Source organism: Bacteroides sp. 1_1_30, assembly GCF_020982715.1.
GTDB lineage: Bacteria > Bacteroidota > Bacteroidia > Bacteroidales > Bacteroidaceae > Bacteroides > Bacteroides xylanisolvens.
Window position 1 is genome coordinate 57672 of sequence record NZ_JAJKHN010000004.1, and the last position, 57671, is coordinate 115342.

A 57671-nucleotide genomic window follows, 5' to 3' on the forward strand; every position below is an offset into this window, starting at 1 on the left:
CGGATATTGAAACCGAGAAAATCGAAACCGTCACGGATATTGGTTATCACCGTCTTTTCTTCTGATAAGGTCAGACCTCTTTCAGACATAAAGTAGGCTACCAATGGCTTGATTTCCTTTTCAAGTGTTTCACGGTTCTCGCAGGTAATTATAAAGTCATCAGCGTAGCGGACAAGATTCACCATTGGCGAATATAACTTGCCTTTGATTCTAACTCGTTTATATTTCTCTGCAAGGACTTTCTGCAATCCGTCCAATGTCATATTGGCAAGCGTGGGAGAGATAATACCACCTTGTGGTGTTCCCTCCTCTGTCGGGAACATCTGTTTGTTGAAGATATAGCCGCATTTCAACCATTTTCGGAGCATTGCCTTATCCATAGGGATGTTGGCAAGCAGCCATTCATGGCTGATATGGTCGAAGCACCCCTTTATGTCACCCTCCAGAATCCATTCGGGAGAATAGCCTTTTCGGAGAATGTTATGGCATTGCATTACCGCATCCATACAGCGACGTTCCTTGCGGAAACCGTATGAACGTGTGTCGGCTGTTGTTTCCGACACTGGTTCCAATGCCATGAGGTAGAGTGCTTGCATGGCTCTGTCTTTCATTGTCGGTATTCCCAACGGTCGCAGTTTGCCATTACTCTTTTTGATGTGGACTCTTCTCAATGGCTTCGGCTGGTAGCCTCTGCGTTTGAGTTCGCTTATCGCTTGTGTTTTTGCTTCGGGTTTCTCCCATGTTTCCATGTCCACCCCGGGGGTGTTGCCACCTCCATTAGAAGTAACTCTCTTTACGGCTAAGGCTTTTGCGTAAAAAGAGTGGGTCAGCGTCCACTGCAAGGCTTTCACCTTGCCCGGTCTGCCTTCCTTCTGAGCCTTTACAATACGCGCTTGTAGCTTTCTGACAGCCAACTCCGCCTTATTCCAGTCTATTCTGTCCCAAAGTGTTTGCTGATTGTCAGCAGGCGCACACGATGTCTTGTTTTCGTTCATTTGCTTTCCTCCTTTTGAAAGTTCTAAAAGTTGATTGTAAAGAATCACCATTTGACAACATTCGGTTTTGATTGCCTCCCTAATGTCGTCACAGAAGTCTGCCCACTTTCGTGTCGGATGATGTCGCCCACATCAGCTCGTGATGTCGGTTCAATCCGTATCCGCTCCATTACAGAACGGCATTCGCTTTTTCTGTTATCTTATACCTGCACACCATTCGGCTTTCATTGCTGTCAGCTTACCTGCCATTTTTTACATGACAGGAGATATACAGGCTTACCATGTTCCACATAGATAACTAACGGATAGGTTAGGTTCTGTCTCATCCTCCGGCGGTGCTTATATCCGTGTAATCCTACCATGGAGAGGATTAACCGACCGCTTCCCTTTTGGGTAGAGTGTGCCAGTATCTTACACTCTTTCGTGACATTACGAAGTTTACTAACAGTTCGCTTGCGCTAACCATACTATCCAGCCTCGCCACTCTACGGTATGATACTAACCGTACTTCACTTCCCCTCACGGTTCTGTCTTGTCTTGCGAAAGTGTACTTTGTCCCGACCGCTTAATACAACATTAGGGTGCACCGGTCGGTAGGCTACCGCTGACGGAACAGCGGGTTAAAACTGATACCCGTAAGTATCATTCCAACAATTATCTATGCGACTTCATGTCGCACCCACGGCGTATCGAGATGATGAATTGCCACACACCTTTTCTGTGCGTTCACACCCGTTCCGAGCATGGAGGTGGAGCCGAACAGAACACGCACCGTTCCGGCATTCATGGCGTCTATCACCGCCTTCCGAGCCTTGTCGGTCTTGCACTCCTGAATGAAGCGCACCTCGCTTGGCGGTATGCCGTAATCCTCCGTCAGCTTGCGCTTGATTTCCGAATAGACGTTCCACCCGTCGCCCGGCTGATATGTCCCCAAGTCCGAGAAAACGAACTGCGTGCCTTTCTGCGCGTCGTATTTTTGGTAATACTCCGCGATCATCTTGGCACAGTGGCTCGCCTTGTTATCGGGGTGGTCTTCATAATGCGGGTCTATCATGCGCATGTCGAGTGCCATCTTGCGGGCGTAGTCGGTGGCGATAAGCATCTTCGCCTTTTCCTCCGTTTCCGAAAGCGGCAGCCTGCCCAGAAGTGTGGCATCGCCAGTCTTGGCGAACTGCATCAGCTTCTGTATGAAGTCCTCCTGCTCCGGCGTGGGCGGTATGTGGTGCAGTATCTCATTCTTGTTGGGACGATCTACGCCCACGTCCTCTGCCGTGCGGTAGTCCGTGATTTCATTATAGAAGGCGGCAAGTTCCGGCACCTTGATGAAGTAGCGGAAACGCTCCTTTTGAACCACGTTGTTCGTCACGTTAAATTCAAAATCCGTCGTCTTCTTGGCGAATATCGCCGCCCAAGCGTCGAAACATCGGATGTCCTGCCGTTCCAGCTCCTTCGGACGCAAATACTTGAACAGCAGATACAACTCCGTCAGCGAGTTGCTGATGGTAGTACCCGAAAGGAAGGTCGCTCCCAAGTCTCTGCCCGTGCGCTCCTGTATGGTGCGTATGGCAAAGAGCATGTTCAGTGCCTTCTGGCTTCCCTCGCTGTTGCCCAGTCCCGCCACACGGTCATGGCGCGTGTTGAACGTCAGATTTTTGAACTGGTGGCTCTCATCTATGAAGATGTGGTCGATGCCCATCTGCTTGAAATCCACCACGTCGTCCGTGCGTGACTTTATGGCATGTTCCACCTTCTCCAGCTTCGCTTCAAGGTTGTGTTTGCGCTTCTCCAGACCTTTCAGCATAGCCCGCGACACGTTCTTTCCCTGCTGCCGCAGCACTTCGAGGTTTTCCTCCACCGTGTCAAGCTCCGCTTGCAGGATGCGCTGCTGCAACTCCGGCGACTGCGGTATCTTGCCGAACTGGTCGTGCGACATGATGACACAATCGTAGTCGTTGTTCTTTATATTATTGAAGAAGCGCACACGGTTGGCGGTCGAAAAGTCCTTCTCCGAAGCGTACAGAATACGTGCGTTGGGATATGCCGCCTGATAGGTGGCGGCAATCTCCGCAACGTTGGCTTTCAGCCCGATAATCATCGGCTTATGTGCCAATTTCAGACGCTTCATCTCATGCGCGGCGATGCACATTATCAGCGTCTTGCCGGTTCCCACCTCGTGGTCGCAAATTCCGCCGCCGTTCTGTTTCAGCATCCAGACGCAATCCATCTGCGAGGGATAGACGCTCTTGATACCCCGGCTTGCCAAGCCTTTCAGATTGAGGTCGGGGAAGGTCTGGTGCGAGCCGTCATACTTCGGGCGCACGAAACAGTTGAACTTGCGGTTATACATTGTCGTCAGCCGTTCCTTGAACTGCGGCGACTGTTCTTCGAGCCATTCGGAGAAACCGTTGCGGATTTCATCAATCTTGGCGTTGGCGAGCTGTATGCCCTCGCTGTCGCGCACCTTGATGTCGTTGCCATGCTCGTCCTTGCCGATGGACTTCATCATGTCGGGGCAGGTGTTGTGCAGGGCGTGTTTCAAGAGGTGCATACCGTCATAGTTCCGGTAATACCCCTTTACCAGAAACTCGTCCGTGATTTTCATGGTGCGGTAGCCGCACGCAACCGAAAACTCGTCCATGCTTGCGGAATAGGCGATTTTCACCTCCGTGTCGAACAGCCGGCTCATGTAGGCGGCATAGACACCCGTCGGAATCCAGCGTTCCCCGAAATTGAAGTCCAGATCCTCGAAGGCGATACGCGGCGGTTCGGCATCTTTCAGAGCCTCCAACGCCTGTTTCACTTCCGGCATACGCTCACTTTCGGGGTTTTCGCCCATCCAAGCCTCTATGCGTTCCGCCTTCTCTATCACGTTCCCGGCTATGAAGCGGTCTTTGATTTCGTAACCGGTCACGAGCGGATTGTAATAGATGCGTCCTTGCAGGGCTGTGAGCAACTCCTCCGCCGTGCTGTCGGTTATCTCCCGCATATAGTCGAGATTGACCGTGCCATATTTGTTGAGCGACGCGGACAGGGCTTCTTCGGGAGAGCCTACGTTGGCATGGCTCTCCACGGAGAAGGAAACGGGATGCTCGAAGATGTCCGCCTTGACGAACTTTCCGTTCTCCACCCGTTCCAGCGAAAGGATGTCACGCCCGCCCGCGTCCATCATCACTAACTTCACGTTCTGCTTGGCGTTGAGGTTGCCGTAGCGCATGACAAACTCATCGTAACAGGTATTCAGATGCTCTCGCCACGGAACATTTGCCTCGCGCCGGAGCGATTCATAACGGTACAGACGCTCGTAGGCGTCACGCAGCGACACATACAACAACGCCTTTTCCTTCTGGTATCCTTTCAGGTCGAGCGGCTGGAATGTAGCCCCGTATGGCGTGATGTCCTTCAGATAGCCGATGTTATGACGCCCCCGGTCAGCCACCAGCGAGCCTTCGCGCAGGTGCATCTCCGGCGTGCGATGGTAGGCACGCGGCGTAAGGTCCGCGACTTCCTCCTTCGGCTTTTCCGGTTCGATGTCGGGAAAAAGGGAAGTAGCCACCGTTTCCGGTGGAGCATCGGTAACAGCAGGTGCGGCGACTGCTTCCGGCTGTGTTTCCTCCTGCCGGGGTTGTTCACGTGGTACTTCCGGCGTGATCGTCGCAACCGTTCTGTTTTCATGTTTTTCATTATGCTGCCTTGCCAGCTCCCGAAGTTCCTTCCTGCGCTCCGGCGTGAGTTCCATCATCATCTCGTAGAAGCCGTTGATGGGAGGATTGGTTTCCCAGTCCAGCTTTGCATAGATGTCGTCCGGGTCGGCAGGCTTGGCGGTGTTCTCCGCTTTCACCTCCTTATTCTCCATAGCGGGTTTTGCAGTTGGAGCTGTCGGTGTAACCGTGACTTTCGGTTTGGGCGGAGTGGACTTTGCCGTAACTGCCTTTTTCACCGTCTTTTTCTTTTTGGAGGTTTTCGGTTGGCTGACCTCTTCCGTCATCCCCCAGAGGTTGAGCAAGGAGAGCTGCACCCCGTCAGAATATTTCGGACGTGGCTCTATCTCCGGTTTTTCCTCAACGGGTTGCGGTTTTTCCGTCGGAGTTTCCACCGTCTGCGCCGAAGATACCGTTTCCAATTTTATAGCAGGACGCTCCGCCTCCTTTTGAACGGTAACCTTTTCTTCCGTTCCCGACTGCCAGATTGTTCCCGAATACAGACGCATGGCGAGCCTGTAATGGAAATCCTCGTTGAGCATCCGGCGCAAGTCCCCGGCGATACCTGCGGTCTTGCCCTCGTGCAGATAAACCATAGCGGGCTTCCCGTAGGGGTCAGTGTCAAGTTTCGACGTCGTATGCACGATGCGTTCCGGGTGGTGGATGAAATAGGCGTTGTCGGTCAGGTCGGTTTTCGTGTCCGTCTGTATCACGGTCATCAGCCGCTCGTCCTGCGACATTTCCTTCTTGCTGAGGTTCTTTTGCAGGACAATCAGGTCGCTGCCCACCTCCGTCCCCGCGTTGTCCGTGAACAGGTTGTTGGGCAGGCGTATCGCGGATACCAGATTGGCCTGACTGAACAGCTCGTTACGCACGGAGGTCTTGGTGCTATTCAATACCCCTTGCGAGGTGATGAACGCCACGATACCGCCGTCACGCACGGCATCCAGTCCTTTGAGAAAGAAATAGTTGTGGATGGTTTTCTGGGCGGAGCGTCTGCCGAAAGAGTCGCTCCGCTGAAACTCCGCGTCGAACACGGCAATGTCACCGAACGGAATGTTGGACACCGCCAAGTCGAAATAATTGTTGAACGGTCTTTCGATTTTCTCAAAACCGCAGGTGCGCATTTTCTGGTCGGGATAGAGATGCCTCAAGATTGTACCCGTGAGCAGATCCTTCTCGAAAGCCATCACATCCGCATTGGGGCTGTGCCGTAGCATGGAATCCACGAACACGCCGACACCTGCCGACGGTTCGAGCATACGGGCGGGGCGGACGCTGTAATCTGCCAGCACGTCCGCGATGGTGTCGGTTATCTCTTTGGGGGTGTAGAAAGCGGTCAGCACGGACGCTTTCAGCGAATCCACAAACCGCTTGTACTCTGTTTCGTCCTTGCTGTTCTCACGGATAAGCCTGTGCAGCTCCACCGTCGGGGCGAACAGTTCGAGGTCGGATTTCGCCCACCGGACGGCATCCGTCAGTTCCTTTGCAGGGTTGAGGATACATTTCAGACCGCCGAAACCGCAGTACCTTTGAAGTATGGCACGCTCTTCGGTTGTCGCTGTCCTGTTTTCCCTGTCAAGGATGAATGCCGTCCGTATCGCCTCGATGTTGTCCCGCAGTTTCTGTTTGCGGTTAAACGCCATATTCGTCTAAGTAAAGGACGGTTGCTCCCGTCAGCTCCGTGTAGAGCAGGTCGTAATCGGAAGACAGGGCGAAATTGTCATCCGAGAGGTCATAGACGGAGAACACGTTGCCGACAAGCGGCAGCAGTTTCAGGACAAAGGCTTCACGCTTCTCTTCCGGCACTTCATCGGCAAACTCGTTTTCCACGACTTCGCGGAGGATGGCGTAACGGGAATAATGCAGCCCGCGCAGCAGCGTGTCCATCGCCAGTTCCTGCGCACCATCGGCGGGATAGCCTTCAAGCCGTGCCCTCTCATACGTTTCGGCGGCACGGTCGGCCCGTTCCCGTATGAAAGCGGTGTCGTCAGCCTGTTCAAACTTGTTCGTGCGGAGATAGTCCAGCAGGTACAGACCGTAATAGGAAAAGTCGGTCTGACCCTCGTTTTTCTTCTTGTTGTTCATTACTTTGGATTTAGCGGATTGATAATTAACGGGATAATCGGTTGGAAAAAGGAAGAAAAAGGCACTCGGTATCCCTCCGAGTGCCACCACTAAATCCAAAGTATGAGTGTAATCCGGTATCGAAGAACAATTCATTACTCTGAACAAGTGGCAAAGTTAATACTATTTCTTCCGTCCTGAAAATTTCTTGCCCTTTTTAGCCTCCGGGAACACAAAAGTCGTGTTATATTCCCCGTCAAAGGCGACAACAGCATCGAAACTCTTGCCCTGTTTGCTCTTGAACCCTTTGAGCAGCTTGGTATGCCCTTCGGTGAGCAGGTCTTTGATTTCATCGTCGGACAGGGTGCGTCCCGCTTTCAGCCGGAACACGGGCAGTCCGCACTCCGTGTTGTCGCAGCGTACCACCTTGCCGTAGAACCGCATCCTGCCCGTGCCACACTTGGGACACGCGCAGCCGGAGTCACGGCTGCCGAAGAGCTTGTCGCACGAGAGCAGTTCGGAGGTTATCTCACGTGTGTACGCCTCTATCTCCTTGCGGAAGGTGTCGGCGGACAGTTCCCCGCGCTCGATACGCGCCAGCTCCTTTTCCCATTCGCCCGTCATGGCAACATCGGCGATGCGCATCGTCTTGACGACGGAATTGAGGGCAAGTCCTTTTTCGGTGGGAACAAGCGACTTCTTGCAGCGTTCCATGTAACCGCGCTTGAAAAGCGTTTCGATGATGGAGGCGCGTGTGGCGGGAGTACCGATGCCACAGTCCTTCATCGCCTGCCGCAGTGCGTCGTCCTCAATTTCCTTGCCCGCCGTTTCCATTGCCGAGAGCAGGGTGGCTTCGGTATGCAGCGGCTTGGGTTTGGTCTTTCCTTCGGTAATGGACGAGCCTTTCGGTGTCAGCGTGTCGCCTTCCTGCCAGCCGGGGATGGTAATTTCCTCTTTTTCCTCGCCATAGACGGCACGCCATCCGGTTTGCTTCACGACGCTGCCTTTTACGGTAAACTCCACTCCGGCACATTCCGCCGTGACAGTGGTCACATCCTTGACGCATTTCTCAGAGAATGCCTCGACCATGCGCCCGGCAATCATCTGATAGATGGTATTGTCCTCTTTGGAGAGGAAGAGCGGTTTCTCACCCGTGACGAGCAGGGCATGGTGGTCTGTCACCTTGCCGTCGTCCACGCTGCGGCGTGTCGGGGCGGCTTTTGCCCGCACCTTGTCTTTCCATTCGGGCTGTGTGCCGATGAAAGCGAGCAGTTTGGGAATTTCGGCAAACACGTCTTCGGGGATGTAGCGGCTTCCCGTTCTCGGATAGGTTATCAACTTCTTTTCGTAGAGTTTCTGCGCGATTTCAAGCGTCTGTTCCGCCGTGAAGCCGTGCTTGGCGTTGGCTTCTTTCTGGAGCGTGGTCAGGTCGTAGAGCAAGGGAGTTTCCTCCGTCTTCTCCTTGCGCTCGGCTTTCGTGACAGTGGCGCAACCTGCCGCCTTTACCTTATTATATAGTTCCATCGCCGGTTCTTTCTCTTTCCATTTCTCGGAGGATGAGAATTTCACGACTTCGCCGTCGCAACCGTCCGTTGCGATATGGAGCAGCCAGAATGCTTCGGACGTAAAGCGGCGGTTCTCCCAGTAGCGTTCACATACCATAGCCAACGTTGGTGTCTGCACCCGCCCCACGGAATACGTGCCGTGTCCGGCGGCGATGGATAACGCCTGTGTGCCGTTGATGCCCACGAGCCAGTCGGATTCGCTCCGCGCTTTGGCGGCGAGGTAGAGGTTGTCGTATTTGCTGCCGTCTTCGAGTTTCCGCAGTCCCTCACGGATAGCTTTGTCGGTGAGAGAGCTGATCCACAGGCGCACGAAAGGAGTGGTGCAACCCGTATAGTGGTAGAGGTAGCGGAAGATAAGCTCTCCCTCGCGTCCGGCATCGGTCGCCACGATGATATGTTCGCTTGTGTCGAACAGTCTTTTGATGACTTTTATCTGCGACACCACGCCGCTGTCGGGCTTGTAACCTTTCTCCGTCCTGACCTGACGGGGGACGAGCGTGAATGTGTCGGGAATAATCGGGAGGTTGTCACGGACAAATCCGCGCACGCCGTAGCCGTCGGGCATGGCAAGCTGAACGAGGTGTCCGAATGCCCATGTCACGGCATAGCCGCCTCCCTCGAAATATCCTTCCTCTCTCTTTGTCGCGCCCACGATGCGGGCGATTTCACGTGCCACGGAGGGCTTTTCTGCAATGATTGTCTTCATGTTTTCTTGCTTTTTTGTTGATACTTTGGATTTTATTTTGGATTCAGTGGCGGACACGGGATTACATTTTCATGCCTTTGTTGTTCTTCTTTTTCGGCTTCTCCTGCTGCTGTTGCTGGCGGTCGTCCTTCGGGGCGGTCTGACCTTTCTGCAAAGGCTCTTTCAGGTTCTTTGTCGCCTCGTTGGTTTTGCCCTCGTTGTTCACCGCCACCTGTGTGCGGCTCTCGTTGGACGGGGCGACCTGCTGGGCGTTGTCGGGGTTCGTTTCGTAGCGGTACGGGCGGCCCTTCTCCGGGTTGAACTTGATATACATCGTGGCATGGAAGCCCTGCTTGTCGGTCACGTTCTCCAGTTTCACGGCTTTACCCGCCACGTAGTCGGCTTTCTGCTTGTCGGTGAAGTTCACGCCGCTCCATTTGCTGATGGGGCGGATGCTGCCGTCCTCGTTCATCCACGTGTTGCGGCGTTGCTCCTTCTTGGTCTGTGCGGCATTTTCCCCGCCTTGCGCCTGACTTTTCGAGGTGTCACCTTTGGCTTCCTGCGTCTGTGCGGTACGGGGCGACCTTCCGGTTCCCGGCACGAACTCCACGCCGCGCTGCTCCACGTTCACTTGAAGGGTGGTGACGAACTTCCTGCCGTCGTTGCGCTCGATGAGCTTGTCGCGCACGGGCAGTCCGGCGCGGAGCATGTCCTGCTCCTGTTTGGTGATTTCCGTCTTGCCGATGCGCTCCGGGATGCGCACCTTGTTTGCCGGAATGTCCGTGATTTCATTCGTCTTGCGGTCGATGCTGATGTAGGAGGGGATGATTTCGCCCGTTTCCCTGTCCTCAATGTCCACGACCCTGCCGAGGTTGCCCGTTTCGCGCAGGTTCTTCCGGTCATCGTCGGAGAATTTGTGTTCCTTGTACTCATCCAGCTTCTGCTCCTTGCGGATGAAGTGCGGCACGAGGCTGATGTTTCCCTCACCGTCCTTCTTGAAGGAGAGGCGGGCGTCCAGCTCGAATGATTCGCCGCCGAAGGTCGGTTTGACCTTTACCAAGTCGGACTTGCCATAGTTGAGCATCTTCGTAAGGTCGCCGGACTTTTCAAGGTTGTCTCGCTTCACGCCCCATCTGTCCTCCAGTTCCTGCCAGTTGATTTTGCTCTCGTCGATGGGCTGGTAGCCCCGTTTGCCCTGCGTCTGTTGCGGGCTTTCCTGCTGTTCTTTCTGTTGTTCCATGTTTTCCTGTTTTTGAGGTTCTTGTTTCTCTGTCTGTTGTGCCGCCATCTCTTCCTGCACCTTCTTCTCATAACCGGAGGTGTCCACCTTGTGAGGGGCGAGTAGCTCCTTGTTCGCTTCGGGGTCTTTCAGCAGTTGCTTCATCACCTCCAAAAGATTTTCGGCTTGGTCTGCCGCGATGCGGTAGAAACCGAAGCGACTGGGTTCCTTGCACTGCCGGAAGAAGTTCTTGAAGAAGTTGTCCAGCACGTCACCGTGTCGGTCGAATTGCAGGAAACTCTGCGCGTTCTCCGCTTTCGCGGGGGTGCGCTTGGGTGTGCCGTCCGCGTTCAGCCCGGTTACCACGCTGATCTCGCCCGTCTTCTCGTCACGGACTACCAGCACGTCCTTTTCGTCTTTTTTCTTTGCCATCTGAAAAATGTTTTAATGGGTTATTTATGAAAGAAATTATGGATACGAGCCTTGTAGAAGGCTATATCTTCCTTTTTGAACTCCTTGACATGGTTGGAAAGGAACTCCAGCACGTCCTCCTCGCTGTAATAGGTCTTCTTGCCCAGTGTCTTGTAGGGCAATGCGCCGACGCTGCGGTAGCGTTGCAGGGTGCGCTTGCTTATCTGGAGCAACATGCACAAGTCCTGATTGTCGAAAAGGCGGATGCTTTCCGTGAGGGCGGGCTGTCGTTCCTCCGCCTTCATCGCCAGCAGCAGTTCGTCCTGACGGTCGAGCCGTTCCATCAGCTTCTGCATCCAGCTCTCGAAGTTGTTTCGTGTGAGCAGTTCCATAGCTATGTCCTCCTTCCTTTGGGTGTGCCTCCCGTTCGTAGCGTGTGGTTGCGTTTCAGCTCCTGCGGTGTCGCGGCGTCCTCGTTGACGGTACATTCATCAAGCAGGCGGTCGATTTCAGACTGTCGGTAGCGGCATTTGCCACGAAGCACGACATAGCCGATGCGTTGCTCGCTGCGCATACGCTGGAGGGTGCGGGTACTCACGTTAAGCAGGTGCGCCGCCTCGCGTGTGGTAAGCAACCTGTCGGGCGATGCCGCTCTCTTGTCGCCGGAGACGGCACGGACGTGTGCCGCAATCTCCGCTATCTGTTCCGTCAATGACCGAAATACGGAACTTTCCATTGTTATCACTTTCATATTCAGTCCTTTCTTTTTGTTTATTTTCATGAACATAGGCTGCGCCTCGGCATACCGTTCAAGCAAGCTTGACGCTCTGCACTCGGCTTGCTCTATGTTTCTGCGGCAAAATTCGGCAATAAACGAAGGGGGCTTTAACAACTCACTACGTGACTCACGTAAGATTTTTCCGGAAGATGGCTCCGTAACCCGGTCAAACGGCGCAACAGGCAGCCTTTCAGCGGAAAACGGCACGTGTTCGGAACCGTACCGTTACCTTTGCGGGCAAACCGATAATTGCATGAATATGGAAATAGTATCTATCGAGAAAAAGACCTTCGAGATGATGATGGCGGCGTTCGGCGCACTTTCGGAGAAGGTCGCCGCCCTGAGGCGCAAAAGCGACACAGGGCGCATGGAAAGATGGCTCACGGGCGAGGAGGTCTGCGGGCAGTTGAGAATAAGCCCGCGCACGTTGCAGACGCTGCGCGACAGGCGGCTTATCGGCTACTCGCAGATAAACCGCAGGTTCTATTACAAGCCGGAGGAGGTGAAGCGGCTGATACCGCTTGTCGGCACGCTCTATCCGCACGGCAGATGATTTGATTTATTCACCCACTGAATCCGAAGTTATGATGAACGAGAACAACGATGTTTTTACAATGGAAGACGAGCCGATAGCCTCTGTTATGCAGAATATGCGCAAAGGCTCGAAATGGCTGTCCGCATTTCTGGAAAGTTACCGTCCTCCGTTGGACGGGGAGCGTTACCTGACGGACGGCGAGGTGTCGGAACTGCTCCGTGTGAGCCGACGCACCTTGCAAGAATACCGCAACAACCGCGTGTTGCCCTTTATCCTTTTGGGAGGGAAGGTGCTTTACCCGGAAACGGTGCTGCGCGAGGTGCTGGAAGCGAACTACCGCAAGCCGTTATGATGTTGATTTTGTAGTTAGAAATAAAAAGATTACTTTTGCAATCTGTTTACGCTTAGTCGTAATCACTTGCTCAATCTCATGTGCGCTTGGGTTTCCAATGCCATCGTACTTCCAGCTCGTTCTGGGAGCAGTTTCATTCTTTAATACGTTGGGAAAGGGGGGCTTTAAGTATGACAAAAACTATAATGAAGGCGGTAGGGGCTGTAGCGGCAGGCCGAAACAGGAAAGTTCATATGAGGATAGCAAGTGTAACCATATATTGCGATGAAGGCTCCAAGGGTTCGAATCCTGCCACCCCGACAAAAGCCACTGATAATCAGTGGCTTTTTCTTTTTTCGGACACATTTCGGACAAATTATATCTGAATATTGATTATTCAATAACCTAAGCAAAGTTAAGTTAAGCTAGAAGAATAACCCTTCTTAAAGAATGATTGGAACATAATGCTTGTTTCTATAGAGCGTGAAAAGTTCATCTTATTCTTATAAAAAATCAAGAGGGCTAGGAGTCTTTTGCTTGTCTATGTCAGTGATATGAGTGTAGATCATAGTCGTTTTTATATTTTCATGACCCAATAACTCTTTTACAATTCGGATATCGATACCTGATTGGATTAAATGTGTGGCATAAGAATGTCGCCCAGTATGTACAGAGCCTTCCGACTGAACATTTGCTTTGATCAATGCTTTTTTCAGAATCAACTGTACACTTCGTTCGCTATACTTGCCACCCTTCTCACCTTCGAAGAGGTACTCCTTTGGCTTGAATGCTTGATAATAATGTCTCAAAGTCGCCAGCAATTTGTCTGGTAATGATACAATCCGATCTTTATTACCTTTGCTTTGATGGATTCTGATAATTCCATCGGAAGATTTTATGTCTTTGATTTTGAGATTCAACAGTTCGCTAAGACGTAGTCCACAACTATAGATTGTCATCAGAATAGCCTTGTGTTTTAGATTTTGAGTGTTATCGAGAATATTTCTTACTTCTTCTTTTGAAAAGAATTTAGGTAATTTAGAAAATGAGCGTTTCGGGTATAAGTAATCCAGTTGGATTTTTTTGTCCAATATCAGTTCGTACATCTTCTTGATTGCGCCCACTAATCCTTTTTGATAGGAAACACTAATTTTCCCATTTTGAACTTTTTCGTTTATAAACGCCTCAATATCTGACAGTGGAATTTCTTCAAGGGAGGGATATTTACTAACATGTTTAAGAAATATACTAGCGTAATCCTTGTACGATCTAATGGTATTGCCAGCATATCTCTGCATCAGCAATCTCTTTTCGAAGGTTTCAAGTATGATTTCGCTATTCATATCAGGGAAATAGTATTTTATAATATTTTGTTTCGCTATTTGTGCGGTTTTATTTTTTAAATACAAATATATCAATATCTTATGTAGAAAGAAAAGTCAAATAACGAAACACGTATATAGGGTTGGTTAAGCGAAATTTTCCGTATATTCGTTTCGTTAAAACAGATGTTGTTATGCGGCAGCTTAAAAGACGACACCAAACCAGAAAAATCATCTTGACAACCACCCGACTTTGAACTACGAAGGATGAAATTTTTCAGGGACAACTTCCAGCATTTCCAAAAAACAGTTTAACCATTGACTTGGAGACAAACAAACAATTTGAGCATTAAGGTTTAAACCGAATTTTTCCGAAATTGTCCTGACCTGACTTTTCCTGAAAATCGACTTTAAAGCTGTTTTTACAGATAAATCAGGTTTCTCTAACAGACAGGAAATAAATGCTAAGTATTTGGCTTTAATCTTAAAATCAAAAAATAAGTGTTTTCTTTTAATGTTTAACAGGGCTGATTTTACAGTTGGCGGTGGCAAGAAACTTTCAGGACCTACCTCATAGACAAGTTTCAAATCAAAAAAAGTATGATAGAAAACGGTATATGGATTGTAAAGCTTCCTTGAAAATAACTTTTGTGTAGGTTCGAACTGAAGGACAATGGAACCTCCCAGAAAATTTTCAAGATTCTCAAACATCAGGATTTTGAAAATATCGGAAGTAATGCCATAAGGAATATTTGACACCACTTTGAAAGGAAATTTCGGAACTGCAAAATTCCTAAAATCACAACCGACAACTTGAACATTTCGGGCATCAGAAAATAATTTTCGTAAATGTTCAACCAAAGCTGTGTCGTTTTCAATAGCAACAACATTGTTGGCAATTTTTAATAAATGAACAGTAAGAAACCCCTTGCCTGCCCCAATATCTAAAACCGTATCCTGATTACTTATATTTGCTTGTCTTATTGCATCTTTTATTAGCACTTTATCAATAGTAAAGTGCTGACCCGTAAAACGAACGGGCAATTTCTTTTTTGTCATTAGTAACTTCTTACAGGTGAATACTTGAATTCAAATCACAGAGATATTCTTTTATAATTATACAACGGCAAATTTAGTAACTTTGCTCGATAAATTAACGAGAAAGAAGAAAAAATGAAAGCCGACAGCATAACATCACCTATACGCAAGCAGGGGTTTCGTGCTTCTATGACAGTGAAGTGGTAAATTTGAAGTTCAGTTCTTCGTAGGAAGTTCAGTGGTTAAAATCCCTGCCTGCGTATAGCTGAGAACCGTTGTGGGCTATTTTGCACACGACACGACAAACATCAAATGACTATCGAAATATGAGTTTATTAAACAATAAAAAAGTTGCAATTATCGGTGGCGGACCAGTTGGACTAACAATGGCAAACTTGTTACAACAAAACGGTATTGACATTACCGTTTACGAAAGAGATGAAAACCCAAAAGCACGAGTTTGGGGCGGAACGCTTGACCTTCACAAAAATTCAGGACAAGAAGCAATGAAAAAAGTAGGATTGTTGCAAACCTACTATGATTTGGCGCTACCTATGGGCGTAAACTTTGCTGATGAGAAGGGTAACATTATAGCAACAAGAAACCCGACACTCGAAAATAAGTTTGACAACCCCGAAATAAATAGAAACGCGTTGCGAAAAATGTTGCTTGGCAGCTTGAAAAATGACACAGTTGTTTGGGATAGAAAATCTATTGGGCTTGAACAAGAAAACGGAAAATGGCTGCTACATTTTGAAAATAAGCCAACTGCATTGGCCGACTTTATTATTGTTTCCAATGGTGGAATGTCTAAAATAAGAAATTTTGTTTCAGATAATGAAGTCGAAGAAACAGGTACTTTTATTATTCAGGGCGACATTCCTGAACCAGAAACGAACTGCCCTGAATTTTATAAGTTGTGCAACAACAATAGACTAATGACCGCACATCAAGGGAATTTATTAGTTGCGAATCCATTTAACAACGGAATGTTAACTTACGGTGTCATTTTCAAAAAGCCTGAAGAATGGAATAATGGAAAAGGATTAGATTTTAAGGACACAAAAAGCGTTTCCGAGTTCTTGACAAACAGGTTTTCAAATTGGAGCAATGAATACAAGGAGTTAATTCGTTCAACAACTTTTTTCGTTGGTTTAACAATAAAAATATTTCCGCTAGACAAAAAGCCTTGGAAGAGTAATCGTCCGTTACCCATAACTTTAATTGGCGACACAGCTCACCTAATGCCACCTTTTGCAGGGCAGGGCGTAAACATTGGACTAATGGACGCTTTGATTTTGTCAGAAAATCTTACAAACGGGAAATTTGGAACGATACAAAGTGCTATTGATGACTATGAACAACGAATGTTTGTTTACGCAACAGAAGCACAAGCGGACTCGACAAAGAATGAAATAGAAATGCGAAATCCGAGCTTTACTTTTCAACAGCTAATGAATGTATAACTCGACAGACAAAAAAAACAGCCCACAACAATCGGCTTGAAACGCAAGGCGGGGTAAACGTCTTCGATTGAACATTTTTTTCTAATTTTACGGTATCGGCTTCGATTGAAAGGTAGTGGTAAAAACCCGCCCTGCGTCAAGCCGCCGGACGTTATGTGCCATTTTTGAATGACAATGCGAATAGATACAGACAAACAAATGAATTTACTTAGTGATAAGAACGTTGCAATAATTGGTGGTGGACCCGTTGGACTGACTATGGCAAAATTATTACAGCAAAACGGCATAGACGTTTCAGTTTACGAAAGAGACAACGACCGAGAGGCAAGAATTTTTGGTGGAACCCTTGACCTACACAAAGGTTCAGGTCAGGAAGCAATGAAAAAAGCGGGATTGTTACAAACTTATTATGACTTAGCCTTACCAATGGGTGTAAATATTGCTGATGAAAAAGGCAATATTTTATCCACAAAAAATGTAAAGCCCGAAAATCGATTTGACAATCCTGAAATAAACAGAAATGACTTAAGGGCTATCTTGTTGAATAGTTTAGAAAACGACACGGTTATTTGGGATAGAAAACTTGTTATGCTTGAACCTGGTAAGAAGAAGTGGACACTAACTTTTGAGAATAAACCGAGTGAAACAGCAGATTTGGTTATTCTTGCCAATGGCAGGATGTCCAAGGTAAGAAAATTTGTTACCGACACGGAAGTTGAAGAAACAGGTACTTTCAATATACAAGCCGATATTCATCAACCAGAGATAAACTGTCCTGGATTTTTTCAGCTATGCAATGGAAACCGGCTAATGGCATCTCACCAAGGTAATTTATTATTTGCTAACCCCAATAATAATGGTGCATTGCATTTTGGAATAAGTTTTAAAACACCTGATGAATGGAAAAACCAAACGCAGGTAGATTTTCAAAACAGAAATAGTGTCGTTGATTTTCTTCTGAAAGAATTTTCCGATTGGGACGAACGCTACAAAGAATTGATTCATACGACGTTGTCATTTGTAGGATTGGCTACACGGATATTTCCTTTAGAAAAGCCTTGGAAAAGCAAGCGCCCATTACCCATAACAATGATTGGGGATGCCGCACATTTGATGCCGCCTTTTGCAGGGCAGGGAGTAAATAGTGGGTTGGTGGATGCCTTGATATTGTCTGATAATCTAGCCGATGGAAAATTTAATAGCATTGAAGAGGCTGTTAAAAATTATGAACAGCAAATGTTTATCTATGGCAAAGAAGCACAAGAAGAATCAACTCAAAACGAAATTGAAATGTTTAAACCCGACTTTACGTTTCAGCAATTGTTAAATGTATAAAATGGAATAAAACGGCACATAACAAACAAATTGGCAATAGAGCCGGTGAAGTACTTCTATTGAACTTTTGTGCAATGTTGAAGATTAGTAATTCTATTCAACATTTGTGCTAAAAGTCGGCTCCATCGCCAATTTGCCAAACGTTGTACGACATAGTAAAACCGAACCAAACAAAATGAAAGTCAGAGAAGAAAAGTTAAGAACAATTATAGAATGGTCGGAGAAAAACGAAGATGTAAGAGTTCTTCTTCTGACAAGTTCACTTGTAAATCCTTTAGCACTTGTTGACGAATTTAGTGATTTAGACATTGAATTTGTTTTTGAGGATAATACAAATTACATTTCAGACAAAAGCTGGACGCTTAAATTCGGAAATCCAATTGCTATGATTGAAGAAGACGAAAGTTGTTTTAACCATAAACACGCAATGAAAATGCTACTTTATGAAGACGGTGTGAAAGTAGATTTTAAACTTTACAGCAAATCAAAATTTATAAAGGAAACGCAAGAGAAAGAATTACCAGAAGATTGGGATATTGGTTATAAAATTTTAATTGATAAAGATGGTATTACAAAGCAAATGCTGAAACCAACTTATCAAATTTCCATTATCAAAAAACCGTCTGAAAAAGAGTTTCAAAATCTAATAAACGATTTTTGGTGGGACACAACTTACGTGGCAAAGTGTCTTGTGAGAGATGAAATATTCTATGCGAAATTTATGTCGGAAACCGTTATTCGCACAGAATATCTAATTCCTTTAATTGAATGGCACATTGCAAGTGAACACAATTGGAACATAACGACCAATAAATATGGACGACTTTTCAAAAAGTATCTTAACCAGGAAATGTGGGCTAAAACAGAACAAACATTTTCAGGGAGCGATATAAAGGAAAATTGGACTGCTCTATTTTCAATGACTGATTTAGTTTCAGAAATAGGAACTGAATTGTCAAAAAAATTAGAGTACAAATACCCGGATAAATTAGAAAATGACATACGAAAATATTTAGCTGGACTAAAACCCAAAACATAACTACGTCGTACAACATCGTATTGGCAATAGGCGGGCTGAACGGCTTCGTATCAACGGAAGTGCAAAATTCAACTTCTGTTCTTCGATTAAAGTTCAGTGCTAAAAATCCCGCCCATCGCCAATACGCGGCACGTTGTTAGCAATCCGCTGCGCTCCTTGCTAACAATGGCTCGGCGACTTACGTCGCTTGCCGTAAGCCGCCGCTTCGCGGACTGCTTACAACAAGCGACTTGGCTAAATAGCTCCGCTTTTGTATCTTCGATACAGCTTCGCTACTTCGCCAAGTCGCCGAGCCGTTATTCAGGACTGTTTAAGTTTTTGATCTCCTGACGTTTTTGGTCTATACTGTTTAATAGTTTATTTTCTTCCTCTCTTTTAATCACCAAATTATGGAATTTCTTAGGGTTAAGAGAATGAGTAGAATCGATATGCGATGTTACATGCGGTAGCTCCAATTCTATCATTCGGTAACGCATTTCATACGATTTTCTATCGTCTAATTGTTTGTTCTTCTCGTATAGAACACCGAGACCTAGCGAAATAATGGTAGATAATGCTATCATAACAATGATCAGAGGTGTTGATTTGAGATCAATGCCGTAATGATGTTTTACAATGACCTGATCAGGAATTTCAGCTATCTTTGAAACAATGTCTTTTTCTTTGATTGTTAATACAGCTAATTCCTGTCTAGTTATTGTGGAGATTTCATTAGCTACATCCTGAAGTGTCCCATAATCGTTAATGATCTTAGATAGTACATCGTTTTCTCTTTTAATAAATTGCTTGATCTGTTGTAGTAGTTCCTGATCCTTTGCTCGCATTTCATGAAATTCCTGCATTTTCTTTTCATTTTCAGAAAGTAGGGAGACAATTGTAGGCATTATTCGTACAATATCCTGCGTGATCAAGTCTGTGTTTTCCTGCAATGCGCTTACCTGTTGCTGTATATTTTCTAATTCTGTGTTCATGGTATTAACGTTTTAGTCCGTAATTCTCTTTCTTTTTTCTTTTCTTGATCAACGGATCATCTTGCTCTGGTGTAATTTCGGGGTTCGAAAATAAAGCTGATGTTATGTGACCAAGTGTTTCTCCGATATTTCTGTCTATAGAATGATCCTTCGAAACATAGCTTCCAGTAATTTGATTTAGTTCAATAGAATTATCTATGCTATTTAAAGCCTTGTCGATCTGTCCGAAGCTCAATGAGCGGTCTATGGCAGAACCCCGAAATGTCTGTTCATCTTTGATGAACGAAATACCTTGAACCTCATCCGACCCCAATCTATATTTAAACTGCATTTCCACACCTCTGTAACGGATATAATTTTGTAGTTCCTTCCAGTTTTTACTGTGTCGTATGCCTGCCTTGACGGTGTCGTAAATTTGGTATTTCGTTAGATCATTACCTTTCAGTCTACCTCTGTTGACATTTCGTTTTCCTTCGGACTGCTTAAAGCCATATAATGCATTTAATTCTTTACAAGCTTTAAAGCTCTTATACCGCTGATTGCTATTGGAGATAGTTTTGCCATGATCGTTTACCCGATTAAAAATAATATGGATATGATCATGTTGGCGGTCGTGGTGGCGCACCATTAAGCATTGGGTATCCCTAATATCTAATTTTGATAAATAACGCTTAGCTGCGGATAGCATGATGTCATTATTCAGCTTGTTTTTATCTTCTGTATTCCACGAAAGAATAATGTGTCCGACTGCCTTGCCCAATCTTGGATTCAGCATCCGCTGAAAATTAAAGTCCTGTGTGATGGTCTTTGCCGAATCCGTCCGTAATCCATTTACATGGATAATCTCACTATCTTTTTTCAGGGCGTATCCAACGCATCCGCCGAAAGATCGGCCCTCAATTATCTTCGCTATCATGGTGCAGTAGTTTATTGATACAATGGTTAATGTGATGGATCGTATTTTTGCATTCCTGTGTCACCTCAATCAGTCCAGACTGGTGTGCTTTTTTAGTTAGCTGATTTAGATTGTTCGAAGCCCCAGTAATCGCCCTAAAAGCTTTCAATTGTTCTTCGGTAAACCTAGGTGTAATTTTTCGTAGGATCGCAGATTTGCGTACCCATTCCGATTTGCTCATACCTGCAATTTTTGCATTATGCAAAACTCTGTTATGTTCGCTTTCATCGAAACGGACATTGATCCTGAACTGTTTTTTATTTTCGAGTGCGGGTCTTCCGCCTTTTTTCTTGTTATTTTTCATCTTGTTTCTTTTTAGCTGTGACCATCGGGAGCCAATCGGTTTTGGGGTCACCAAAACACAACCTTGCTTCCTACCTATTCGATAGTTTTCTTCCCGATTGAATATTTTGGGTCTGTTCTTTGGATGATGTGAAAATCAGATAGTCATTGACATCCTTGATCCTGTTGTCTTGCCTCTGCAATTCTTCCATTCCATTTTTTACGGTGTGCGTTTTTTCAAAATGGCTTCGCAAACTGTTGTACGATTTTAAACCACTGCTATCTGTGTCCAGATAGCTTGTTATTCCGTTATGTCGCCCTAAGAATGGATATGCTTTTTGCAGATTGGCGGTCGTATTCAGGATACAGAAGTTCGTATTTAGATACGGCTTACCTGCATTCTTTTTTAACGTCATAAAGGATAGCAGATCCGTGAAGCCCTCAAACAAAACAACATCTTTGTTGCCGTTATCGATCGTGGTGATCCCCTTTGTCAATAGGGAGCGTTTATCATAGCTGTTGCGCAGTTCGTATCCACCTGCATCATTCTTAAAACTTGCGGCAAAGTACGTCTGTCCTTTTGCCGTCCGGTAATAGATTTCCTGACAGTATACTCTGGCAATTTCAATATCTATTTTGCGTACGTCGGTCAGATAGTCTGTCAGAGCTTTGTTTCCGAGAGGCTCAACGGAAAGGATGGTGTAAGCGCGTTCATTTTCTTGTTGCATGACCTGTACTTTATCCAATACGGTCTGCTGGTGAAAAGAAAAGATATTTTTTCTTTCATCAGCCCAATCTAAAACAGTTGATAGGTTTTCCGTATCCAAAAACTTCATCAGGAAGTCAATGTTATTTCCTCCGAATCCTTCCGAATGCGAGTACCAGATATTCCTATGGATATCCAACTTTGTCGAAGCCGTTCTTTCGTCTCCTCCATTGAATGGGTTTTTAAACCATGCTTCACGGCTGTTCATCCTTGCGCATGGTATCTGTAGATAATTTAATATGGATATGAGCGGTATGCGCTTTAATTCATCACATGTCATAATCTTAATTTTAAAGTAGGTTTAGTTTAGTCTATTACTATATAGGGGCGGACTAAACTAAACCTGTTTTTTAATAATAGAATTCAGGGTTGAACCGGTAGGTCTTATCGTTTTTGATGACCATCCGTTTGTTTTCCAGAAATGTCTTCAGCTGTTTGGCTTTATTGATGCCGAAATTGAAGCCCTTTGCCAGATACGCATTCCGTAATCTGCCAACATATTCATCATATGTGCAGGTTATTTCACTGCCGTTGAACATTTCCTGTAACACTTCCCGATGGTTCTCTTTGGAAAGCTCCTGATAGTCGAATCCCTTTCTCGATACTGTACCTGACAGGTCAAAGTTCTCATCCAGTACGGGCAAACCATCATCGATAAAAAAGGTAAATGGCTCAAACTCGATATCCCTGATGAACTTTGGCGCCACGGTGCTGTAGTTTGTATCCAGATCGCTTTTGGTGACCTGTAATATGGATTCAGCCTTATTGTTCAATTCTGTCCCCAAATGCCCTCTGGTGTTGTCATCACCCTTGTTTAGGTGCAGTACGGTATGGATGTGTATATTCAGCTCCTGTGACCATTTCATCAGCTTGCCGGTAATTTCGGTCGCTTCCGTAGCATTATTGATGTCGTAAACAAGATCCCTGATCCCGTCTATGATGACCAGACATATTTTGCCCGCATATTTGGACAGGGCATATTCGATGATACTTATGCGCTCTTTAGTGGGGTATTCCCTCAGGGATATAAATTTTAGGTTTTCATGGACTTCCGTTGTCGGGTAATTTATGAGTTTGTAAACCCTTGAAATCAACCTGTGGCAATGGAATCTGCTCTGCTCCGTATCGCAGTACAGTACCAATGGACGGTTTATGGGAACTTTGACCTTATACTGTAATATCTGTTTTCCGCTCAATGCAGCAGCGACCAATGAAATCACATTGAATGTTTTCCTACTCTTGGCCTTTCCGGTGGATGCGCTGAAATTTCCTAATGTACCGATAACGGAATCGGAATTGCTGATTGTTATCATGATCGGAGGTTCTAAAAATTTATCTGTTATTTTTACTATAGCCCTATCCAATGCAGTGGCTATGTCCTGGTTAAACGAGATCATTATTTACCTCCTTTGTTATGGTTGAAGTTCGTCATGGATGCCATAACATCTTCTTTGTTGAAGTAAATGCGCTTTCCCATACGTTTATAGGGAATACGCCCCTGTTTCATCCATTCGGTCAGGCTGACAAGGGAAATATCAAGCTCGTTTGCCATTTCCTTTTTGGTCATTAGTTTTGTCGGTTGCTTTTTTTGCGGAGGATCGTCCATATTACCAACCTTTGAAATAAAAACCTGTAGTTCTTCCCTAACTGCATCCTTGACACAATCTCTAAGGGCATTTCGATCCAGTGTAATCATACTTTGCTCATGTTTATCAATTTAAGAATGTCGAAGTCATGGCCACTTTCTTCGTTTAATTAACTTGACACAAAATTGGGCAAGCAAGACCACAAAAAATGCCGTTCAGAATTTTGAACGGCATCTCTGCAAGGGGGTGGTATGATTTATCTTCTGGCTATTCAATTGGAATAATTTTGAATTTGCGATCTGAATTGTCAATGTCGGTGGGTTTACCGTCACAAAAATAGTTCTCTACTGTTCCGAATGGAATTGGCTTATCATGTTCCAAAAAATGATTGGAAATGATTTTTGCCCATGTTATATGGGCGTTAGTCCCTAGGAATGTTTCTGCTTTTCCGTTGATTATTATCTTTGCTTTCATAAATTCATCAAACAACGCGATCAGATTAAGTTTGTCGCCGTTCAGTATATTGATTTTATGATGATCCAAGGAATTCAATCGGGATTTCTCTTTTTTGAGCTTTTTAACCTGTTCTTTAAATTCATCCAATTCTTTTAATGTCGTATTATACTGTGCTAGCAAACGATCGAGATTTTGTTTCTGGATGAATTGCTTTTTTAATTCTTCCTGTTCCTCTTTGTTCGAATCTAGATAGTTCTCCAGAATAGTTTTTATGGTATTTATATTGGATTCTGTACTTGCATTGGATGAATTGGCAAGTTTCGTAAATGCCGAATCGATCAATTCCTGTGTCCGCTGGAATTCTATTTGAGTTTTGCTCTTTACTTCTTGCAATAGTTGCTCGCTGACTATCTCATATTTTTTTGACAGACTTACCGTGAAATTCCATCGGTCATATTTGGGAAGGATATTCTCGATGAAATACTGGAATTTCTGTATTCTAAGGTCGTTTCTTCTTTTCTGTGTCGCCGACAGCTTTTCCTGTGATTTGCTTCTTTCCTTTTTTAGCTCGGAATTAACAGTCTGCCATAATTCTTTAAAAAACTCTCTGCCGTCAGTATCGTTGAATTCAGCTTTGTAATAGTTGAAGTGGCGCAAAAAGAGATCTTCAAGTTGACTCTCTGGAAGTCGCTGAACTTTTATAAGAAAGTGTACATCCGCATGCGTATCGTTCTTGGAAAAAGGGACGCCCACGTCCAATGGATGCGGATCAAAGTCAAACGGTTTTCTTCTTCTGAAATATTTACTGTTCATAATTTTAAAATTTGTTCAGTGCATCGATTAACGAATCCGTGTTTGCCGATTCGTATTTCATTAAAGTCCTTATGTCGGAATGTGCGGTCAGTTTCTGCACAAGTGTAATGGGTACGTTCCTGCTCAATAGGTTCGTTACCATTGATCTTCTGCCGACATGGCTCGATAGGAAGTCGTACTTCCTTTTTTCTATCACCAGCTTTTGCTTACCTGAATACCTTGTGATCTTTATGATTTCGTCCATTCCTGCCAGTTTGCCGACAGTTTTGATATATTCATTGAACTTCTGGTTGGATATCTTGGGCACGGAGTAACCGATACGCTCCAAGATATCCTTTGCTGGGGCAATATACCCCTCAAAAGGTACGATCACCCTTTTTTTGACTTTTACCGAAATGAAGTCCCAAGCATTGTTTTTTATGTCCTTTGGGTCAAAGTTGATCAGATCCTCAAATCTTTGCCCTGTGTAGCACAATAGACAGAACAGATCCCGTACCCTTTCCAGACTGGGTCTGTCCGAAAGATCATGGTTCATCAGTTTCTGTATTTCGGATTCTGACAGGGCAATGATCTCATTGTAGGCTTTCTTCTTAAAGTTTGTCTTCTGGGTCTTGAAGACATCGGGATGCACCAAATAATCATTGTCGTTGCACCACTTTAGGAATACCTTTAACGTGGAGATGTACTTGTGGATGGTGTCATTCAGCAAGCCCTCTTTATCTCCATCGTTCGTGTTCTTTTTCCTGCTTAGAAATACCTCAAACTGATCGAGAAATTTACCGTCCATTTCCCTAAGGATAAGTTTTGTTCCCTTATGCTTCTCAAAATCCTCCAATCCCTTAAAGACTGTCCGGTATTCTTTTAACGTACCCTCTTTGACAAAATTGGATTTGTAGGAAAGGAACTGGGTTTTCAGGTGGGAAATGGATATTTCACTATTGACGGCATTGTCCCTGTCAATACAGTCCTGTACAATCTGTTTATAATCCTCTTTGGAAAGAAACTGGTTTGTTTCTTTTTTTCGCATTGCTTCCCTTGTACAGCAGTTTGCAAGGTTGTTCAGTTCAACATTGAATTCCAACGCTCCGCTGGCACTTGGTTTAAGCCTTTCCTTTTCAAAATCCCAACTTTTGGGCAATATCTTATAGTTTGTCCTGTATTTTATCCTACAGGATTTATCCGGTGAAAAGAAGAGATACAGTGCAGTGGGCGATGGATTCCAGAACTTTTGTGCAAGGTTCTTCTTTTTCCCTCCAACCTTTGCCAATTCCTGTTTGACCTTTTCAGGCGAAATATCGGGATTATAGGGCTTATCTAAATAAAAATTCACTTTCATATTTCTCGGACATATTTCGGACAGAAATGCTTAATATTACCATATTTTACCTTTGTAAGGTTAGGTAAAGATAGGTAATAAAATTTGTAAATACCTAATAATCAGAGTAAAATAAGAAAAGTAAAAGTAAGATATGATAACGGTTCGAATCCCGCCCTGCCGCAAAAAAAGCTACCTCTAAGGTAGCTTTTACTTTTAGAATGGGGCTTTATCTTCAACAATAGCCAACATTTCCGCTCGGTATAAACATAACGTATGCCTGCTGTTTCTCTTTGGCGAGTACCTTTCTCACCAGCCATGTGCGGAACAGGTGGGTGTTGTAGGTGTTCAGTCGGAAAGCGACCGGGATGATGATTTCAAGTGCGTACACATCCGCGTACAGCCTGTTTTCAAGCTGCATGTAGCGGCACACCTCGTAGTCGTTCAGCACGTCCGACTTGCGGACGGCTTTGATGGCGGCGTTCACTGCCGGGACGGTCGTATGGAACAGTCCGGCTATTTCGGTGGCGGTCATCCACACGTCATTACCGGTTACGCTGACCGCCTTGTCTTCTATGATGATTATGTCTCGCTTCATGGCTTCTCTTTTTTAGATGGTACAACCTGCAAATTCCTCGATGCCGTTCAACCTTGCCGCAAGGTTCTCCATGTCCTGATTGAGCTTTTCTTTGGTTATCTTCGCGTAAATCTGCGTCGTCTTTATGCTCTTGTGTCCGAGCATGGAGCTGACCGTTTCGATGGGTACGCCGTTGGAAAGGAAAACTGTCGTGGCTGCCGTGTGGCGGCTTTGATGCCACGTGATATGCTTGGTGATGCCGCAACGCTTGGCGACGGCACGGATACCTGCAAGGCACGTGTTATAATGCGGGACGGGGAATATCCTGCCGTCCCCGCACAGTCCCCGGTATTTGCCGATTATGCGGTTGGCGATGTCAAGCAGGCGGATATTGGACACCACACCCGTTTTCTGGCGGTTGATGTTTATCCACTCGTGTTCGTCGAAGTAGGTACGGATATTCTCGTCCGTGAGGTTGCGCATATCCGAGAATGACAATCCGGTGAAGGCGCAGAACAGGTAGAGGTCGCGGTACAGTTCCTGTTTGGCGTTTTTCAGTTTGCCTTCCATCAACAGGCGTATTTCCTCTTTGGTAAGGAAACTGCGTGTCGTTTCTTCCTTTTTGATTTCATACTCGCGGAACGGGTCGCGTGTCAGCCACTCGTTGTTGATGGCGATGAACACCATCGTCCGTAGCGGGCAGACGTACAGCCACACGGTATTGGTGCAGCAGTGCTTGTCCGTGCGCAGGAACATCTCGAAGTCGGAGATGAAAGCCGGGGTAAGCTCTTTCAGGGCGATGTCCTTCACATGGTAGCGGATGGTGAGGAACTCTTGCAGGTGCTTGTAAACGGTGCGGTACTTCAACAGCGTGCCTTTGGCTTTCATGCCAGCCTCCACCTGTTTCTCATAGTCCTCGTTGTGCCGGCGGAACACCTGCATCAGCGTGTGGTAGCGGTGTTCCAATCCGAGAAAGGCGTTCTTCACCTTCTCCGCCGTGACGAAGTTGTCACGCTCCATGATTTCCTGATAGTGCTTGTTGATGCGCACCCGCATCTTGTCAAGCATACGATTCGTTTCAAGTGCCGCCGTGCTTCTGCCCGTGACACGTCCCCCTTTGGTGTCCCACAGCTTCGGGTCGACAGTCAGTTTGCAGCTGAACTGCGTCTGGCTGCCGTCCACCGTGATGCGTCCCATGACGGGAACTGTCCCGTCCTTTTTCACTACCTGACGCTTGAGGTAGTAGATGACTGAAAATGTACTCTTCATCGTCCTTAATTTTTTGGTTTCAAAATTAGTTGGTGAAGAGTCCGATGTCGGTACGCAAAACGGGGAGGAACGGCGCAATCTTTTTCTGTAACCAAATTTTTTGCGTGAGTTGTAGGTAACTCACTATTCCTTAGTGTCTTGTTTCGCCATCCATACCCGTTTGTCGCATTATCGGGCATGGTTACGAACAAGTAACGTTGTGGCGTCAGGATTTGGCTTTTGCTGTGATTGTACTGGCTTCACGAATTATAGCCACTTCAACTAAAACCCTTGTAACTCAATTCTATCACTATATCTTTCCGCATTTCACTTTTTTGTAGTAACTTTGCTTGGATAAACAATCAATATTGTAATACTATACAAATTTTGCTGCATGGAACAGACTTTGGAAAATGGGATAGCTGACAACTTATTGCACAACATCTTTAATGACCTGTCTGTAGGCTTGGAGTTGTATGATAAGGACGGTCTCATGATAGATGTCAATTATTCGCGGTTGAGATCAATGGGGATAAAAGACAAAAAGGATATTCTGGGCTATAATCTATTTAATTACACTAGTTTCTCTGATGAAATCAAAGAACAGGTCAGAAAAGGAGAAACAGTGCGTTTCATGGCAAAATATAATTTTGATGACGTGCGTCATCTTTTTCCTACTAATCTGTCCGGTATAAAATTCTTCGAGATTACCGTTTCTTTCGTACATAATGAAAAGTCGGAAATTATGAATTATATGGTGATTAGTCAGGATGTCACCGAACGTGTTCTGTGGCAAAACAAATATGATAATCTTTACGAAGAAGCGGTGCGCTCAAAAAAAGAACTCCTTGAGAGCGAACAAAGAATGATCCAATTGATTCGTCAGAATGAGTTGGTATTGAACAATATTAATTCGGGATTGGCATATATTGCGAACGACTATATCGTACAATGGGAGAATATCTCGCTTTGTAGTAAAAGCCTTTCTTATGAGGCTTACAAAAAAGGGGAGCTTTGCTATCTGACGGCCCATAATCGCACCACTCCTTGTGAGAACTGTGTGATGCAACGTGCCCGGAAATCCGGTCAGGTAGAGTCTATCTTGTTTAATCTGGATAACAAGCATGTCATAGAAGTCTTTGCTACTCCCATATTTAATGAACAGGGAGATGTTGACGGTGTCGTGATTCGCGTAGATGATGTTACCGAGCGACAGCACATGATAGGTGAACTTGAAACGGCAAGAAGTCGTGCTGAACAATCCGATAAGTTGAAATCCGCCTTTCTGGCAAATATGAGCCACGAAATCCGTACACCGTTAAATGCTATCGTTGGTTTTTCCGATTTATTGATGGTGACGGAAGATCAAGAAGAAAAAGAAGAATTTATTCAGATTATCAATGCCAACAATGAGTTGCTTTTGAAACTGATTAACGACATACTGGATCTTTCGAAAATAGAAGCCGGCTCGGTAGAACTGAAATACGAAGATTTTGATTTGGCTGTTTATTTCAACGAATTAGCTGCTTCGATGCATCGTCGTGTAGTAAATCCGCAGGTTCGGTTAGTTCCCGTGAATCCTTATGAAACCTGTACCGTTCGTTTGGATAAAAACCGGTTAGCGCAGATTCTCACTAACTTTGTAACTAATGCTATCAAATATACCTCCAAAGGAACTATTGAAATGGGGTATGAAAAGATAGACGGAGATATTCGTCTTTACGTTCGCGATACAGGTATTGGTATACCGGAAGATAAAAAAGACAAGGTGTTCCATCGTTTTGAGAAACTGGATGAATTTGCACAGGGAACCGGACTGGGACTGTCTATTTGTAAAGCCATCGTTGAGGCTTGCAGGGGAGAGATAGGCTTTGAGTCGGAATTTGATAAAGGGTCTTTATTTTGGGCGGTTTTGCCATGCCAGTTCGATTCGGTTGACAGCGAGCCGACTTCTTCACGTCGGAATAATGAGAAGGATGCAGATAATGAAAGCATTCTTGACTCCGAAGAAACAAAGAAAGTACCTAAAAGAGTGCTGGTCGTTGAAGATATTCAAAGTAACTTCTTTTTGGTATCTTCTATCTTGAAAAACAAATGCCAGTTGTTACACGCACCGAATGGACTGGAGGCAGTTGAAATTGTCCGTACCCAACCGGTGGATCTGGTACTGATGGATATGAAGATGCCTGTTATGGACGGGCGTACTGCAACCTCGGAGATCCGGAAGTTTAATGCTGAAATTCCGATTATCGCCCTGACTGCTCATGCCTTTGATGCCGATCGGGTAGCTGCGTTGAAAGCCGGTTGTGATGATTATCTGGTGAAGCCGATCAATGGAGCGAAGTTGATGCAGACTCTGAAAGAGTATGGTTGTTGAAAGGATGGGATTAAAAATGTGCTGATTTGAAAAAGGGTATATTCTATTCTTTCTGTTTTTAATATATCAGTCACTTGTTTGTGGTGAAGGAAAAAACGCTCTGCATTTTGGATGAAAGAATGTAGGGTTGTTTGTTGTCCTGGATAATTCCTGTCTAAAAATAAATAATTCCTCTGTATTGCTATCTATATGCTTACTGCTTGCCCGTATGTAGTTTGCTTTATCATTTTTCTTTTGTGCGCTTGTGATGATGAACTAGCCTATAAACGGGCTTTTCCGAGGGCTTTTATAACTTGGTCGGTGAGTATGGAAGGCTTTCTCGGTGAGGAAGGATGTGTTCCTCACCGAGGAATGGCTTATTGCTCACCGAGGAACATCATTTATTTCTTTAAAGAAAATGCATATCATCTGAAAATATATGCTGTATTGTGGCGGTAATATGCATATATATGTGATAATATGGATGCTTTTAATTCCGGATTACCATCTTCAATAGTTTTGTTTTCTTTCTTAATCTGAAAAATAGAACATTTCTCTTGTTTGTTTGGAGGAATTGAAAGGGAGACAGCTTACTATAAAAGGCTATAAATCTGTAAAGTTTGGGATTGTTTTTTATGTTTATGGATTTAAATAGTTACCTTTGCTAAAAATAGAATATCATGTCCAAATACGTCAATCCTTTTACTGATATAGGATTTAAAATTATTTTTGGTCAACCGGCCAGTAAGAATTTGCTCATCACTTTGTTGAACGAATTACTTGCAGGTGAACATCATATTACAGAACTTACTTTTCTGGATAAGGAAGATCATGCAGACAATGTGAGTGATAAAGGTATCATTTATGATCTTTATTGCCGTACAGCAAGTGGTGAGTATATTATCGTGGAGATGCAGAATCGTTGGCACAGTAATTTTTTAGATCGTACACTTTATTATGTTTGTCGTGCTGTGAGTCGGCAGATAGAATCTCCTTCTTCAAAAGAAGTCCCTGTCCCTGAAGATCCGATGACTGCAAGAGAACCACTTGTCTCTTATGGAAAGCAGTATAGACTACCTACTATATATGGAATTTTCCTGATGAATTTCAAAGAGGAAAATTTAGAGGCTAAATTCCGTACGGATACGGTTCTTTCCGACCGTGATACAGGGAAGATTGTTAATCCGCATCTCCGGCAGATTTATTTGCAATTTCCTTATTTTACAAAGGATTTGTCGGACTGCCATACATTATATGATAAATTAATTTATGCACTGAAGAATATGAGCAATTGGAATAGAATGCCGGATGCTTTGAAAGAACAAGTGTTTGAACATCTGGCGAGATTGGCAGCAGTTGCCGATCTTTCGGAAGAAAACCGTATCGCTTATGATAAGGCATTAGATCGGTATAGGGTCAACCAAATTGTAGAGGAGGATGAACGGCGTAAAAACGAAGAGATGCGGAGAAAAGCGGCTGAAGAAGGGATGAAAGAAGGGATGAAGGCCGGGTTGGAAAAAGGAGTGAAAAAAGGAAGGCTAGAGGGAATAAAAGAGGGAATAAAAGAAGGGATGAAGGAAGGGTTGGAGAAAGGGTTGGAGAAAGGAGAGCAAAAGAAGCAAATTGAAATTGCTCGGAAGATGAGAGAGGACGGAATATCCATTGATATAATTATCAAATACACGGGTCTTCAATCTTCTGATATAGAAAACCTATAATATATCTTCATAGGAAAATTGTTGTAGTTATATTAGGATAAAATATAAAGTAGGCGGGAATATTCAGGAATGGATACTTCCGCTTTCTTTTTTTGATTCGTAAGATGTTCAAAGATGTCTGTGATTCCATAATTAATCGATGAAATGGACGATTTTAGACAAATTTGGAAGAATCGTAGCTAAAATAGAACATTCTTTGCCTTTAATATAGCTTACATTTGTGGCAGTGATTGTCAAAAGGGACAGCACAATTATTAAATAAAGCTAATCTTAATTATTAAATTTATGAGAAACAAATTCCTATTTCTTTGTCTCCTCCTTTTTGGAACGTTGACAGCTTGTAAAGACACAAAATGGGTAGACGTTCCAACTGGTACTCCTCCTGAAGGTGCAATCACAGGAAAACCTGGTGAACCGGAAGAGCCGGATAATCCTACTGTAAAATCATTCATTAATTGCTCTTATATTCGGGGGGATTTTTTTGAAATAAACCGTATTTCGGCAGCCAGTATGGGTGCTTGTACAGATTTGATTTATTTGGCAGCGCGTCCTTATGCAAATGGTGAGGTAGCTTTTGAATTGCCGTTGAATGATGCAACGATGACAAACGTATCTCATGCTGGCACTTTTCAAGGTCGTAATGGAGTGGTTAAATTTGAAGGAACAAGTCTTATGAATGGCGGTGATGGATTACTTCACTCTGCTGATGGAGCCTTTAATAAATTCACCTTTGGTACCTATATATATATAAGTGAATGGGTGGACGGAGCTTTTCTCTTTAAGAAAATGGATGGAAACTCCACGATTATTGCTTTTCAAATGGGTGCGACAGCTAATAGTTTGAAACTGTCTATTGGAAGTTCGGTTGCAACCGTTACCACTCCTGATCTGGCAACAGGCTGGCACTATATTGGGTTGACTTATGAACAAGGTACAGCTAAACTTTATGTAGATACAAACAATACTGCAATAAGTTTTGTAGGTGCTCTCCCTAATGAAGTACCTAATACACGTACTGATTTTTTGATTGGAGATAAATTTAAAGGTTATTTAGATGAAACTTTTGTAAGCAGTTTGGTAGTAGGTACATCAGGTAGAAACCCTATCACCTTTGACAATTGGAATAATTCAAAAATACTTGCTTACTGGAAATACGATGATGCCACGAAACTTGGCAAGGATTCACATTCCTGGCTGGGGCGTTTGAATAATATACGTACCGCTTTACAGGGACAACAGGGAGATAGAAGATTGCGCTTGGGCATTGCCGGTGGAGAATGGAAAAAGATGATGGCTGATGCCACTGCCCGTACAAGATTTGCTTCCGAGGTGAAGAAGATTATCGAACAATATGAGTTTGATGGAGTTGATTTTGATTTTGAATGGCCTGCAAATGCCAGTGAATATAATAATTATAGTGCAACTGTAATCCAAATGCGTTCTACATTAGGAAAGTATGTTTACTTCACCGCATCGTTGCATCCGGTTTCTTTTAAAATTTCCCCGGAAGCTATTGATGCTCTGGATTTTATCTCTTATCAATGTTACGGCCCTGCAGTGATGCGTTTTCCTTACGAACAATTTGTAAAAGATGGAGAAGCAGCTGTGGCATATGGAATCCCTAAGAATAAGCTGGTGATGGGAGTGCCTTTCTATGGTTCTACGGGTAGTCTGATTGCTGCCTATTGTGATTTCGTGAATGATGGTTTGGCTACTACGAATGAAGATACATATACATATAAAGGAAATACATATACTTTCAACAGTATAGAAACGATTCGTAAGAAAGCGAGATATGTCTGTGAAGAAGACTATGCAGGCATTATGAGTTGGGATTTGGCAACAGATATTGACATAACCAATAATAAGTCTTTGTTGAAGGTCATAAAAGAAGAGTTTGAATATTATGCGAATCCGACGGAATAAAAGAGAATCTAAATTAATCAAATACAATATTATGGAAAAAAAGAAGTTCATGCGAGTACAGAAATTTTTGATTCTGTTTCTGATACTCCTGCTATCATTTCCTTTAAGTGCGTTGGCACAGCAACAAATGATAAAAGGACAAGTGGTAGATGATAAAGGTGAAACCATTATCGGTGCCACAGTGATGGTGAAAGGTTCTAAAGATGGGACGCTGACTGACATTGACGGTAACTTTTCCGTGAAAGGGAAAGTAGGTAACACATTGGTTATTTCTTATGTCGGTTTTACTCCCCTTGAAATAAAGGTGACAAAAGCAGAAGGCAACCGATTTACACTAAAAGAGGATACAAAAGTATTGGATGAAGTGGTAGTAGTAGGTATGGACAAACAGAAGCGAAGCACCATTACGGCGGCGGTGGCTACTGTAGGTTCCGATGCTATTGTCAACCGTCCGGTCACTGACCTCACGAGTGCCCTTCAGGGTAACGTAGCCGGTTTAAACTTCTCTTCTGATGCGGTTGCTAATGGTGTCGGCGGTGAAACCGGTGCCGAAATTAAATTCAATATTCGTGGTATCGGTTCTATCAATGGAGGCGAGCCTTATGTATTGGTAGACGGAGTGGAGCAAAGTTTGCAGAACGTGAATCCTGCCGACATCGAAACCATCAGTGTATTGAAAGATGCTTCTGCTGCTGCCGTTTATGGTGCACGTGCCGCCTATGGTGTGGTTATCGTCACTACCAAAAGTGGTAAAAAGGAAAAAACACGTATATCATACAGTGGTACTGTAGGATTCAGTTCTCCTATTAATATGCCCCAAATGATGAATTCCATTGAATATGCCAATTATCTGAACGAACGAGATGATAACGATGGAGTAAAACACTCGATTCCTGATGCGCTCATCGAAAAGATGCAGGGCTTTATGGAGAATCCTTATTCGGAAAAGTTCCCGGGCATAGGACCTAATGCGGACGGTACCGGTTGGGCAGGCTCTAAAGATGCTGTGTATGCCAATACCGACTGGTATGATTACTACTTTAAAAAAGCTTCCATCCGTCATTCTCATAATCTGAGCATAACGGGAGGTTCTGATAAATTTAATTATTACGTAGGTTTGGGATATATTTACCAGGAAGGATTACTGGATCAAGTAGACGATAACTTGAGTAAGTACAATGTAAACTCGAAGTTTCAGATCCAAGCCAATAAATGGTTGAAGTTTAATTTCAATAATAACCTTTCACTGAATATACTGAAGCGTCCGATGGCTAACCAGACCATTTTTTATGGAACTATCGGAAGCAGCTTTCCGAATTCTCCTACCCATCTTCCTGTAAAGTCGGAATATAATGATAATTCCGAATACCGTTATTTGAAACAATCGCATTATGTGCAGAACAGAATTTCTGATGCGATGTCGTTTGCCGCTACGATTACTCCGCTGGAAGGGTGGGATATTGTAGGTGAAATGAAAGTACGCTTCGATGTGGAAAACAATGACTTCAAACGCGGATATCCTACTGCTGAAAAACCTGACGGAACGTTGGATATAAGCAAGGGAACCAAACAGGGATATCAATATCCGGGCATGAACTGGAAAAACTCTAATTGGGGCTCTTATACACGCGGTAATACATTCAACTACTACCTGTCTCCAAACGTATCGTCATCCTACACGCATGCTTGGGGCGACCACTTCTTTAAGGCGATGGCGGGTTTCCAGATGGAACTACAAGAAAATTCGAATGGTTATACTTATAAAGACGGATTGTTGACTAGTGATATATTCTCTTTTGTGAATGCTAACGGGCAAGTATTGGCAGGTGAAGACCGGACGCATTGGGCTACAATGGGTATGTACGCTAAACTGAATTGGAATTACAAGGAGATTTATTTTCTGGAATTCAGTGGACGTTATGACGGTTCTTCCCGTTTTGCTCCGGGAAATCGCTGGGGATTGTTCCCTTCTTTTTCAGCCGGTTATGACATTTCTCGTACCGACTATTTCAAAGCGCTGAATCTGCCGGTTTCTCAATTGAAAGTACGTGTTTCTTACGGTCGCTTGGGTAATCAGAACGGAGCGGGACTCTACGATTACCTCGGGATTCAGAGTTTGACCTCCGATTCACCTAATGCTTGGCTGTTACCCGGTGTGCAAGCTACTCCTCAAAAAGGAACTTTAGCCACTACGCCTAAGATGATTAGTTCGTATATTACGTGGGAGAAGGTAGACAATGCCAACTTAGGTATCGACTTGATGTTATTGGATAACAGATTGTCTATTACTGCTGATATCTATCAGCGTACCACACGCGACATGATTGGTCCTGCTGAAGCTATTCCGAATCTCGGAGGTATTAGTACGGCTGACCGTGCGAAAGTCAATAACGCTACTTTGCGAAATCGTGGTTGGGAATTGTCTGTAAACTGGCAGGACCAGCTAAAATGCGGCTTTAGCTATGGCATAGGATTCAATGTATTCAATTACAAAGCTGTTGTTACTAAATACAACAATCCGGAGGGATTGATATACAACAATCATACCGGTTTGGCAACTAATAAAGGATATTATGAAGGAATGGACATAGGTGAAATTTGGGGATATGAAGCGAATGATCTTTTTTTGTCCAATCGCGAAGTGGACGCATACCTAAGACAAGTAGATCTTAGTTTCTTTAAGTCCGGCGACAAGTGGCAACGAGGCGACTTGAAATACATTGATTCCGACGGTGACGGTAAAGTGGACCCGGGTAAGGGCACATTGGCCGACCATGGTGATTTGAAAATTATCGGTAATGCTACTCCCAAATACAGTTTCGGTATCAATCTAAACGTAGGATATAAGGGATTTGAAATATCCACTTTGCTGCAAGGAGTTGCCAAGAGAGATTTCCCGATGGCCGCCAGTACCTACCTATTCGGTGGTAAAGAATGGTTCAAGGAGCATCTCGATTATTTCAGTCCCGAGAATCCCAATGGATATCTACCTCGACTGACGACCGATGCCCAGACAACGAATGCCAATACGGGATACAATACTACCCGCTATATGCTGAATGCGGCATATATGCGTATGAAGAATTTGACAGTATCCTATACTTTTAAGCCTCAATTGTTGAAGAATATTGGACTAAGTAACCTGAAAGTATACTTTACATGCGATAACCTGTTTACCATCAGTAAACTGCCGAATCAGTTTGATCCGGAAACCCTTAATCAGGTGAACGCGTGGGCAGGCGGAAGTAATGCGGCTGCTCCGGGACTTACCTCGGCTCAAAATCAGAATGGTAACGGAAAGGTGTATCCGATGAACCGTAATTTCGTGTTTGGACTTGATTTTACATTTTAATTAAAGAGGAACGCTATCATGAAAAATAAAATAATTATCCTGACTGTTTTTGCATGCTTACTGTTGTCGGCGTGTTCCGACTATTTGGACCGTAAACCCTATACGCAGCCTAACAATGAAGATTTCTTGAAAACCAGAGAGAATGTAGAAAGCTATATAAATAATTTGTATACTTCTCTACCGGCTCCGGCTCAATATGGTATTGGTGTCAGAGGAGAAGAGGTGAACAGTGACAACATCCTTTCGGAAAAGTATGATATGCGCCTGAATGGAGAGAATAATCAATTCAGTGGCTCTGACGATTGGAATAAAGGCTATAAAAACTTGCGTATGGTGAATTACTTTTTCCATTATTACGCAGTTTCCGAGGTGGACGAAACGGACGAAGTGCTTTCATTGAGAGGGGAAGCGTATTTCTTCCGTGCTTATTGGCACTTCTATCTGCTCACACGTTTTGGTAATATTCCCATTATGGATGACTTCTGGGATGGCAATGCTACGTTGGGCGGTTTGCAAATTCCTGCGACAAAACGTGCGGATGCCGCCCGTTTTATCCTGAACGATTTGAAAGCGGCTATTGGGTTGATACCGGAGGCTCGTGCTAATTTGCATTCCCGCAGTAAATACAGTGGATTGCGTGTCAACAGAGAAACGGCCATGATTCTGGCTATGCGAGTTGCTTTGTACGAAGGTTCGTGGGAGAAATATCACAAGGGAACTGATTTTGCAACGGAAGATAACTCTGAAGAGTTTTTTAAGGAAGTGATGAATTGGGGAGATCAATATTTGTTCCCGGCCGGACTGACTTTGCATATGACAGCAACCAATCCGAAAGCTACCAATATAGATGACGCTTTTTCGGAGCTATTCAATTCAAACGATCTTTCCAACATTAGCGAAGTGACTTTTTGGAAAAAATATTCAATAGCTGATGGCGTGTTCAATACCGTTACTCAACAGCTTAGCGGTGGAGTAACAGATAATGTGAAGCCTTCGGGACTATCCAAGTCTTTGGTGGATAACTTTCTGAATGTGGATGGTACGCCGGTTGATCCGACCGATGAAAAGTATAAGGACTTTAATGAGGTATTTAAAGATCGTGACGGAAGACTTTTGGCTATGGTGATGCATACTGGTTGTAAGTTCAAATCTAATAGCTTGATGAATGTGAGAGTGTATGACGAGACAGGGACCGAAGCAGAACAAAAGGAAAAGAATAAAGATATTTCATCTCCGCGCTTGAATGGGGATGGTATTTACAAGAACGTGACCGGATTCCATACTCGCCTTGGCATTGATACGACCTATGTAACCGGCAATTGTGAAACGGCTCATGTCATGTTCCGCTATGCCGAAGGGTTGCTTTGTTATGCTGAAGCTGCTGCCGAATTAGGGCAGTATAACGATAACGTGGCAGAGAAAACATTAAAGCCATTGCGTCAAAGAGCCGGTGTGGTCTATGTTACTCCGGTGGCTGATCCTCACTTCCCTTTCCAAGGCCTGCCACCGGCAGTGCAGGAGGTACGTCGGGAAAGACGTTCAGAGCTATCTCTGCAAGGTTTTCGTTTGGATGATCTGATGCGTTGGAGGGTAGCCGGAACGTTGAAAGGTGTGGAAGGACGCGGACGTGGCGCTTATCTGGGCAAAGACGGTGTGCTTTATCTGAGCTTTTCGCCTTCATTGCGGAAAGAAGGACTGAATCATGTACTGACAGATAATGAAGGATGGATGGATCCGTTGAGAGAGTACTTGCCTGAAGGCTACAAGTTTAATGAAGATCGTGATTACTTGTTACCCATACCACCGGATGAAATCCAGATGGACCATGAGCTGAATCAGAATCCGGGATGGCCGACTAAGTAAGGGAACTGAATAAAATTCATTTATGATAATTAGATAGATAAAGATATGAAGAACATATTATATAAAATATTTCCGATTTGCTTGTTGACCATGGGGTTGACCGGGTGTGAGGAAGAAACGAAATACCGCCCTCTGCCGGAAATCGTGCCATTAACGATGAGCATCAATGACAACGCATTTGCGATGGGCGAACACTTGAAAGTGAATATTAATGTGGAACCGGATGCTGATGGCAAGGAGGTTGTAGCAAATGAAGATTTTGATATTTACTTTACGGCGAAAGCCGGAGCGGAAGATGCTTCGAATGTATTCGAACAGTTCAATGGAATCGTTACTTTTCCGAAGGGAGAGAAACAGATTCAGGTGGATTTCCCGGTAAAGGCATCCGGACTGACGGGTAGTACTGCTATAAACTTTACGGCTTTTGCCCGTGGTTATAAAATGGAAGGCTCCAGTCAGGTTATCAAGGTTTCCGATTATTATCGGATAATGGCATCATTGGAGAACAATGCGGAGAATGTAGTAATGGAAGGTGGTAAGTTTGTATTAGTTGCAAAGATTGAAAAACCAAGTTCCGTACCTCTTAATATGAAAATTACTCCGAAAGAAGGGGAAGGAGATAAGTATGAAAATTTACCGTCTACATTAACAATTCCTGCAGGAAGAACTTCAGCAAAAAGTGATGCTGTGACTATTAAACAGGATTTTGAAATGACAGGGGATTTGCAACTGGTATTGAATCTGGAGAGTGATTCGCCTGCGAATCCGATGATAAATTCTACTCTGACTATAACTATGACTGATTTGGAATCTATGGGAGATCCTAATCTGTTTGATATAACGAAGGTGTATGAATTCCCGGATAGGCCGTTTATGTCTGATAAAAATAAAACTGCAATTGAAAGTTGGTTTACGGGAGATAAAATAGCTATGAATAAGAATAGCGCTCATCCCACTTCGGCTTTGAAAGATAAAGATTGGGTATTATGCAATGCGATAGAGTTTCATTATATTAATAATAGTTTTAGTGGCGGAAATAATACCCCTAATGCTTTCGGACATCGTATTTCTTGGGCCTTTTCTGATATTAATGATGCACCGTCACAGAAAATACAAGCTGTGAATAATGCAAAATGTACAAATATAACCAATGAAGGTATTTTAAATATGTGGGTGGATAAAAATGTTCAGGGGACTGGTGCCATGACAGCTACCAAGGATTACGGTGTCGCTGCATTGCAATGTTCTAAATTTGGTGGTATTTTTGCCCCACAACATACTCGGTTCTTCCCTGGTATGAGAATTGAAGTGAAGGCGCGTTTGAGAGGAATACGGACCGGTTTTGTTCCGACAATCGGACTTAAAAATCAGAAAAATTCCCTTCCGAACGCGAAAGATGAGATCGATATTCTCAAGAACACTCAAGGTTCTGTAATTACTCAGGCTGTAACTGTTGATAATGAGATAGGTTCAAAGAGTGTAGCAATACCTCAAGCGAATGAATGGAATATATATTGGGTGGAACTTGTGGATGAAAATATAATCAATTTAGGTATTAATGGAGCAACCAATCTGACCGTTAATCGTACACAATCTCCTGACAGGTGGCCATTCGACAAGGCTGGGACTCCTGCTACTGCTAATCCTGATCCTGCTACTGCTGCCGGTGGAAGTGCTGGTCTCTACTTCTTTATGAGATTGGCTGAAAGCTCGGAACGGGCTGCTGGTAAAGCGCCTGAAGGTTGGGATAATGTACTGAAAAGTATTGCCAATTGTGAAACGGATGATAATACGCCTCGAATGGAAATTGATTGGATTCGTATCTATACAAATAAGAATTATGTACAGACTGACGCTGAAAAAGTCTGGGCTAATCAGTTATTTTATTAATGCTATCTCTTTCAATTAGCTTTCAATAGTGTGAAATGAATTTTATGCCGGAAGCTATCGTTAGAAGGCGATATACTTCCGGCTATTTATTAGCCAATCACACGGAAATGGAGAATATTGGAAATTAAATGGTAATTTGTGGAAGTCCAAATAGATGGCTGTCCTCTATCTTTGCTGCCACAATCTTATACAAATTAGTATTTATGGAAAAACTGCAATCAAACTTATTCTTTCCTTTAGCAGGAATAGCTGCCGTAACTTCCCTTGCTTCCTGCTCAAACAAGCAAAGGCCTGCGGAGCAACTCCCTTTGAATATCGTCTACATTATGACAGACGACCACACAGCTCAAATGATGAGCTGTTACGACACACGCTACATGGAAACCCCCAACCTCGACCGCATTGCTGCTGACGGTGTACGTTTTACTCAAAGCTTTGTTGCCAATTCTTTAAGCGGCCCCAGCCGTGCCTGCATGATAACGGGCAAACATAGTTGTGCCAATAAATTCTATGATAATACCACTTGCGTATTCGACAGTTCGCAACAAACTTTTCCGAAACTGTTGCAGAAAATCGGTTATCAGACAGCATTGGTGGGTAAATGGCATCTTGAAAGCTTGCCTTCCGGCTTTGATTACTGGCAGATTGTTCCCGGACAAGGAGACTACTACAACCCGGATTTCATCACACAAAACAATGACACTATTCAAAAACATGGATACATCACGAATCTTATTACCGATGACGCCATTGACTGGATAGAAAACAAACGCAATCCGGAAAAACCTTTCTGTCTTTTGATTCACCACAAGGCAATTCACCGTAACTGGTTGGCGGATACTTGCAATCTGGCTTTGTACGAAGATAAAACCTTCCCGCTACCGGATAATTTCTTTGACGATTATGAAGGACGTCCCGCCGCTGCCGCGCAAGAGATGAGCATTGTGAAGGACATGGACATGATTTATGACCTCAAAATGCTTCGTCCTGATAAAAACACCCGTCTGAAATCCTTATATGAGAAGTATATCGGACGTATGGACGAAGGTCAACGTGCTGCATGGGACAAATTCTACACACCGGTTATAGATGATTTCTACAGGCAGAACCTGCAAGGCAAGGAACTTGCCAATTGGAAATTCCAGCGTTACATGCGTGACTATATGAAGACCGTAAAATCACTGGACGACAATGTTGGTCGTGTACTCGACTACCTGAAAGAGAAAGGATTGCTGGATAACACACTTGTCGTCTATACTTCCGACCAAGGATTCTACATGGGCGAACACGGTTGGTTTGATAAACGCTTCATGTACGAAGAATCCATGCGTACACCGCTTATCATGCGTCTGCCGAAAGGATTCGACCGCAGGGGTGATATCACAGAAATGGTACAGAACATCGACTATGCACCCACCTTCCTCGAACTGGCAGGGGCAGAAATCCCTTCTGATATCCAAGGGATATCCCTCGTTCCTTTACTGAAAGGCGAACATCCGAAAGACTGGCGGAAAGCTCTCTACTATCATTTCTACGAATATCCCGCCGAACACATGGTGAAACGTCATTACGGGGTACGTACAGACCGCTATAAATTGATTCATTTCTATAATGATATCAACTGGTGGGAACTCTACGACTTGCAGGCAGACCCGTCGGAAATGCACAACCTCTACGGGCAACCTGAATACGAACCGGTAGTGAAAGAACTGAAAGAAGAAATGCTGAAACTTCAGGAGCAATACAATGACCCTGTCCGCTTCTCACCGGAAAGAGACAAGGAATAACACCAACGTATATACACCATGAAAAGATACATCTTAATCATTCTCATACTGCTTTCGCCACTGACAGTGTTCTTGCAGGCTGATAACTTAACATCCCCTTTAATTTCAATAGTACCACGCCCGACACAGATTGTGCCGGGTAGTGGTAACTTCACCTTTTCTGCAAAAACGGCATTTGCGGTAGAAAATCAGGAGCAGGCTGCGATTGCCCGCAATTTTATCGACTTGTTTACTCGTGCTGCCGGAATAACTCCGGCTTTGAATGTCGGCAGCAAAGAAGGACAAGTCCGTTTTGTGACAGATTCTTCTTTTAAACCCGAAGCATATCTGTTGGAGATTACACCGCAACAGATACTTATTAAAGCTTCGGATACAAAGGGCTTCTTCTATGCCCTGCAATCTGTCCGTCAACTCCTGCCTGCTACCATAGAATCAGAGCAACCGGTACAGAATATCGCTTGGAGCGTTCCCGCAATGACAGTTCGGGATGAGCCCCGTTTTGGTTTCAGAGGATTACTTCTGGACCCGGTACGTTGCTTTATTCCCAAAGAGAACGTACTGCGAATCATCGACTGTATGGCGATGTTGAAAATAAACAAACTTCATTTTCATCTGACGGACGATAACGGCTGGCGGATTGAAATAAAGAAATATCCTCGTTTGACGGAAGTAGGAGCGTGGAGAGTAGACCGTACGGATGTACCTTTTCACTCACGCCGTAACCCGAAGCGTGGAGAGCTTACTCCAATAGGTGGTTTCTATACACAGGAGGAGATTCGGGAAATTGTAGCTTATGCTGCCGACAGACAAATAGAAGTCATTCCGGAAATAGATGTACCGGCACACAGTAACGCTGCTTTGGCTGCTTATCCCCAGTTTGCTTGTCCGGTTGTGAAAGACTTTATAGGTGTACTTCCCGGCTTGGGAGGACGAAATTCCGAGATTATCTACTGTGCGGGAAATGATAGCGTATTTACATTCTTGCAGGATGTCTTTGACGAAATTCTGGCACTTTTCCCTTCCCGCTATATTCATGTCGGAGGAGATGAAGCGCGAAAGACGAACTGGGAAAAATGTCCGCTTTGTCAGAAACGGATGAGAAAGCAGCATTTAGCCAATGAGGAAGACTTGCAAGGTTATTTCATGAAGCGTATCAGTGATTATCTGCGTAAGAAAGGACGCGAGGTGATTGGCTGGGATGAATTGACAAACAGCTCTTTTCTTCCCGAAGAGTCCATTATTCTCGGTTGGCAGGGAATGGGAACGGCTGCCCTGAAAGCTGCTGAAAAAGGACATCGTTTCATCATGACTCCGGCGCGTATCATGTACCTGATTCGCTATCAGGGACCGCAATGGTTTGAACCGGTAACGTATTTCGGTAATAATACCCTAAAAGATGTTTTTGATTACGAACCTGTACAAAAAGACTGGAAACCGGAATACGAATCACTGCTAATGGGTATACAGGCCTGTATGTGGACGGAATTCTGTAATAAACCGGAAGATGTGGATTATCTTTTGTTCCCTCGTCTGGCTGCCTTGGCAGAAGTGGCTTGGACAGCTGCAGGAACGAAGGACTGGACTGGATTTTTGAAACGAATGGATGTATACAATTCGCATATTGCAGAAAAAGGAATTGTTTATGCCCGCTCAATGTATAACATACAACAGACGGTGACACCAGTGGACGGACATCTGGAAGTGAGTTTGGAATGTATCCGTCCGGATGTGGAAATTTATTATACACTGAATGGAAGTAATCCGGCAATGTCTTCTCATCGTTACGACGGACCTATCTGTGTGACGAAAACGCAAATGGTGAAAGCCGCTACCTTTATGAGCGGCAAACAAATGGGAGAAACCTTAGAGTTACCACTCACATGGAACAAAGCTACGGCAAAACCTTTGCTTGACAATAAGAAGAATGAAATGTTATTAGTCAATGGATTGCGGGGAAGCCTGAAATATACTGATTTTGAATGGTGTAACTGGAGCCGGAATGATTCTATCTCTTTCACAATAGATTTGCAGAGTCAGGAAAAACTGAATAAATTAGCCATTGGTTGCATTACGAATTATGGAATGGGAGCGCACAAACCGAGAATGATTCGCGTAGAAGTTTCTGATGATAATCGGACCTACCATGCCATAGGAGAATTGAATTTTTCTCCGGAAGAAATCTATCAGGAAGGAACTTTCAGAAATGACTATTCGATAGACATGGGCGGAGTATCTGCTCGTTATGTCCGGGTGACGGCAGAAGGTGCGGGAATATGTCCCGACGAGCATGTCCGCCCCGGTCAGGAAGCGAGAGTCTATTTTGATGAAGTGATTATAGAATAGTAATCAAGTAGTTAAAAATAGCAATTAGGTGCTTAGTAAAACAATCTTATATAAACTAATTATGATGACATGCTTATGAACATTAGCTTTAAGAAACGAACTTTTTTAATCTTATCAGCAGTACTGGCTGCCACTATTTTCACGTTAGCGCAGCAACAACCGTTGCCCGAATGGCAAAGCCAGTATGCGGTGGGACTGAATAAACTCGCTCCTCACACATACGTATGGCCTTATGCCAACGCTTCCGACATTGAAAAGCCGGGAGGGCATGAACAGTCTCCTTTTTATATGAGTCTGAACGGAAAGTGGAAATTTCATTGGGTGAAGAATCCCGATAACCGTCCGAAGGACTTTTACCAACCTTCTTATTACACAGGAGGATGGGCGGACATCAATGTGCCCGGCAACTGGGAACGTCAGGGTTATGGCACAGCTATCTATGTCAACGAAACGTATGAATTTGACGATAAAATGTTCAACTTCAAAAAGAATCCGCCGTTGGTACCGCATGCAGAAAATGAAGTCGGCTCATACCGCCGTACCTTCAAAGTGCCTGCCGACTGGAAAGGACGCCGGGTAGTACTTTGTTGTGAAGGGGTCATCTCTTTCTATTATGTATGGGTGAATGGAAAATTGCTTGGATACAATCAGGGATCAAAGACAGCTGCCGAATGGGATATTACTGATGTCCTCAATGAAGGCGAAAATGTGGTTGCTTTGGAAGTGTACCGATGGAGTGCGGGTGCTTACCTGGAATGTCAGGATATGTGGCGTTTGAGTGGTATCGAACGCGATGTGTATCTTTACAGCACTCCCAAACAGTATATTGCCGACTACAAACTGGATGCATCTTTAGATAAAGAGAAATACAAAGATGGAATTTTCGGACTTGAAGTGACCGTAGAGGGACCTTCTATTACACCTGGAGCCACTTCTATTGCTTATACCCTGAAAGACGCCGAAGGCAAAACTGTCCTGCAGGATGCCATCCGGATAAAATCCCGTGGATTGAGCAATCTTATCACGTTTGATAGAAAGAATCTACCTGATGTAAAGGCTTGGAGCGCAGAGTATCCTCATCTTTACACATTAATACTCGAACTGAAGGATGAACAAGGCAAGGTCACCGAACTGACGGGTTGCGAAGTCGGCTTCCGTACTTCGGAAATTAAGGACGGACGTTTCTGCATCAACGGTGTTCCGGTATTGGTGAAAGGAACCAATCGCCACGAACACTCCCAGCTGGGACGTACCGTGAGCAAAGAACTGATGGAACTGGACATCAAACTGATGAAGCTGCACAATATCAACATGGTGCGTAACTCGCATTATCCGACTCACCCTTACTGGTATCAGCTTTGCGACCGCTACGGATTGTACATGATTGATGAGGCAAATATCGAATCCCACGGCATGGGGTATGGGGCTGCTTCTCTTGCCAAAGACACTACCTGGCTGACCGCGCACATGGACCGCACCCACCGGATGTACGAACGTTCCAAGAATCATCCCGCTATCGTCATCTGGTCGTTGGGAAATGAAGCCGGCAACGGAATCAACTTCGAGCGTACCTACGACTGGCTGAAATCGGTAGAAAACACTCGTCCTGTGCAATACGAACGTGCCGAATTGAACTATAATACGGATATTTACTGCCGTATGTACCGCAGTGTGGACGACATCAAAGCATATCTTGCGAAGAAAGACATCTACCGTCCTTTTATTCTTTGCGAATATCTTCATGCGATGGGCAACAGTTGCGGCGGACTGAAAGAATACTGGGATGTATTTGAAAACAATCCGATGGCACAAGGTGGCTGCGTTTGGGACTGGGTGGACCAGTCATTCCGCGAAATAGATAAAAACGGTAAATGGTATTGGACGTATGGCGGTGATTACGGACCGGAAGGAATCCCGAGTTTCGGTAACTTCTGCTGTAACGGTTTGGTAGGCGCCAATCGTGAACCGCATCCGCATTTGCTTGAGGTAAAGAAAGTATACCAGAATATAAAAGCGACTTTGGCGGATCAGAAGAATCTGACTATCCGTGTCAAGAACTGGTATGACTTCTCTAATCTGAATGAGTATGTACTGAACTGGAATGTGACGGCAGACAATGGCAAGATTTTGGCAGAAGGTACGAAAACGATTGATTGTGCACCGCACGCTACCGTAGATGTAGCTTTAGGCGCTGTCAAACTTCCGAATACAATTCGTGAGGCTTATCTGAATATCAGTTGGACGCGTCGTGAAGCATCTTCAATGATCGATAAGGATTGGGAAGTGGCGTACGATCAGTTTGTGCTTGCCGGTAATAAGAATTACACAGGCTACCGTCCGCAAAAAGCAGGTGAAACGATTTTCACCGTTGACAAGCAAACAGGGGCGCTGACTTCATTGAACCTGGACGGCAAAGAATTATTAGCCACTCCACTGACATTAAGCCTTTTCCGCCCGGCAACGGATAATGACAACCGGGATAAGAACGGTGCACGCCTGTGGCGTAATGCAGGATTGGATAATCTGACCCAAAAGGTCGTTTCACTGAAAGAGGGCAAGACTTCGACCACTGCCCGGGTAGAAATTCTAAATGCGAAAGCGCAAAAGATAGGAACTGCCGACTTTGTTTATTCATTGGATAAAAACGGTGCGCTGAAAGTTCTTACTACTTTCCAGCCCGACACGACCATCGTGAAATCAATGGCACGTCTGGGACTGACATTCCGTGTGGCGAACACCTACGATCAGGTTTCTTACCTCGGACGTGGAGGGAATGAAACATACATTGACCGCAATCAGTCCGGCAAAATCGGTGTATATCAGACCACACCGGAACGGATGTTTCATTATTATGTTGCTCCGCAATCTACGGGCAACCGCACCGATGTACGTTGGGCGAAGTTGGCAAATACTTCCGGCGAAGGCCTCTTTGTAGAATCAAATCGTGCTTTCCAGTTTAGTATGATTCCTTTCTCGGATGTATTATTAGAGAAGGCCCGCCATATCAATGAACTGGAACGTGATGGCTTGCTGACAGTGCATCTGGATGCCGAACAGGCAGGCGTGGGAACGGCTACTTGTGGTCCCGGAGTGTTACCGCAGTACTTGGTTCCATTAAAGAAACAGAGTTTTGAATTTACCCTTTATCCGGTGAAATAGATACTAAATCAATAGGTTATTTAGATTATATATAAAGGTGGGGGTTACACTGATTGAATGGAATATCGTAAGAAAGTATTCCATGAGAATCGTGAAATCCGTACCTTTATTTTATTTTTGTAAAACTGCAATAATTTATAGGCTATGAATAAACTACTAATCTCTCTCTTATTGTCTTCTACCCTCATCGGTGGAGTGCAGGCACAGAAAAAAGAAAACTACTACGTGAAGCATGTTGAATTTCCTCAAGATGCAACGCTCGAACAGAAAGTCGATATGGCAGCGCGGCTGGTACCCACTCCGCAACAATATGCCTGGCAACAAATGGAACTGACCGCTTTCCTTCATTTTGGCATCAACACTTTTACCGGACGTGAATGGGGAGACGGAAAAGAAGACCCTGCACTCTTTAATCCTTCAGAACTCGATGCTGAACAATGGGTGAAGAGTTTGAAAAATGCAGGTTTCAAAATGGTTATTCTGACCGCCAAGCATCACGACGGTTTCTGCCTTTGGCCAACAGCCACCACCAAACATTCCGTAGCCTCTTCTCCTTGGAAGAACGGACAGGGGGATGTCGTAAAAGAACTCCGGAAAGCCTGCGATAAATATGATATGAAGTTCGGCGTCTATCTTTCTCCGTGGGATCGGAATGCGGAATGTTATGGGGACTCTCCCCGTTACAATGAATTTTTTGTCCGTCAATTGACAGAATTACTTTCCAATTATGGTGAGGTGCATGAAGTCTGGTTCGACGGGGCGAATGGCGAAGGTCCGAACGGAAAAAAACAAGTGTATGACTGGGACGCTTTCTATAAAACCATCCAACGCCTTCAACCGAAAGCTGTGATGGCGATTATGGGAGACGATGTCCGTTGGGTAGGAAATGAAAGAGGGCTGGGACGCGAAACGGAATGGAATGCCACCGTACTGACTCCGGGAATTTATGCCCGCTCGACAGAAAACAACAAACGTCTGGGTGTCTTTAGCAAAGCGGAAGATTTAGGAAGCCGCAAAATGCTGGAGAAAGCTACGGAATTATTCTGGTATCCTTCGGAAGTGGATGTGTCCATCCGTCCGGGATGGTTCTATCATGCGGAAGAAGACGCGAAAGTGAAATCCTTGAAACATCTGTCGGATATTTATTTCCAGTCGGTAGGATATAACTCCGTGCTTTTATTGAATATACCGCCCGACCGCAAAGGCTTGATTAATGAAGCGGACGTGAATCGTCTGGAGGAATTTGCAGCTTACCGTGAACAGATATTTGCCGATAACCGGGTGAAGAAAGGGAGAAACTACTGGAATGCCATTTCGGGCAGTGAAGCCGTTTATTCTTTGGAACCGGGTTCGGAAATTAACTTAGTGATGCTTCAGGAAGATATCACAAAAGGACAGAGAGTGGAGTCTTTCGTTGTAGAGGCTTTGACTGATAACGGTTGGAAAGAAGTAGGCAAGGGTACGACAATCGGATATAAACGTATGCTGCGTTTCCCGGTCGTGAAAGCCAGTCAGTTACGGGTGAAGATTGACGAATGTCGTCTGACTGCTCATATTAACCAAGTGGCCGCTTATTATGCAGCTCCTTTGCAGGAAGTGGTTCAGGGTGAAGATTGGAATAATCTGCCTCGTGCCGGCTGGAAACAAGTCGCTGATTCTCCGTTGACGATTGACTTGGGCAAATCGGTGACATTAGCCAGCTTTACTTATGCCCCTTCGAAAGCGGAAGCGAAACCGACGATGGCTTTCCGTTATAAATTCTTTGTGAGCATGGACGGAAAGCACTGGAAGGAAGTTCCTGCCAATGGTGAGTTCAGTAATATCATGCACAACCCGCTGCCGCAAACGGTCACTTTCGGCCAGAAAGTACAGGCGCGTTATATTAAGTTGGAGGCTACTACACCTACCGCAACAACCGCGAAAGTAGGAATGGATGAAATAGGAGTGATAACAACTCCCTGATGGGATTGTTATCGCTGAAAGATATGCTTAGAGAATAGCAGTGAAGACTGGCAGTCCCGATTTCTAGTGAATCGGACGCCAGTCTTTTTTTCTAAACCAAATGAAGCTTTTGCTGTTATTAATAAAAAAGGACAGAAGTTATGCTTGTACTAGATTTAGGAAAATGGATGAACAAAATCCTGATAGATTGGGGAATAGACCCGACAGTTGCCGACCGTTTTGATGAGACTATTATTGCTGTGCTGATGATAGCAATTGCTATCGGTCTGAATTATCTCTGCCAGGCGATTCTTATAGGAGGAATGAAGCGGTACACCCGTCGGAAACCGCACCTTTGGAATACGTTGCTGATGAAGCGCAAAGTGTTTCACAACCTGATTCATACGGTTCCGGCTTTTCTGGTTTATTCTTTACTGCCAATGGCTTTTATTCGTGGCAAGGACTTATTGCTTATTTCCCAGAAAGCTTGTGCCGTTTACATAATCTTTTCTTTGCTGTTGGCCATTAATGGGATTCTATTGATGATAATGGATATCTACGACGGGAAGGAGTCAATGAAGAACCGTCCGATGAAAGGATTCATTCAGGTGTTGCAGGTGCTTCTGTTCTTTGTCGGTGGAATCATTATCATTGCCATTATTGTGAATAAGTCCCCAGCCAGTTTGTTTGCGGGATTAGGGGCTTCGGCCGCCATACTGATGCTGGTATTCAAGGATTCCATACTAGGATTTGTGGCGGGGATCCAGCTTTCCGCCAATGATATGGTTCGTCCGGGCGACTGGATAACGCTTCCTTCCGGTGCTGCCAATGGCACAGTGCAGGAGATTACTCTGAATACAGTCAAGATTCAGAATTTCGATAATACGATTTCTACCGTTCCCCCTTATACCTTGGTTAGCAGCCCTTTCCAGAACTGGCGGGGAATGGTGCAATCAGGAGGACGAAGGGTAATGAAGAATATAACCCTGGATTTGACTACGCTCCAATTCTGTACGCCCGAAATGCTCGACCGTTATCGGAAGGAAATCCCTTTGATGGCGGATTATCAGCCTGAAGAAGGTGTAGTACCTACCAATTCCCAGGTTTATCGTGTATATATCGAGCGTTATTTGTGCAGCTTGCCTGTGGTGAATCAAGATTTGGACTTGATTATCAGCCAGAAAGAAGCCACGATGTATGGAGTACCTATTCAAGTTTACTTCTTCTCCCGAAACAAAGTTTGGAAAGAATACGAACGTATCCAGTCGGACATCTTCGACCATTTGCTGGCAATGGTTCCCAAGTTTGACTTGAAGGTTTATCAGTATTCGGATTAATATAACAAAATTCGTTTTATAATGTCCGGAATCGTTTGTATTTATGCCTGTTTTCACGTATCTTCGTCTAGTGATTCATAAAAAGCCGATAAAAAGATGAAATATCCTATTGGAATACAGAGCTTTGACCGCCTTCGTGAAGACGGTTTTGTTTATGTAGACAAGACTGCCTTAGTTTACAACCTTGTGCAAACGGGTTCAATCTATTTCTTGAGTCGTCCCCGTCGTTTTGGGAAGAGTCTGTTGGTGAGTACACTTGCCTGTTATTTTCAGGGGCGGAAAGAACTTTTCGACGGACTGGCAATTGCTGACCTTGAAAAAGACTGGTTGCAATATCCTATTTTCCGCATTGACTTTAACGGTGGGCCATACACCCAACCGGGAGTGCTCGAAGCAACTATCGAAGGGTATTTAGGCAATTGGGAAGACATCTATGGCAAAAATCTGAACTATACTACCACAGGTGACCGCTTCAAGGAACTGCTCCGCCGTGCTTATGAACGGACAGGGCAGCGTGCGGTAGTACTGATTGATGAATATGACAAACCAATTCTCGATGTGTTGGATACCGGAACTTACACCTGCAACCATGTAGGAGAGAAACTTTTGCTTGAAGACCATCACAGGGAAATTCTGAAATCTTTTTATTCCACCTTCAAAGGAGCTGACGAATACTTGAAATTCGTACTGTTGACGGGAGTTACGAAATTTTCGCAAGTAAGTGTGTTCAGTGGCTTCAACCAACCAAAAGACATTAGTATGGATGAACGCTACGAATCACTATGCGGAATCACTCAGGAAGAATTGGAGAAATACTTCGCAGAACCCATCTCGCGATTGGCAACTAAATACGAATGTACGGTGGAGGAAATGAAGGACTGGTTGAAACGGCAGTACGATGGCTATCATTTTAGTACGAACATGGCCGCCATCTATAATCCGTTTAGCATACTTAATGCCTTTGATATGAATGAAATCCGTGACTACTGGTTCGCCACCGGTACCCCGACTTATTTGATACGTCTGCTACAACACAGTCGCGAACAGATGAATGAACTAACAGGAAAATTCTACGACCCAACTATGTTTATAGACTACAAAGCGGATGTGGAACAGCCCCTACCAATGATTTTTCAAAGCGGATACCTCACAATCAAGGAATATAATAAAAAAATGGGAACCTATCTGCTCGATTTCCCAAACAACGAAGTACGGAAGGGATTCTTGTCTGTATTAGCAGCCAATTATATGAAGCCGAAGAGTAAAGAAGTGACGAGTTGGATAACAGATGCCGTGATGGACCTTGAACGCGGTGATACAGATGCGTTCCGCCGTTCCCTCACCTCTTTTTTGGCAAGTATTCCCTATGACTCCCACGGCTCGTTGAAAGATATAGATATAACAGAAAAGCATTTTCAATACACTTTTTATCTATTGCTTCGACTGATAGGCGTATATTGCACCGCCATCCATTGCGAGGACCGCCAAAGCTACGGACGGGTGGATTGTACGCTGGAGATGGAGGATTACGTCTATATCTTTGAATTCAAAATGGATGGAACAGCACAGGAAGCTCTGGAACAAATAGAGAAGACTGGCTACGCCAAGCCTTATCTGGCAGACAAACGAAAAGTGATTTGCATCGGAGTGAACTTCTCATCTGTCACACGGACAGTAGAAGACTGGGAAGAAGTTTCTATCGTATGAGAAATATCATAATTATTTTCCAAGATATATTTGTTGTTCATTCATTATTATAGAAAGAACTAACGAGACGGTACTTTATTAATATAAAATCAGCTCGAAGTCTGCATAAATAGGTAAATGGTCGCTGACACCGCCTTGATACTTCATCCCCTTATAAGTGCGGAAAGGTTCTTTATCACCATATTTTTCGTCATCTTTCAGTAAAAAGGGGAGAAGGCATACATTTGCTTTTTCTTCGCTGGTGAAAAAGTGATTTGATTGATTTAATAGAGTGCCTGATACAATCAAGTGATCGAGTAATCCCCATTCACCACGATATTTGTAAGAACCGAAGTCTTTTGATTTAGCTTTCCGGGCGAGTAGGTGATATAGTTTTAATGAGGAGGGGGCAACTGTTGAGAAGTTGGTGGAGCCGGTTGTTGAGGCTAGATTATTGGTAGTAACAGGAGGTGCTTCAGCTTCCAATATTTTCTGAATAGATTGATTGGTCGGGTAATCGTTGAAATCTCCCATAATAATGACTTGCGGAAGAGAACGAATGTTCATAATGCTATCAACTTCCATACGTAGAATGTGAGCTGCATATAAGCGATAGGATTCCGATTCTTTGGCTCCACCCGAACGGCTGGGGAGGTGGCAGACAAATACGTCGAGGGTATCTCCCGTCAGTAGAAGTCCGCTGACGTGTAGCAAATCTCTTGTCGGGCGGTATTGCTTCAACGGAGGGATGGAAATGGAACGGGAAGATAATAGTTTGAATAAATCCCGTTGATAAAGCAAGGCTACGTCAATTCCTCTTAAATCAGGGGAGTTGGTCATTACATAACGATAACTAAGCTCTTTTAAAGGAGAACGGCGGGTCAGGTCACGAAGCACTGTATCATTTTCTACTTCACATAATCCGACTAATGCAGGCGGACTCCATTCGCCAATCGCCGTAATTACACGGGCAACGTCAACCAGCTTTTTTTTATATCTGCTATAATTCCAATGACGCATCGCGTCGGGAAGAAATTCATGATCGTTCTTCAAACTGTCGTGGTGTGTATCAAACTGGTTTTCTATGTTCCAACTTACAACGCGGAAAGGGATTCTTTCTTGTTGAGAGGGGACTTGTGTGTCGTGATAGCCTTGTCCTTCGTGAGAATCTTGTGCGATAGCATAAGAAGGAGCAAAGAAACTTACAGCTATTAAATTCATTGCAAAAAAGAGCATGGCAACAGCTACTCTCTTTTCACTGTTACCATACTCTTCTTTATGTTGACTTATCTGTCTGTTATTTCTTGGCAGGAACATGTGCCAAGATATCCAATAGATGTTTCCAGAATTTCTCAACGGTAGGAATAAGCATTCGTTCGTCAGGAGAGTGAACACCTGTCAGTGTCGGTCCGAAAGAAATCATATCCAGCGTTGGATATTTATCAAGGAACAGACCACATTCCAATCCTGCATGGATGGCTTTAACTTTCGCGTCTACACCAAACAGACGCTTGTAAGATTCAACAGCCACTTCGAGGATAGCCGAGTGGGGATTCGGTTTCCATCCCGGATAACCCTCGCCAAACGTAACATTGGCTCCCGCCAGTTGGAATACAGCACGAACCGTGTTCGCCATATCGTTGCGTGCGGATAGTATCGAGCTCCGCTGACTAGTTTCAATGCGGATGACATGATTCGGCTTCATCTTGACAGATGCCAGGTTGGTAGAAGTTTCCACCAGTCCGGGAATATCCTGGCTCATGGCGTATACACCGTGAGGAGCTGCATACAGAGCTTTTAATAAACGGGTAGTGGTATCCTGGTCGATAGCCGTCTTGCGGGGAGTTTCCGATTCGAGAACCAACTTTAAGTCGGGCTCTACAACGGATAATTCGTCTTCCATTTCGCTGGTGAAGATATTCAGTTCGGTGCGGACATCATGTTTGGCATCTTCGGGAACAGCACAGATAGTGTATGCCTCGCGGGGAATAGCGTTGCGCAGATTACCACCGTTGATTTCACAGAGGTACAGATCGTGTCTGGCAGCCATGCGGGAAAGGAAACGGTTCAGTATTTTGTTGGCATTTCCCCGTCCCAAATGAATATCACCACCGGAGTGACCACCTTTCAAACCTTTCACTTCCACTTTGAAGAAGAAATATCCGGCAGGAATTTCCACCTCTTTATATGTAAATTCTGCAACGGAGTCAATGCCTCCGGCACAGCCGATAAAGATTTCCCCTTCATCTTCCGAATCGAGGTTCAGAAGAATATCACCGCTCATAAAGCCTTCCTGCAGGGCGAAAGCTCCGGTAAGCCCCGTTTCTTCGTCTACTGTAAACAGACATTCCAACGGACCATGTTCAATGCTGTCGTCAGCCAGAATAGCCAGTTCGGTAGCTACACCGATACCGTTGTCGGCTCCGAGGGTAGTGCCTTTGGCTTTCAGCCATTCACCGTCAATTTCCGTTTCGATGGGGTCGGTGAGGAAGTCATGTTGAACGTCATTGTTCTTTTCGCACACCATGTCGATATGTGATTGCAATACGACGGTTTGAAGATTTTCCTTTCCCGGAGTAGCGGGTTTTTTAATCAATACGTTGCCGGCTTCGTCCACCTTGGTTTCCAGGTTATGTTTTGCTCCGAATGCCTTCAGGTAGGCAATCATTTTCTCTTCCTTCTTCGAAGGGCGTGGCACTTGGCAGATTTCTTCGAAATACTTGAATACGCCAGCCGGCTTTAAGTCTTTTTTTTCCATGCTGTTTTTATTTTATAATTAGGAATAGAAGGGCTGTTTTCGCTTCTTCTATTGCTAAATATGGTTAATTTGATTGACTTATCTGAACTCATATCTCATTAAAGCCTATCTTTGCACTCACAAAATTAATAGAAATGGTTGAGACTATACTGATAACTTTGTTAATAGTTGCTATTTCCCTGGTATTATTAGGGGTGAAAGTATTCTTTACGAAGGGTGGAAAATTCCCGAATGGTCATGTGAGCGGGAATAAAACGTTGCGTCAGAAAGGAATCGGATGCGCACAGTCGCAGGATCGCGAAGCACAAAAGAAACCGCGTTTTTCTATTGATGAGTTGGAAAAAGCCTTGAACGATAGTATGAATTAAATTTATTAAAAACAATACTTATTAATTATGAATAGAATGAACTACCTCATGAACGGTTTGGCTGCTCTTGCGTTTATCGTTTTATTTTCACAATGTGCTGGCAAAACTGACAATCAAACTACAAGTACTCCGGCACAGGCTAATGCCGAACTGTCAGGAATGAAAATTGCCTATGTTGAAATAGATACGCTGCTTGCCAAATACAATTTCTGTATTGACTTGAATGAGGCGATGGTAAAGAAGAGCGAGAACGTTCGCATGACATTGAATCAGAAGGCTACCTCTTTGAACAAGGAAAAACAAGATTTCCAGAAGAAAGTAGAAAACAATGCTTTCCTGTCACAAGATAGAGCGCAGCAAGAATACAACCGTCTGGTGAAGTTGGAACAAGATTTGCAAGAGTTGAGTAACAAACTTCAGAATGGTTTGATGGAAGAGAACAACAAGAACAGCTTGCAGTTCCGCGATTCTATCAACGCTTTCCTGAAAGAATATAATAAGACTCACGGATATAGCCTGATTTTCAGCAACACAGGTTTTGATAACCTGCTTTATGCTGACAGCACTTTTAATATCACAAAAGAAATTGTTGATGGGTTGAATGCAAGATATTCACCTGTGAAGAAATAATAGTGAAGGATAAAAAATAAACGTTCCGTTTCCTGATAAAAAGGACGGAACGTTATTCAATATTTTTTTCGATTTCTGCCTGTTCAAGACTGTAAAGCTATGAACAGGCTTTTTTTATGCCCTTTCTTTTTCTTCTTCCTGCGGAATACGGAAAGCGGTGTAAAGTTCGAGGATAGCAGCAACCGTGAGGCAGGCAATCCATTCATTGCCTCGGGTGGTAAACATAAAGGCTCCGGTCAGGATCAGCGCCAATGCTCCGAATATCTGCTGAACGCGTAGGCGTTTTAGTGTTTTGCCTTTTCCTTTGACGGGCGTGTTCACTTGTGCCAATGCGAAAAATCCGGCTCCGATAGTATATATGTAAGGAGCATAGATCCATCCGGTGATAAATACAGCTGCTCCGGTGAGAGCCATGATAGCGCCTACAACGAAAAGGGCGGGTACTAATTGTTTCATTCTTTAATCTTCAAAAACGTAAATATCTTCGTTGGGTTTCTTCATCAGATACTTTTCACGGGCGATCTGCTCGATGGCGTCCGGATTGGTCGTTATTTCGTTGAGACGCTTGGTGTTCTCTTCGTAATCTGCCCGATATTTTTCTATCTCTTCTTTCAACTGGCTGATCTCCCGTTCATATCCGAAACGACGAACCAGGCTGTTCTCGTCCAGAAAGCCAATGATAACAGCAAACGCAACGACCGTAATGAGATACTTTCGTCTGCGTATGAAACTCCAGATACTGATTAGTTTACCCATAATTTCTCCTTTTAATATCTGCAAAGATAAAACTAATAACTTAAAAACTTATCGCTTTAGCTTCAAAACTTCTCTCTTTATCCCTTATTACATCTCACTTTTTTTGTGTACATTTGCAGAGTAAGCGAAAACAGGCTTCACTCGGCATAGTTCAAGCTAGCTTGACTCTGCTCTCATTTGCACTGTTTTTGCAGAGTAAGCGAAAATTCAAAAAAACAGAGAGAATCCCGGATATGGAAAACTATATTGTTTCAGCCCGTAAGTACCGTCCGTCCACGTTCGAATCGGTGGTAGGACAGCGGGCGTTGACTACTACGCTGAAAAATGCAATTGCTACCCAAAAACTGG

Annotated in this window: 42 protein-coding genes and 1 pseudogene (2 of these 43 cut by a window edge); 20 read left to right on the forward strand and 23 right to left on the reverse strand. The window is 44.3% G+C overall.

The features are described from left to right. The 7 genes and pseudogenes from ltrA to LPH68_RS01830 form a co-directional block, all read right to left on the reverse strand. Positions 1 to 995 carry the 5' portion of a group II intron reverse transcriptase/maturase gene (gene ltrA / locus LPH68_RS01800; protein ID WP_032852949.1) on the reverse strand. It extends 673 nt beyond the left edge of the window, so 995 of the gene's 1668 nt are visible here — the first part of the coding sequence; its start codon is at positions 993 to 995; its stop codon lies off the left edge, out of view. Positions 996 to 1674: 679 nt separating this feature from the next. Further along, positions 1675 to 6339: pseudogene (locus tag LPH68_RS01805) on the reverse strand (N-6 DNA methylase); the annotation flags it as partial. Then, positions 6329 to 6781 (reverse strand): DUF1896 domain-containing protein, encoded by a 453-nt coding sequence (locus LPH68_RS01810; protein ID WP_004304266.1) that lies wholly within the window; start codon positions 6779 to 6781, stop codon positions 6329 to 6331. The pseudogene LPH68_RS01805 and the gene LPH68_RS01810, both read right to left, overlap by 11 nt. Before the next feature lie 162 nt (positions 6782 to 6943). After that, positions 6944 to 9031, reverse strand: coding sequence for a type IA DNA topoisomerase (locus tag LPH68_RS01815; RefSeq protein ID WP_005790822.1), 2088 nt, complete (start codon positions 9029 to 9031; stop codon positions 6944 to 6946). A gap of 61 nt (positions 9032 to 9092) precedes the next feature. Further along, positions 9093 to 10661, reverse strand: a complete 1569-nt coding sequence (locus LPH68_RS01820) for a DUF3945 domain-containing protein (RefSeq protein ID WP_230296840.1) — start codon at positions 10659 to 10661, stop codon at positions 9093 to 9095. Between the two features lie 20 nt (positions 10662 to 10681). Further along, positions 10682 to 11032 carry a helix-turn-helix domain-containing protein gene (locus tag LPH68_RS01825; protein WP_008651074.1) on the reverse strand — a complete coding sequence of 117 codons (351 nt, stop codon included), beginning with the start codon at positions 11030 to 11032 and terminating at the stop codon, positions 10682 to 10684. Between the two features lie 2 nt (positions 11033 to 11034). Beyond that, a complete protein-coding gene (locus LPH68_RS01830; RefSeq protein WP_005790828.1) occupies positions 11035 to 11391 on the reverse strand; it encodes a helix-turn-helix domain-containing protein in 357 nt (118 codons plus the stop codon). Positions 11392 to 11671: 280 nt separating this feature from the next. Here LPH68_RS01830 and LPH68_RS01835 point away from each other — a divergent pair, with 280 nt between their 5' ends. Further along, entirely contained in the window at positions 11672 to 11971 is a 300-nt protein-coding gene (locus LPH68_RS01835) for a helix-turn-helix domain-containing protein (protein WP_006255804.1), read from the forward strand. A 31-nt stretch (positions 11972 to 12002) separates the two neighbouring features. Beyond that, positions 12003 to 12305: a helix-turn-helix domain-containing protein gene (locus LPH68_RS01840; protein ID WP_005934579.1), complete on the forward strand. Its 303-nt coding sequence runs from the start codon at positions 12003 to 12005 to the stop codon at positions 12303 to 12305. Positions 12306 to 12787: 482 nt separating this feature from the next. Here LPH68_RS01840 and LPH68_RS01845 read toward each other — a convergent pair whose 3' ends face one another. Together LPH68_RS01845 and erm(F) are read right to left on the reverse strand one after the other, a co-directional pair. Then, positions 12788 to 13627 (reverse strand): tyrosine-type recombinase/integrase, encoded by an 840-nt coding sequence (locus LPH68_RS01845; RefSeq protein ID WP_005790834.1) that lies wholly within the window; start codon positions 13625 to 13627, stop codon positions 12788 to 12790. Between the two features lie 237 nt (positions 13628 to 13864). Continuing rightward, entirely contained in the window at positions 13865 to 14665 is an 801-nt protein-coding gene (gene erm(F), locus LPH68_RS01850) for a 23S rRNA (adenine(2058)-N(6))-methyltransferase Erm(F) (RefSeq protein ID WP_004331461.1), read from the reverse strand. Between the two features lie 305 nt (positions 14666 to 14970). Between erm(F) and tet(X1) the strand changes: the two genes are divergently transcribed. From tet(X1) to LPH68_RS01865, 3 genes are all read left to right on the forward strand, one after another. Then, positions 14971 to 16110 carry a tetracycline-inactivating monooxygenase Tet(X1) gene (gene tet(X1), locus LPH68_RS01855; RefSeq protein WP_005790841.1) on the forward strand — a complete coding sequence of 380 codons (1140 nt, stop codon included), beginning with the start codon at positions 14971 to 14973 and terminating at the stop codon, positions 16108 to 16110. A 168-nt stretch (positions 16111 to 16278) separates the two neighbouring features. Continuing rightward, the gene (gene tet(X) / locus LPH68_RS01860) at positions 16279 to 17445 is read left to right on the forward strand and encodes a tetracycline-inactivating monooxygenase Tet(X) (protein WP_230296841.1); all 1167 of its coding nucleotides are present in this window, start codon (positions 16279 to 16281) and stop codon (positions 17443 to 17445) included. A gap of 175 nt (positions 17446 to 17620) precedes the next feature. After that, on the forward strand, positions 17621 to 18484 hold the full coding sequence (locus LPH68_RS01865) for an aminoglycoside 6-adenylyltransferase AadS (protein WP_003013318.1): 864 nt from the start codon (positions 17621 to 17623) through the stop codon (positions 18482 to 18484). A 296-nt stretch (positions 18485 to 18780) separates the two neighbouring features. Here LPH68_RS01865 and LPH68_RS01870 read toward each other — a convergent pair whose 3' ends face one another. The 10 genes from LPH68_RS01870 to LPH68_RS01915 all read right to left on the reverse strand — a co-directional run bounded on the left by LPH68_RS01870 (position 18781) and on the right by LPH68_RS01915 (position 27474). Then, the gene (locus LPH68_RS01870) at positions 18781 to 19455 is read right to left on the reverse strand and encodes a hypothetical protein (RefSeq protein WP_003013290.1); all 675 of its coding nucleotides are present in this window, start codon (positions 19453 to 19455) and stop codon (positions 18781 to 18783) included. A gap of 4 nt (positions 19456 to 19459) precedes the next feature. Then, positions 19460 to 20371, reverse strand: a complete 912-nt coding sequence (locus LPH68_RS01875) for a relaxase/mobilization nuclease domain-containing protein (protein WP_003013289.1) — start codon at positions 20369 to 20371, stop codon at positions 19460 to 19462. Beyond that, on the reverse strand, positions 20352 to 20714 hold the full coding sequence (gene mobC / locus LPH68_RS01880) for a plasmid mobilization relaxosome protein MobC (RefSeq protein WP_003013287.1): 363 nt from the start codon (positions 20712 to 20714) through the stop codon (positions 20352 to 20354). The genes LPH68_RS01875 and mobC overlap by 20 nt, the downstream gene beginning before the upstream one ends. A 70-nt stretch (positions 20715 to 20784) precedes the next feature. Next, on the reverse strand, positions 20785 to 21666 hold the full coding sequence (locus tag LPH68_RS01885) for a toprim domain-containing protein (RefSeq protein WP_003013284.1): 882 nt from the start codon (positions 21664 to 21666) through the stop codon (positions 20785 to 20787). Between the two features lie 142 nt (positions 21667 to 21808). Next, the gene (locus tag LPH68_RS01890; RefSeq protein ID WP_224200403.1) at positions 21809 to 22771 is read right to left on the reverse strand and encodes an AAA family ATPase; all 963 of its coding nucleotides are present in this window, start codon (positions 22769 to 22771) and stop codon (positions 21809 to 21811) included. 83 nt (positions 22772 to 22854) lie between these two features. Beyond that, positions 22855 to 23154 carry a helix-turn-helix domain-containing protein gene (locus LPH68_RS01895; protein ID WP_003013280.1) on the reverse strand — a complete coding sequence of 100 codons (300 nt, stop codon included), beginning with the start codon at positions 23152 to 23154 and terminating at the stop codon, positions 22855 to 22857. 157 nt (positions 23155 to 23311) lie between these two features. Continuing rightward, on the reverse strand, positions 23312 to 24313 hold the full coding sequence (locus tag LPH68_RS01900; RefSeq protein ID WP_003013276.1) for a hypothetical protein: 1002 nt from the start codon (positions 24311 to 24313) through the stop codon (positions 23312 to 23314). Positions 24314 to 24317: 4 nt separating this feature from the next. Beyond that, entirely contained in the window at positions 24318 to 25649 is a 1332-nt protein-coding gene (locus LPH68_RS01905) for a site-specific integrase (RefSeq protein WP_003013274.1), read from the reverse strand. A gap of 214 nt (positions 25650 to 25863) precedes the next feature. Next, positions 25864 to 26226 carry a hypothetical protein gene (locus tag LPH68_RS01910; protein ID WP_005790858.1) on the reverse strand — a complete coding sequence of 121 codons (363 nt, stop codon included), beginning with the start codon at positions 26224 to 26226 and terminating at the stop codon, positions 25864 to 25866. A 12-nt stretch (positions 26227 to 26238) separates the two neighbouring features. Next, entirely contained in the window at positions 26239 to 27474 is a 1236-nt protein-coding gene (locus LPH68_RS01915) for a site-specific integrase (RefSeq protein WP_005790860.1), read from the reverse strand. A 373-nt stretch (positions 27475 to 27847) separates the two neighbouring features. Here LPH68_RS01915 and LPH68_RS01920 point away from each other — a divergent pair, with 373 nt between their 5' ends. The 12 genes from LPH68_RS01920 to LPH68_RS01975 all read left to right on the forward strand — a co-directional run bounded on the left by LPH68_RS01920 (position 27848) and on the right by LPH68_RS01975 (position 52832). Next, positions 27848 to 29830 (forward strand): response regulator, encoded by a 1983-nt coding sequence (locus LPH68_RS01920; protein ID WP_118196432.1) that lies wholly within the window; start codon positions 27848 to 27850, stop codon positions 29828 to 29830. 659 nt (positions 29831 to 30489) lie between these two features. Then, on the forward strand, positions 30490 to 31527 hold the full coding sequence (locus LPH68_RS01925; RefSeq protein ID WP_087322415.1) for a PD-(D/E)XK nuclease family transposase: 1038 nt from the start codon (positions 30490 to 30492) through the stop codon (positions 31525 to 31527). A gap of 285 nt (positions 31528 to 31812) precedes the next feature. Beyond that, on the forward strand, positions 31813 to 33453 hold the full coding sequence (locus LPH68_RS01930) for a glycosyl hydrolase family 18 protein (RefSeq protein ID WP_128857826.1): 1641 nt from the start codon (positions 31813 to 31815) through the stop codon (positions 33451 to 33453). Positions 33454 to 33484: 31 nt separating this feature from the next. After that, complete coding sequence (locus LPH68_RS01935; RefSeq protein WP_165860871.1) at positions 33485 to 36805, forward strand: TonB-dependent receptor; 3321 nt, start codon at positions 33485 to 33487, stop codon at positions 36803 to 36805. An 18-nt stretch (positions 36806 to 36823) separates the two neighbouring features. After that, entirely contained in the window at positions 36824 to 38668 is a 1845-nt protein-coding gene (locus LPH68_RS01940; protein WP_151923467.1) for a RagB/SusD family nutrient uptake outer membrane protein, read from the forward strand. A gap of 45 nt (positions 38669 to 38713) precedes the next feature. Continuing rightward, a complete protein-coding gene (locus LPH68_RS01945) occupies positions 38714 to 40558 on the forward strand; it encodes a DUF5006 domain-containing protein (protein WP_151923468.1) in 1845 nt (614 codons plus the stop codon). 203 nt (positions 40559 to 40761) lie between these two features. After that, positions 40762 to 42345: a sulfatase gene (locus LPH68_RS01950; protein WP_151923469.1), complete on the forward strand. Its 1584-nt coding sequence runs from the start codon at positions 40762 to 40764 to the stop codon at positions 42343 to 42345. Between the two features lie 18 nt (positions 42346 to 42363). Beyond that, positions 42364 to 44688 carry a glycoside hydrolase family 20 protein gene (locus LPH68_RS01955; RefSeq protein WP_151923470.1) on the forward strand — a complete coding sequence of 775 codons (2325 nt, stop codon included), beginning with the start codon at positions 42364 to 42366 and terminating at the stop codon, positions 44686 to 44688. A 69-nt stretch (positions 44689 to 44757) separates the two neighbouring features. Beyond that, the gene (locus tag LPH68_RS01960; protein WP_192923102.1) at positions 44758 to 47847 is read left to right on the forward strand and encodes a glycoside hydrolase family 2 TIM barrel-domain containing protein; all 3090 of its coding nucleotides are present in this window, start codon (positions 44758 to 44760) and stop codon (positions 47845 to 47847) included. Positions 47848 to 47991: 144 nt separating this feature from the next. Then, positions 47992 to 49809, forward strand: coding sequence for an alpha-L-fucosidase (locus LPH68_RS01965; RefSeq protein WP_134985311.1), 1818 nt, complete (start codon positions 47992 to 47994; stop codon positions 49807 to 49809). Between the two features lie 140 nt (positions 49810 to 49949). Next, positions 49950 to 51125, forward strand: coding sequence for a mechanosensitive ion channel family protein (locus LPH68_RS01970; protein ID WP_008017581.1), 1176 nt, complete (start codon positions 49950 to 49952; stop codon positions 51123 to 51125). A 96-nt stretch (positions 51126 to 51221) separates the two neighbouring features. After that, positions 51222 to 52832 (forward strand): ATP-binding protein, encoded by a 1611-nt coding sequence (locus LPH68_RS01975; RefSeq protein ID WP_004316226.1) that lies wholly within the window; start codon positions 51222 to 51224, stop codon positions 52830 to 52832. 78 nt (positions 52833 to 52910) lie between these two features. Here LPH68_RS01975 and LPH68_RS01980 read toward each other — a convergent pair whose 3' ends face one another. Together LPH68_RS01980 and LPH68_RS01985 are read right to left on the reverse strand one after the other, a co-directional pair. After that, positions 52911 to 54128 carry an endonuclease gene (locus tag LPH68_RS01980; protein ID WP_151921612.1) on the reverse strand — a complete coding sequence of 406 codons (1218 nt, stop codon included), beginning with the start codon at positions 54126 to 54128 and terminating at the stop codon, positions 52911 to 52913. Continuing rightward, entirely contained in the window at positions 54109 to 55569 is a 1461-nt protein-coding gene (locus LPH68_RS01985; protein WP_008645824.1) for an aminoacyl-histidine dipeptidase, read from the reverse strand. The genes LPH68_RS01980 and LPH68_RS01985 overlap by 20 nt, the downstream gene beginning before the upstream one ends. A 134-nt stretch (positions 55570 to 55703) precedes the next feature. Here LPH68_RS01985 and LPH68_RS01990 point away from each other — a divergent pair, with 134 nt between their 5' ends. Beyond that, a complete protein-coding gene (locus LPH68_RS01990; RefSeq protein WP_008026083.1) occupies positions 55704 to 55937 on the forward strand; it encodes a hypothetical protein in 234 nt (77 codons plus the stop codon). A 27-nt stretch (positions 55938 to 55964) separates the two neighbouring features. Further along, positions 55965 to 56567: an OmpH family outer membrane protein gene (locus tag LPH68_RS01995; RefSeq protein WP_032812121.1), complete on the forward strand. Its 603-nt coding sequence runs from the start codon at positions 55965 to 55967 to the stop codon at positions 56565 to 56567. Positions 56568 to 56681: 114 nt separating this feature from the next. Here LPH68_RS01995 and LPH68_RS02000 read toward each other — a convergent pair whose 3' ends face one another. Both LPH68_RS02000 and LPH68_RS02005 read right to left on the reverse strand, forming a co-directional pair. Continuing rightward, complete coding sequence (locus tag LPH68_RS02000; protein WP_120144005.1) at positions 56682 to 57023, reverse strand: hypothetical protein; 342 nt, start codon at positions 57021 to 57023, stop codon at positions 56682 to 56684. Positions 57024 to 57026: 3 nt separating this feature from the next. Continuing rightward, complete coding sequence (locus LPH68_RS02005; protein WP_004316220.1) at positions 57027 to 57323, reverse strand: septum formation initiator family protein; 297 nt, start codon at positions 57321 to 57323, stop codon at positions 57027 to 57029. Between the two features lie 233 nt (positions 57324 to 57556). Between LPH68_RS02005 and LPH68_RS02010 the strand changes: the two genes are divergently transcribed. Further along, a protein-coding gene (locus LPH68_RS02010) for a DNA polymerase III subunit gamma/tau (protein ID WP_008026087.1) crosses the window boundary here: on the forward strand, positions 57557 to 57671 show its start. 1751 nt of this gene lie beyond the right edge of the window; 115 of the gene's 1866 nt are visible here — the first part of the coding sequence; the start codon lies at positions 57557 to 57559; the stop codon falls past the right edge of the window.

Bases quoted from the DNA above. Each gene is read 5' to 3' on its own strand.
- LPH68_RS01810 (WP_004304266.1), bottom strand. From the start codon at position 6,781: ATGAACAACAAGAAGAAAAACGAGGGTCAGACCGACTTTTCCTATTAC.
- LPH68_RS01815 (WP_005790822.1), bottom strand. From the start codon at position 9,031: ATGAAGACAATCATTGCAGAAAAGCCCTCCGTGGCACGTGAAATCGCC.
- LPH68_RS01820 (WP_230296840.1), bottom strand. From the start codon at position 10,661: ATGGCAAAGAAAAAAGACGAAAAGGACGTGCTGGTAGTCCGTGACGAG.
- LPH68_RS01825 (WP_008651074.1), bottom strand. From the start codon at position 11,032: ATGGAACTGCTCACACGAAACAACTTCGAGAGCTGGATGCAGAAGCTG.
- LPH68_RS01830 (WP_005790828.1), bottom strand. From the start codon at position 11,391: ATGAAAGTGATAACAATGGAAAGTTCCGTATTTCGGTCATTGACGGAA.
- LPH68_RS01835 (WP_006255804.1), top strand. From the start codon at position 11,672: ATGAATATGGAAATAGTATCTATCGAGAAAAAGACCTTCGAGATGATG.
- LPH68_RS01840 (WP_005934579.1), top strand. From the start codon at position 12,003: ATGATGAACGAGAACAACGATGTTTTTACAATGGAAGACGAGCCGATA.
- LPH68_RS01845 (WP_005790834.1), bottom strand. From the start codon at position 13,627: ATGAATAGCGAAATCATACTTGAAACCTTCGAAAAGAGATTGCTGATG.
- LPH68_RS01865 (WP_003013318.1), top strand. From the start codon at position 17,621: ATGAAAGTCAGAGAAGAAAAGTTAAGAACAATTATAGAATGGTCGGAG.
- LPH68_RS01870 (WP_003013290.1), bottom strand. From the start codon at position 19,455: ATGAACACAGAATTAGAAAATATACAGCAACAGGTAAGCGCATTGCAG.
- LPH68_RS01875 (WP_003013289.1), bottom strand. From the start codon at position 20,371: ATGATAGCGAAGATAATTGAGGGCCGATCTTTCGGCGGATGCGTTGGA.
- mobC (WP_003013287.1), bottom strand. From the start codon at position 20,714: ATGAAAAATAACAAGAAAAAAGGCGGAAGACCCGCACTCGAAAATAAA.
- LPH68_RS01885 (WP_003013284.1), bottom strand. From the start codon at position 21,666: ATGAACAGCCGTGAAGCATGGTTTAAAAACCCATTCAATGGAGGAGAC.
- LPH68_RS01890 (WP_224200403.1), bottom strand. From the start codon at position 22,771: ATGATAACAATCAGCAATTCCGATTCCGTTATCGGTACATTAGGAAAT.
- LPH68_RS01895 (WP_003013280.1), bottom strand. From the start codon at position 23,154: ATGATTACACTGGATCGAAATGCCCTTAGAGATTGTGTCAAGGATGCA.
- LPH68_RS01900 (WP_003013276.1), bottom strand. From the start codon at position 24,313: ATGAACAGTAAATATTTCAGAAGAAGAAAACCGTTTGACTTTGATCCG.
- LPH68_RS01905 (WP_003013274.1), bottom strand. From the start codon at position 25,649: ATGAAAGTGAATTTTTATTTAGATAAGCCCTATAATCCCGATATTTCG.
- LPH68_RS01910 (WP_005790858.1), bottom strand. From the start codon at position 26,226: ATGAAGCGAGACATAATCATCATAGAAGACAAGGCGGTCAGCGTAACC.
- LPH68_RS01915 (WP_005790860.1), bottom strand. From the start codon at position 27,474: ATGAAGAGTACATTTTCAGTCATCTACTACCTCAAGCGTCAGGTAGTG.
- LPH68_RS01920 (WP_118196432.1), top strand. From the start codon at position 27,848: ATGGAACAGACTTTGGAAAATGGGATAGCTGACAACTTATTGCACAAC.
- LPH68_RS01925 (WP_087322415.1), top strand. From the start codon at position 30,490: ATGTCCAAATACGTCAATCCTTTTACTGATATAGGATTTAAAATTATT.
- LPH68_RS01930 (WP_128857826.1), top strand. From the start codon at position 31,813: ATGAGAAACAAATTCCTATTTCTTTGTCTCCTCCTTTTTGGAACGTTG.
- LPH68_RS01935 (WP_165860871.1), top strand. From the start codon at position 33,485: ATGGAAAAAAAGAAGTTCATGCGAGTACAGAAATTTTTGATTCTGTTT.
- LPH68_RS01940 (WP_151923467.1), top strand. From the start codon at position 36,824: ATGAAAAATAAAATAATTATCCTGACTGTTTTTGCATGCTTACTGTTG.
- LPH68_RS01945 (WP_151923468.1), top strand. From the start codon at position 38,714: ATGAAGAACATATTATATAAAATATTTCCGATTTGCTTGTTGACCATG.
- LPH68_RS01950 (WP_151923469.1), top strand. From the start codon at position 40,762: ATGGAAAAACTGCAATCAAACTTATTCTTTCCTTTAGCAGGAATAGCT.
- LPH68_RS01955 (WP_151923470.1), top strand. From the start codon at position 42,364: ATGAAAAGATACATCTTAATCATTCTCATACTGCTTTCGCCACTGACA.
- LPH68_RS01960 (WP_192923102.1), top strand. From the start codon at position 44,758: ATGCTTATGAACATTAGCTTTAAGAAACGAACTTTTTTAATCTTATCA.
- LPH68_RS01965 (WP_134985311.1), top strand. From the start codon at position 47,992: ATGAATAAACTACTAATCTCTCTCTTATTGTCTTCTACCCTCATCGGT.
- LPH68_RS01970 (WP_008017581.1), top strand. From the start codon at position 49,950: ATGCTTGTACTAGATTTAGGAAAATGGATGAACAAAATCCTGATAGAT.
- LPH68_RS01975 (WP_004316226.1), top strand. From the start codon at position 51,222: ATGAAATATCCTATTGGAATACAGAGCTTTGACCGCCTTCGTGAAGAC.
- LPH68_RS01980 (WP_151921612.1), bottom strand. From the start codon at position 54,128: ATGTTCCTGCCAAGAAATAACAGACAGATAAGTCAACATAAAGAAGAG.
- LPH68_RS01985 (WP_008645824.1), bottom strand. From the start codon at position 55,569: ATGGAAAAAAAAGACTTAAAGCCGGCTGGCGTATTCAAGTATTTCGAA.
- LPH68_RS01990 (WP_008026083.1), top strand. From the start codon at position 55,704: ATGGTTGAGACTATACTGATAACTTTGTTAATAGTTGCTATTTCCCTG.
- LPH68_RS01995 (WP_032812121.1), top strand. From the start codon at position 55,965: ATGAATAGAATGAACTACCTCATGAACGGTTTGGCTGCTCTTGCGTTT.
- LPH68_RS02000 (WP_120144005.1), bottom strand. From the start codon at position 57,023: ATGAAACAATTAGTACCCGCCCTTTTCGTTGTAGGCGCTATCATGGCT.
- LPH68_RS02005 (WP_004316220.1), bottom strand. From the start codon at position 57,323: ATGGGTAAACTAATCAGTATCTGGAGTTTCATACGCAGACGAAAGTAT.